This window comes from Roseovarius roseus (assembly GCF_043355935.2).
GTDB lineage: Bacteria > Pseudomonadota > Alphaproteobacteria > Rhodobacterales > Rhodobacteraceae > Roseovarius > Roseovarius roseus.
The window spans coordinates 1-56,232 of record NZ_JBHFPE020000007.1 but is presented as its reverse complement, the minus strand read 5'-3'; the positions used below and the strand labels follow the sequence as shown (position 1 = coordinate 56,232).

The 56,232-nt window shown below is 64.3% G+C and carries 52 protein-coding genes and 1 pseudogene (1 of these 53 only partly in view); 28 read left to right on the top strand and 25 right to left on the bottom strand.

Annotation, left to right across the window (positions count from 1 at the left end; translation table 11 throughout):
• On the top strand, positions 1-331 hold the 3' end of the coding sequence (gene metF / locus ACEWPL_RS12375; protein WP_393929698.1) for a methylenetetrahydrofolate reductase [NAD(P)H]. It extends 536 nt beyond the left edge of the window; 331 of the gene's 867 nt are visible here — the last part of the coding sequence; the start codon falls outside the window, past its left edge; it ends in the stop codon at positions 329-331.
• A gap of 12 nt (positions 332-343) precedes the next feature.
• On the opposite strand, the gene ACEWPL_RS12370 is transcribed toward metF, so the two are convergent.
• Positions 344-1,420, bottom strand: coding sequence for a DUF2235 domain-containing protein (locus ACEWPL_RS12370; RefSeq protein WP_393929700.1), 1,077 nt, complete (start codon positions 1,418-1,420; stop codon positions 344-346).
• Positions 1,421-1,539: 119 nt separating this feature from the next.
• Positions 1,540-2,511 carry a zinc transporter ZntB gene (locus ACEWPL_RS12365; RefSeq protein WP_393929702.1) on the bottom strand — a complete coding sequence of 324 codons (972 nt, stop codon included), beginning with the start codon at positions 2,509-2,511 and terminating at the stop codon, positions 1,540-1,542.
• Between the two features lie 154 nt (positions 2,512-2,665).
• Here ACEWPL_RS12365 and ACEWPL_RS12360 point away from each other — a divergent pair, with 154 nt between their 5' ends.
• Positions 2,666-5,848 (top strand): valine--tRNA ligase, encoded by a 3,183-nt coding sequence (locus tag ACEWPL_RS12360; RefSeq protein ID WP_393929704.1) that lies wholly within the window; start codon positions 2,666-2,668, stop codon positions 5,846-5,848.
• 84 nt (positions 5,849-5,932) lie between these two features.
• On the opposite strand, the gene ACEWPL_RS12355 is transcribed toward ACEWPL_RS12360, so the two are convergent.
• The 3 genes from ACEWPL_RS12355 to ACEWPL_RS12345 form a co-directional block, all read right to left on the bottom strand.
• Positions 5,933-8,989 (bottom strand): efflux RND transporter permease subunit, encoded by a 3,057-nt coding sequence (locus tag ACEWPL_RS12355; RefSeq protein WP_393929706.1) that lies wholly within the window; start codon positions 8,987-8,989, stop codon positions 5,933-5,935.
• Positions 8,986-10,050, bottom strand: a complete 1,065-nt coding sequence (locus tag ACEWPL_RS12350) for an efflux RND transporter periplasmic adaptor subunit (protein ID WP_393929708.1) — start codon at positions 10,048-10,050, stop codon at positions 8,986-8,988. Before ACEWPL_RS12350 ends, ACEWPL_RS12355 begins: the two co-directional genes overlap by 4 nt.
• A gap of 95 nt (positions 10,051-10,145) precedes the next feature.
• On the bottom strand, positions 10,146-10,766 hold the full coding sequence (locus ACEWPL_RS12345; RefSeq protein ID WP_393929710.1) for a TetR/AcrR family transcriptional regulator: 621 nt from the start codon (positions 10,764-10,766) through the stop codon (positions 10,146-10,148).
• 97 nt (positions 10,767-10,863) lie between these two features.
• Here ACEWPL_RS12345 and ACEWPL_RS12340 point away from each other — a divergent pair, with 97 nt between their 5' ends.
• The 7 genes from ACEWPL_RS12340 to ACEWPL_RS12310 all read left to right on the top strand — a co-directional run bounded on the left by ACEWPL_RS12340 (position 10,864) and on the right by ACEWPL_RS12310 (position 17,171).
• Positions 10,864-11,796: an AEC family transporter gene (locus ACEWPL_RS12340; protein ID WP_393929712.1), complete on the top strand. Its 933-nt coding sequence runs from the start codon at positions 10,864-10,866 to the stop codon at positions 11,794-11,796.
• Positions 11,797-11,877: 81 nt separating this feature from the next.
• Complete coding sequence (fghA, locus tag ACEWPL_RS12335; RefSeq protein WP_393929714.1) at positions 11,878-12,711, top strand: S-formylglutathione hydrolase; 834 nt, start codon at positions 11,878-11,880, stop codon at positions 12,709-12,711.
• Positions 12,712-12,715: 4 nt separating this feature from the next.
• Positions 12,716-14,152: a Si-specific NAD(P)(+) transhydrogenase gene (gene sthA, locus ACEWPL_RS12330; RefSeq protein ID WP_393929717.1), complete on the top strand. Its 1,437-nt coding sequence runs from the start codon at positions 12,716-12,718 to the stop codon at positions 14,150-14,152.
• 67 nt (positions 14,153-14,219) lie between these two features.
• Entirely contained in the window at positions 14,220-14,672 is a 453-nt protein-coding gene (locus ACEWPL_RS12325) for a YaiI/YqxD family protein (protein WP_393929720.1), read from the top strand.
• A gap of 13 nt (positions 14,673-14,685) precedes the next feature.
• Complete coding sequence (locus ACEWPL_RS12320; RefSeq protein ID WP_393929722.1) at positions 14,686-15,648, top strand: DMT family transporter; 963 nt, start codon at positions 14,686-14,688, stop codon at positions 15,646-15,648.
• Positions 15,645-16,265, top strand: a complete 621-nt coding sequence (locus tag ACEWPL_RS12315) for an HAD-IA family hydrolase (RefSeq protein WP_393929724.1) — start codon at positions 15,645-15,647, stop codon at positions 16,263-16,265. The genes ACEWPL_RS12320 and ACEWPL_RS12315 overlap by 4 nt, the downstream gene beginning before the upstream one ends.
• Positions 16,266-16,298: 33 nt before the next feature.
• Positions 16,299-17,171, top strand: a complete 873-nt coding sequence (locus ACEWPL_RS12310; RefSeq protein WP_393929726.1) for an alpha/beta fold hydrolase — start codon at positions 16,299-16,301, stop codon at positions 17,169-17,171.
• On the opposite strand, the gene ACEWPL_RS12305 is transcribed toward ACEWPL_RS12310, so the two are convergent.
• The 3 genes from ACEWPL_RS12305 to ACEWPL_RS12295 all read right to left on the bottom strand — a co-directional run bounded on the left by ACEWPL_RS12305 (position 17,168) and on the right by ACEWPL_RS12295 (position 20,407).
• Complete coding sequence (locus ACEWPL_RS12305) at positions 17,168-18,400, bottom strand: MFS transporter (RefSeq protein WP_393929728.1); 1,233 nt, start codon at positions 18,398-18,400, stop codon at positions 17,168-17,170. The two genes, ACEWPL_RS12310 and ACEWPL_RS12305, sit on opposite strands and share 4 nt — an antisense overlap.
• 78 nt (positions 18,401-18,478) lie before the next feature.
• Entirely contained in the window at positions 18,479-19,267 is a 789-nt protein-coding gene (locus ACEWPL_RS12300) for an ion transporter (protein WP_393929730.1), read from the bottom strand.
• 180 nt (positions 19,268-19,447) lie between these two features.
• Complete coding sequence (locus tag ACEWPL_RS12295) at positions 19,448-20,407, bottom strand: L-malyl-CoA/beta-methylmalyl-CoA lyase (RefSeq protein ID WP_393929732.1); 960 nt, start codon at positions 20,405-20,407, stop codon at positions 19,448-19,450.
• 307 nt (positions 20,408-20,714) lie between these two features.
• Between ACEWPL_RS12295 and dgcN the strand changes: the two genes are divergently transcribed.
• The 3 genes from dgcN (at position 20,715) to ACEWPL_RS12280 (ending at position 23,610) form a co-directional block, all read left to right on the top strand.
• Positions 20,715-21,716, top strand: a complete 1,002-nt coding sequence (dgcN, locus tag ACEWPL_RS12290; RefSeq protein WP_393929735.1) for an N-acetyltransferase DgcN — start codon at positions 20,715-20,717, stop codon at positions 21,714-21,716.
• Between the two features lie 71 nt (positions 21,717-21,787).
• Complete coding sequence (gene dgcA / locus ACEWPL_RS12285) at positions 21,788-22,747, top strand: N-acetyl-D-Glu racemase DgcA (RefSeq protein WP_393929737.1); 960 nt, start codon at positions 21,788-21,790, stop codon at positions 22,745-22,747.
• 5 nt (positions 22,748-22,752) lie between these two features.
• Positions 22,753-23,610 carry a D-amino-acid transaminase gene (locus ACEWPL_RS12280; protein ID WP_393929739.1) on the top strand — a complete coding sequence of 286 codons (858 nt, stop codon included), beginning with the start codon at positions 22,753-22,755 and terminating at the stop codon, positions 23,608-23,610.
• 72 nt (positions 23,611-23,682) lie between these two features.
• Here the strand turns inward: ACEWPL_RS12280 and ACEWPL_RS12275 are convergent, their stop codons facing one another.
• Genes ACEWPL_RS12275 through ACEWPL_RS12265 form a run of 3 tightly spaced genes read right to left on the bottom strand, consistent with a single transcriptional unit; the run spans position 23,683 to position 25,114 of the window.
• Entirely contained in the window at positions 23,683-23,997 is a 315-nt protein-coding gene (locus ACEWPL_RS12275; protein WP_393929741.1) for a DUF1244 domain-containing protein, read from the bottom strand.
• A gap of 16 nt (positions 23,998-24,013) precedes the next feature.
• A complete protein-coding gene (locus ACEWPL_RS12270; protein WP_393929743.1) occupies positions 24,014-24,361 on the bottom strand; it encodes a 5-carboxymethyl-2-hydroxymuconate Delta-isomerase in 348 nt (115 codons plus the stop codon).
• Between the two features lie 12 nt (positions 24,362-24,373).
• Positions 24,374-25,114, bottom strand: coding sequence for an N-formylglutamate amidohydrolase (locus tag ACEWPL_RS12265; protein ID WP_393929745.1), 741 nt, complete (start codon positions 25,112-25,114; stop codon positions 24,374-24,376).
• A 136-nt stretch (positions 25,115-25,250) separates the two neighbouring features.
• On the opposite strand from ACEWPL_RS12265, the gene pyk reads away from it, so the two are divergent.
• From pyk to ACEWPL_RS12235, 6 genes are all read left to right on the top strand, one after another.
• Positions 25,251-26,696, top strand: a complete 1,446-nt coding sequence (gene pyk, locus ACEWPL_RS12260; protein WP_393929747.1) for a pyruvate kinase — start codon at positions 25,251-25,253, stop codon at positions 26,694-26,696.
• Positions 26,697-26,731: 35 nt separating this feature from the next.
• Positions 26,732-26,956, top strand: a complete 225-nt coding sequence (locus tag ACEWPL_RS12255) for a hypothetical protein (protein WP_393929749.1) — start codon at positions 26,732-26,734, stop codon at positions 26,954-26,956.
• 120 nt (positions 26,957-27,076) lie between these two features.
• On the top strand, positions 27,077-27,277 hold the full coding sequence (rpmI, locus tag ACEWPL_RS12250; protein ID WP_393929751.1) for a 50S ribosomal protein L35: 201 nt from the start codon (positions 27,077-27,079) through the stop codon (positions 27,275-27,277).
• Positions 27,278-27,289: 12 nt separating this feature from the next.
• Positions 27,290-27,655 (top strand): 50S ribosomal protein L20, encoded by a 366-nt coding sequence (gene rplT / locus ACEWPL_RS12245; RefSeq protein ID WP_393929753.1) that lies wholly within the window; start codon positions 27,290-27,292, stop codon positions 27,653-27,655.
• A gap of 162 nt (positions 27,656-27,817) precedes the next feature.
• A complete protein-coding gene (locus ACEWPL_RS12240) occupies positions 27,818-28,921 on the top strand; it encodes an efflux RND transporter periplasmic adaptor subunit (RefSeq protein WP_393929755.1) in 1,104 nt (367 codons plus the stop codon).
• Positions 28,921-31,986 (top strand): efflux RND transporter permease subunit, encoded by a 3,066-nt coding sequence (locus ACEWPL_RS12235; RefSeq protein ID WP_393929757.1) that lies wholly within the window; start codon positions 28,921-28,923, stop codon positions 31,984-31,986. The genes ACEWPL_RS12240 and ACEWPL_RS12235 overlap by 1 nt, the downstream gene beginning before the upstream one ends.
• A 92-nt stretch (positions 31,987-32,078) precedes the next feature.
• On the opposite strand, the gene ACEWPL_RS12230 is transcribed toward ACEWPL_RS12235, so the two are convergent.
• The 4 genes from ACEWPL_RS12230 to ACEWPL_RS12215 are packed head-to-tail and all read right to left on the bottom strand — an operon-like array spanning position 32,079 to position 35,422.
• Positions 32,079-32,630, bottom strand: coding sequence for a hypothetical protein (locus tag ACEWPL_RS12230; RefSeq protein ID WP_393929759.1), 552 nt, complete (start codon positions 32,628-32,630; stop codon positions 32,079-32,081).
• Positions 32,627-33,745 carry an exo-alpha-sialidase gene (locus ACEWPL_RS12225; RefSeq protein WP_393929761.1) on the bottom strand — a complete coding sequence of 373 codons (1,119 nt, stop codon included), beginning with the start codon at positions 33,743-33,745 and terminating at the stop codon, positions 32,627-32,629. The genes ACEWPL_RS12230 and ACEWPL_RS12225 overlap by 4 nt, the downstream gene beginning before the upstream one ends.
• A 1-nt stretch (position 33,746) precedes the next feature.
• A complete protein-coding gene (locus tag ACEWPL_RS12220; RefSeq protein WP_393929763.1) occupies positions 33,747-34,730 on the bottom strand; it encodes an NAD(P)H-quinone oxidoreductase in 984 nt (327 codons plus the stop codon).
• A 14-nt stretch (positions 34,731-34,744) separates the two neighbouring features.
• A complete protein-coding gene (locus tag ACEWPL_RS12215; RefSeq protein WP_393929765.1) occupies positions 34,745-35,422 on the bottom strand; it encodes a COQ9 family protein in 678 nt (225 codons plus the stop codon).
• A gap of 105 nt (positions 35,423-35,527) precedes the next feature.
• On the opposite strand from ACEWPL_RS12215, the gene rpsU reads away from it, so the two are divergent.
• Positions 35,528-35,734 carry a 30S ribosomal protein S21 gene (gene rpsU, locus ACEWPL_RS12210; RefSeq protein ID WP_007118112.1) on the top strand — a complete coding sequence of 69 codons (207 nt, stop codon included), beginning with the start codon at positions 35,528-35,530 and terminating at the stop codon, positions 35,732-35,734.
• A 219-nt stretch (positions 35,735-35,953) separates the two neighbouring features.
• On the opposite strand, the pseudogene ACEWPL_RS12205 reads toward rpsU, so the two are convergent.
• From ACEWPL_RS12205 to ACEWPL_RS12175, 7 genes and pseudogenes are all read right to left on the bottom strand, one after another.
• A pseudogene (locus tag ACEWPL_RS12205) lies at positions 35,954-36,088 on the bottom strand (IS5/IS1182 family transposase); the annotation flags it as partial.
• Positions 36,089-36,182: 94 nt separating this feature from the next.
• Complete coding sequence (locus ACEWPL_RS12200; protein ID WP_393929771.1) at positions 36,183-36,902, bottom strand: phosphatase PAP2 family protein; 720 nt, start codon at positions 36,900-36,902, stop codon at positions 36,183-36,185.
• A gap of 381 nt (positions 36,903-37,283) precedes the next feature.
• Positions 37,284-38,171, bottom strand: a complete 888-nt coding sequence (locus tag ACEWPL_RS12195) for a hydroxymethylglutaryl-CoA lyase (RefSeq protein ID WP_393929773.1) — start codon at positions 38,169-38,171, stop codon at positions 37,284-37,286.
• Positions 38,135-39,457, bottom strand: coding sequence for a TRAP transporter large permease (locus ACEWPL_RS12190; RefSeq protein ID WP_393929775.1), 1,323 nt, complete (start codon positions 39,455-39,457; stop codon positions 38,135-38,137). Before ACEWPL_RS12190 ends, ACEWPL_RS12195 begins: the two co-directional genes overlap by 37 nt.
• Complete coding sequence (locus tag ACEWPL_RS12185; protein ID WP_393929777.1) at positions 39,457-39,945, bottom strand: TRAP transporter small permease subunit; 489 nt, start codon at positions 39,943-39,945, stop codon at positions 39,457-39,459. The genes ACEWPL_RS12190 and ACEWPL_RS12185 overlap by 1 nt, the downstream gene beginning before the upstream one ends.
• 75 nt (positions 39,946-40,020) lie before the next feature.
• Complete coding sequence (gene dctP / locus ACEWPL_RS12180; protein ID WP_393929779.1) at positions 40,021-41,058, bottom strand: TRAP transporter substrate-binding protein DctP; 1,038 nt, start codon at positions 41,056-41,058, stop codon at positions 40,021-40,023.
• 33 nt (positions 41,059-41,091) lie between these two features.
• Positions 41,092-42,486, bottom strand: a complete 1,395-nt coding sequence (locus tag ACEWPL_RS12175; protein ID WP_393929781.1) for a hydroxymethylglutaryl-CoA reductase, degradative — start codon at positions 42,484-42,486, stop codon at positions 41,092-41,094.
• A gap of 26 nt (positions 42,487-42,512) precedes the next feature.
• Here ACEWPL_RS12175 and ACEWPL_RS12170 point away from each other — a divergent pair, with 26 nt between their 5' ends.
• Positions 42,513-43,910, top strand: coding sequence for an aminotransferase-like domain-containing protein (locus tag ACEWPL_RS12170; RefSeq protein WP_393929783.1), 1,398 nt, complete (start codon positions 42,513-42,515; stop codon positions 43,908-43,910).
• A gap of 874 nt (positions 43,911-44,784) precedes the next feature.
• Here ACEWPL_RS12170 and ACEWPL_RS12165 read toward each other — a convergent pair.
• On the bottom strand, positions 44,785-45,009 hold the full coding sequence (locus tag ACEWPL_RS12165; protein ID WP_393929785.1) for a hexameric tyrosine-coordinated heme protein: 225 nt from the start codon (positions 45,007-45,009) through the stop codon (positions 44,785-44,787).
• 216 nt (positions 45,010-45,225) lie between these two features.
• Between ACEWPL_RS12165 and ACEWPL_RS12160 the strand changes: the two genes are divergently transcribed.
• The 8 genes from ACEWPL_RS12160 (at position 45,226) to ACEWPL_RS12125 (ending at position 54,320) form a co-directional block, all read left to right on the top strand.
• Positions 45,226-45,582 carry a hypothetical protein gene (locus tag ACEWPL_RS12160; RefSeq protein WP_393929787.1) on the top strand — a complete coding sequence of 119 codons (357 nt, stop codon included), beginning with the start codon at positions 45,226-45,228 and terminating at the stop codon, positions 45,580-45,582.
• A 139-nt stretch (positions 45,583-45,721) separates the two neighbouring features.
• Positions 45,722-47,884: a 4Fe-4S binding protein gene (locus ACEWPL_RS12155; RefSeq protein WP_393929805.1), complete on the top strand. Its 2,163-nt coding sequence runs from the start codon at positions 45,722-45,724 to the stop codon at positions 47,882-47,884.
• On the top strand, positions 47,877-49,820 hold the full coding sequence (gene nosZ / locus ACEWPL_RS12150; RefSeq protein WP_393929789.1) for a TAT-dependent nitrous-oxide reductase: 1,944 nt from the start codon (positions 47,877-47,879) through the stop codon (positions 49,818-49,820). The genes ACEWPL_RS12155 and nosZ overlap by 8 nt, the downstream gene beginning before the upstream one ends.
• Positions 49,821-49,829: 9 nt before the next feature.
• Positions 49,830-51,155: a nitrous oxide reductase family maturation protein NosD gene (locus ACEWPL_RS12145; protein WP_393929807.1), complete on the top strand. Its 1,326-nt coding sequence runs from the start codon at positions 49,830-49,832 to the stop codon at positions 51,153-51,155.
• Positions 51,121-52,017 (top strand): ABC transporter ATP-binding protein, encoded by an 897-nt coding sequence (locus tag ACEWPL_RS12140; protein ID WP_393929791.1) that lies wholly within the window; start codon positions 51,121-51,123, stop codon positions 52,015-52,017. The genes ACEWPL_RS12145 and ACEWPL_RS12140 overlap by 35 nt, the downstream gene beginning before the upstream one ends.
• Complete coding sequence (locus ACEWPL_RS12135) at positions 52,014-52,835, top strand: ABC transporter permease (RefSeq protein ID WP_393929793.1); 822 nt, start codon at positions 52,014-52,016, stop codon at positions 52,833-52,835. The genes ACEWPL_RS12140 and ACEWPL_RS12135 overlap by 4 nt, the downstream gene beginning before the upstream one ends.
• Entirely contained in the window at positions 52,832-53,401 is a 570-nt protein-coding gene (locus ACEWPL_RS12130) for a nitrous oxide reductase accessory protein NosL (protein WP_393929795.1), read from the top strand. Before ACEWPL_RS12135 ends, ACEWPL_RS12130 begins: the two co-directional genes overlap by 4 nt.
• Before the next feature lies 1 nt (position 53,402).
• Entirely contained in the window at positions 53,403-54,320 is a 918-nt protein-coding gene (locus ACEWPL_RS12125) for an FAD:protein FMN transferase (RefSeq protein WP_393929797.1), read from the top strand.
• A gap of 796 nt (positions 54,321-55,116) precedes the next feature.
• Here ACEWPL_RS12125 and ACEWPL_RS12120 read toward each other — a convergent pair.
• Positions 55,117-55,926 (bottom strand): class I SAM-dependent methyltransferase, encoded by an 810-nt coding sequence (locus ACEWPL_RS12120; RefSeq protein WP_393929799.1) that lies wholly within the window; start codon positions 55,924-55,926, stop codon positions 55,117-55,119.
• A complete protein-coding gene (locus ACEWPL_RS12115; protein ID WP_393929801.1) occupies positions 55,904-56,047 on the bottom strand; it encodes a hypothetical protein in 144 nt (47 codons plus the stop codon). Before ACEWPL_RS12115 ends, ACEWPL_RS12120 begins: the two co-directional genes overlap by 23 nt.
• Positions 56,048-56,232: the final 185 nt, after the last annotated feature.

The window sequence follows — 56,232 nt, the reverse complement described above, 5'->3', positions numbered from 1 at the left end:
GCGCTTTCGCGATCGCTGCGCAGCGGCAGGTATCGACAAGCCGATCATCCCCGGCATCTTTCCGATCGAGAACTGGCAGGGCGCGCGCCGCTTTGCGCAGTCCTGCGGCACCACCGTTCCCGACTGGCTGGACGCCGCCTTCACCACCGCCGAGCGGGACGACCGCAGCGATCTTCTGGCCATCGCCCATGCCACCGAGATGTGCTCGAAACTGATGGATCATGGGGTGGAGGATCTGCATTTCTACACGCTGAACAAGCCCGAACTGACGCGCGACATCTGCCACGCCCTAGGTGTCACGCCCAAGGTCGAATTGCGCGACGTCGCCTGACGTCTGCCGCAGTCACAGCGCAGCGCCGCCCTGTCCTATGGGCGGCGCTGTGTCGTTTCGCACCGTTTCATGCACCGCCTCCGATGGATCCCCGCCGATCTCCCGCCGCGCACGTAGCAGGAAAAGCCAGCCCCAGCCGCGCCATGTGCCCACCGACGGCGCGCGCACATCGCAATCCACGCCGTCCCGCCAATCCTCGGGTAGCGGCAGCCCCGCCTCCGCGCCCCGCTCCAGCATCCAGACCAGTGGGATATTGGCCAAGGGCCGCGCCGGCTCAAACCCCATCAGATGCCCACCGATATCGCCATGCGCGCCGCGAAACCACACCTGCTGCACATCCTTGCAGGTGTCGGGGACCGTCCACCACAACACGGGGCGGTAGGCGACGCGCGTTTCGTCAAGCGCCAGCGCATGATACCCGTGGCGGACGGATTCCCCGAGTTCATGCGAATGAAACTCGTAAGAGGCCGCCCCCCAGCGCCAGAGGATCGGCAGGCGGAGGCCCAGCGCCTTGACCGTATCAAAGACGCCGACCATCTCGATCGGCACCGCGTCATGGCACCGCGCGCGGCGATGCGCGCGCAGCACGTCTGGCGAGGGCGGCGTGCGATAATAACGCCAGGCCAGCAACACGTTCCGCTCCATCGCCTCTTCCTGGCGCAAGAGGCCCACGGTTTCGATGGCCCCGGCCAATGAGCGCACGGCATAAGCCCCGCGCGAAAATCCGATCAGATAGATCGTGTCGCCGGGCCGGTAGCGACTGGCCAGATGGCCGTAGGCGCGCCGGATCTGCCGATGAATTCCGCGCCCCATCATCACGCCCAGCGTGCTGCGCCAGTCCTGCCATTGCAGCCCGGCCTCGTAATAAAGGTTCAGATGCGTGCCCCGCCGCCGCGAAAGGATGCGATAGATGCGCCCTGCATTGCTCTCGTCCCCGGGCACCAGCGAGGACATCGTGCCGTCCAGAATAACCACATGCGCAATCGGGCCCCGCCGCGCATGACCGCCCTCGCGCCCGGCGCGCAGATGCTCTTGGCCGCCCGGCAGCAGTTTTTCGTATAACCGCCGGATCCACCTGCGCAACGACATGACAGCCTCCTTCGTCCCCGCCCCCGCAAACGATGTCGCATCAGCCCTGCCGGCTCAAGTCACCGAGCACGGCCCCGGCTTTTTCTTGGTAAAAATACCCATGACGAAGCGGCTGCAGCCTAGCGCCGCGTCAGCCATCCGAGGCGCGCAAAGAGGCCCAGCAGGACACCGCCCAGACCGACCAGCAGAATGCAAACGATCCAGAAGGCATAGGACGCCCCCGCGCCCGGTATCCCGCCCACATTGATACCCAAGAGGCCTGTGATCAGGCCCAGCGGCAGAAAGACGGCGGTGACCACGGACAAAAGCAGCATCTGCCGATTCATCGCCTCGGCGCGCGCGTCGCTGATATGGTCATGCACCACCTGCGCGCGGTCGCGGATCGCGTCCAGCTCTTCGGCAAGGCGCGTGACCCGCTCGGTCGCCTCGCGCAGGGCGCTGCGCTGCAACGCATCGATCCACGGGAGCGGCTCGATTTCCAGCGTGCTCAGCGCGTCGCGCTGGGGAAACATGTAGCGCCGCAGCTGAATCGCGACGCGGCGGATCTCGGCCAGTTCGCGCCGGGGCGGCGCGATGGAGCCACTATCGACCTGGTCCTCCAGATCGTCGATGCGCTCATTGAGGTCCGCCACCACCGGCTCGGCCCGGTCGGCCAGCCTGAGGGCCAGCTGCGCGATCACCTCTGACGGGGCGGCCGGGCCGGTGCCGCGCTCGCAATGCCGGAGCAGGTCCAGCACCGCCTGGCTGGGGCGGCGCGTCAGCGTGACGATGCGGTGCGGCCCCGCCCAGATGCGGAGGCTGACCATATCCTCGGGATCCTCGCCAGGGTTCAGGTTGACGCCGCGCAGGTTCATCAGCACCCCGCCCTGATAGAGCGTGCAGCGCGGGCGCGTCTCTTCGGCCAACAGCGCACTGGCGATGATGTCATCCCCGGCCAGCGCCTTCAGCCAGGCGCCATCCTCGCCCGGTGACTGATGCACATGTACCCAGATCGACGCGCCGTCGGGCAGATCCTGCGTCGCGGCTCCCTCTGCCGCGATATGCCGCGCGCCGCCCTTCCCGTCCAGCAGGACCGCTGTCATTTCATGCATCAATGCCTCCGTCGCTACCTGTCGCCGCACCGCGCCATTGAACGCCAGCGCGCCGCGCGGGGCCAGCCTTGATTTCAGCGCAGGCCCGCAGCCCGGGCTTCCCCTTGGGCGGCGAATTGGCTAAGCCAAGCGCAAGGCGAAAAGGAGCACTCCCATGGCGATGGAAAAGACATTCGATGCGGCCGAGGCCGAGCAGCGGCTCTATGAGGCGTGGGAGACATCCGGCGCCTTCAAAGCGGGCGCGAACGCGTCCCCCGGAGCCGAGCCGTTCAGCATCATGATCCCGCCGCCCAACGTCACGGGCAGTCTGCATATGGGCCATGCGTTCAACAACACGCTGCAGGATATTCTGGTCCGCTGGCACCGCATGCGCGGGTTCGACACGCTGTGGCAGCCGGGCACGGACCATGCCGGCATCGCCACTCAGATGGTGACCGAGCGTGACATGGCCGCCAATGGCGAGCCGACCCGCGCCCAGATGGGCCGCGACGCCTTTATCGAGCGCGTCTGGCAGCAGAAGGTCAAGTCGCGCGGCACGATCATCGGCCAGCTGAAACGCCTCGGTGCCTCTGCCGACTGGTCGCGCGAAGCCTTCACCATGGGCGGCGCGGCGGGCGATCCGGACAAGGGCAACGGCCCCAATTTCCACGACGCCGTCATCAAGGTCTTTGTCGACATGTATGACAAGGGGCTGATTTATCGCGGCAAGCGGCTGGTCAACTGGGACCCGCATTTCGAAACGGCGATTTCCGATCTGGAGGTCGAGAATGTGGATGTTGCTGGCCATATGTGGCACTTCAAGTATCCGCTCGCGAATGGCGCGACCTATGAATATCTGGAAAAAGACGAAGACGGGAACGTGATCTTCCGCGAGACGCGCGATTACATTTCCATCGCGACGACGCGCCCCGAGACGATGCTGGGCGATGGCGCTGTCGCGGTGCACCCGTCGGACGCGCGCTATGCATCTATCGTCGGCCAGATGTGCGAGATCCCGGTGGGGCCAAAAGAGCATCGCCGTTTCATTCCCATCATCACAGACGAATATCCCGACCCCGATTTCGGCTCGGGCGCGGTCAAGATCACCGGCGCGCATGATTTCAACGACTACGCCGTGGCCAAGCGCGGCGGCATCCCCTGCTATCGCCTGATGGACACGCGCGCGCAGATGCGTGATGACGGCGCGCCATATGCCGAGGCCGCTGCCACCGCGATGGAGGTGGCGCGCGGCGAGCGGACGCTGGACGAGGCCGAGGTCGATACGATCAACCTCGTGCCCGATCACCTGCGCGGGCTGGACCGGTTCGAGGCGCGCAAGCGTGTGATCGAAGAGATCACCGACGAAGGCCTTGCCGTGATGACGCAGGCGCATGATCCGCGTCTGGGGTCCGCCGCCACCAAGCCTCTGGCCCCCGAGGAGGGCGGCGAGGCGCGCGAGGATGTGCTGGTGCCGCTGGTCGAGGCCAAGCAGATCATGCAGCCCTTCGGCGACCGCTCGAAGGTGGTGATCGAGCCGATGCTGACCGACCAGTGGTTCGTCGACACGGCGCAGATCGTGCAGCCGGCGATTGATGCTGTCCGCTCGGGCGCGGTCACGATCATGCCCGAGAGCGACCGGAAGGTCTATTTCCACTGGCTAGAGAATATCGAGCCGTGGTGCATCTCGCGCCAGCTCTGGTGGGGGCACCAGATTCCGGTCTGGTACGGGCTCGACCTGGAACGCGGGGCGTTCCGCGATGACGAAGGCGACGGCGCGCTCGATCTGGTCGAGATGCAGCGCCTTCTGTGGGATCAGTCCATGGCGCCCGGCACCGACCGCTATCATGCCGCGCCCGATTTCGATGCGCTGGGGGACAAGTTTGCCGATGTGCTGGCGGGCCTGCCGACACCGCTGAACCACGCACGCCTTGTCGAAGTGGCGAGCCGCGAGGAGGCGATGCATCGGCTGGCCGAGAGCCTGGCGGAATATGTTGCCAGCCAGGACCCGACGCAGCTGGTCTACCCCGTCTGGCGCGATGCGGATGTGCTGGATACCTGGTTCTCCTCCGGCCTCTGGCCCATCGGCACGCTGGGCTGGCCCGAAAAGACGCCCGAGTTGGAGCGATACTTCCCGACATCGACGCTCATCACCGGGTTCGACATCATCTTCTTCTGGGTCGCCCGGATGATGATGATGCAATATGCCGTGGTCGGGCAGAAGCCGTTTTCCCATGTCTATGTCCACGCTCTCGTCCGCGACGAGAAGGGCAAGAAAATGTCCAAGTCCTTGGGCAATGTACTGGACCCGCTGGAGCTGATCGAAGAATACGGCACGGATGCCGTGCGCTTTACCCTGACCGCGATGGCGGCGATGGGGCGTGACCTGAAGCTGAGCACCAGCCGCATCGCGGGCTATCGCAACTTCGGCACCAAGCTTTGGAACGCCGCGCGGTTTGCCGAGATGAATGGTGCCACCCCGGCTGATCTGGGCGATGCGTATTCTGTTGATGCTCTTCCGACCCCGAACGAGACGGTCAACAAGTGGATCATCGGCGAGACCGCCAAGGTGCGCGCCGAGGTGGATGCCGCGCTGGAGGCCTATCGGTTCAACGACGCGGCCAATGCGCTCTATGTCTTTGTCTGGGGCAAGGTCTGCGACTGGTATGTCGAATTTTCCAAGCCGCTGTTGATGGACGGCACCGATGCGGTCAAGCGCGAGACGCAGGAGACGATGGCCTGGGTGATCGACCAGTGCCTGATCCTCCTGCACCCCATCATGCCCTTCGTCACCGAAGAGCTGTGGGGCAGTCTGGGCAAGCGTGACAAGATGCTGATCCACGCCGACTGGCCGAGCTATCGCGCCGAGGCCGTGGATGCGGCGGCGGACCGCGAGATGAACTGGGTGATTTCCCTGATCGACGCGGTGCGCAGCGCGCGCGCGCAGATGCATGTGCCTGCGGGTTTGAAAATCCCCCTGCTGGCCACCTCGCTTGATGATGCCGGCCGCGCCGCCTGGGAGCGTAACGAGGCGATGATCCTGCGCCTCGCGCGCGTTGAAGGGCTGGACCATGTGGATGCCTTCCCCAAGGGCTGCGCTACGGTTGCAGTCGAGGGCGGCATCTTTGGCCTGCCGCTGGCCGATATCATCGACGTCGACGCCGAAAAGGCGCGGCTGGAGAAGACGCTGGACAAGCTCGACAAGGAGATCGGCGGGCTGAAGGGGCGTGTGAACAACCCCAAATTCGTGGCCTCCGCGCCCGAAGAGGTGGTCGTAGAGGCGCGCGAGAACCTGGCCCTGCGCGAGGAAGAGGCCGAGACATTGCGCGCGGCGCTGGCACGGCTGCAAGAGCTGGGCTAGACGCGGTTTGCTGGCGGGGAGCCTCCGGCGAGGATATTTTCAGCAAGAAGAACGGGCGCCGCTGACAGCAGGCGCCCGTTTTCTTTAGCTGGCCTCGGCCTCTTCGCGGCGGGCAGCGGGGAACATCATGTAGTAAAGAACCGGCGCCGCGATCAGCGTGAGGATGCTGGCAAAGCCGAGGCCACCCATGATGGTGACCGCCATCGACGCAAAGAATGCGTCCCAGAGAAGCGGGACCATCCCGAGGATCGTGGTGATCGCTGCCAGCATGACGGGCCGCAGGCGCGAGGTGGACGCCTCAACCACGGCGCGGCTGAACGGCACGCCATCGGCGCGGGTGAGGTCGATCTCCTCGACCAAGACGATACCATTTTTCAGCAGCATGCCCGAAAGGCTGAGAAGGCCCAGAAGCGCGGTGAATGAAAACGGCAGGCCCGTTGCCAGCAAACCGATCGTCACGCCGTTGACCGACATCGGGACCAGCAGCCAGACGATCAGCGGCTGGCGCAGCTTGCCGAAGAGGAAGATCGAGATCAGGACCATGATCAGCAGCGAGACGGGCAGGCGTGAGCCGAGCGAGGTTTGCGCCTCGGTCGAGTTTTCATACTCGCCGCCCCATTCGAGGCTGTAGCCTTCCGGCAGGTCCAGCGCCTCGACCGGGCCGCGGATGTTTCCGAAGATCTCGGCCGAATTGACGCCTGCGGGCACGCCCGCCATGACGGTGATCGTCGGTAGGCGGCCACGGCGCTGAAACAGCGTATCCTCGGCGGCATAGTCGAACCCGTCGATCATCTGTTCCAGCGGGATGAAGCTGCCCGCGGCGGTGGAGTAGACCGGCTGACCCACGAGGCGCGAGCCATCTGCGCCATCCGCCCCCGGAGTGCGCAGCACTATGGGGATGAGGCGCGAGTTTTCGCGGTAAGTCCCAGCGGACGCGCCGTCGGTCGCGTATTGCAGCGCGCTGGCCAGATCGCTGCGGGTGACGCCCGCCGTCTTGGCGCGGCCATCGTCATAGAGCGGGCGGATCACCATCTCGCGCTCGCGCCAGTCCGTGCGCAGGTCCTGCAGGCGGTCGCTGGCGCCGCGCATGCGGTCCTCTACCTGAGATGCGAGACGCCGCAACACATCGGCATCCGCGCCCGAGATGCGCGCCGCGATGGGCGCGCCGCCGCCGGGGCCAAAGGCAAGGCGCTCGGTGCGGAACTCGCCCTCGGGCAGGTTGGCGCGTCCGAACGCCTCCAGATCGGTGCGCAGGGGCGGGATCTGCTCCAGGGCTTCGGTGCGGATGATGAGGTGGCCATAGGTCGGCAGGTTTTCCTCGGGGGAGTAGGTCAGCATGAAGCGCGACGCACCGCCGCCGACGAAGGTCGAGACCGAGACGACATCGTGGCGCTCGGCCAGCCACTCCTCAATGATCTGCATGTCGCGAGAAGTTGCCTGGATCGAGCCGCCCTGCGGCAGCTTGTAATGCACGTAGAAAAGCGGCGTGTTGCTGTCGGGAAAGAACTGCTGCTTGACCTGTCCAAAGCCCCAATAGCAGGCGGCGGTCAGAACGATCAGTCCCGTGATCACCAGCCAGCGCAGCCGGATCGCGCCCCGCAAGAGGGCCCCATAGGCGCGGAAGACCGGCCCCTTGTAGGCGCCGCCCGCCTCGCCTTCGCCGACCTTGAAGAGGTAATGCCCGAGGAGGGGCGTTGCCGTGATCGCCAGCACCCAGGACAGGAGCAGCGATATGCCGATGACGGCAAAGAGCGAGAAGAGGAATTCGCCCGTGGCATCCGGGCTGAGGCCGATCCCGGCGAAGGCCATGATGCCGATCACCGTTGCCCCGAGGAGCGGGATCTGCGTCTTGTCCGCGGTCCGCTCGGCGGCGTCGGGGGCGGATTTACCCTCGGCCATGTCGCCCTGCATGCCTTCGGCCACAACGATGGCATTGTCCACCAGCATCCCCATGGCGATGATTAGCGCGCCCAGCGAGATACGTTGCATTTCGATCCCGAAAATGGCCATGAAGAACACGGTCCCGACCACGGTCAGCAGCAGCGTCACGCCCACCACCACCGCGGCGCGCCAGCCCATGAAGAGCGCGAGCACCACAATCACGATCAGGACCGACATGGCGAGGTTCAGCAGGAAGGCCGAGGACGCCTCATCAACCACCACATGCTGCTGGTAGATGGGATGCAGATCGACACCGACGGGGATGTCCGATTGTAGCCGGGCAAGGCGCGCATCGACGCGCGCGCCGACATCGACGATGTTCAATCCCTCCTTGCCCGAGATGCCGATGGTGAACGCCTCTTGCCCGTCATGGCGGATGATCATCGACGGGTTCTCGACCCGCCCGCGCGTGACGGTGGCAAAGTCAGTCAGGCCGATCAACTCGCCGCTGACGCCGATGGTCAGATCGCGGATGGCATCGACGCTGGTCGAGCCCGAGGGCGCATCGATGCGGATGTTCTGGCCCGCCTGCTCGGCAGCACCTGCAGCGACCACGGCGGTCACCTCGCGGATGGCGCCCTGGATGGCGTCGGGCGGCACGCCCAGATTGGCGGCGATGGCGCTGTCCGGCTCGACGAAGATCGCCTCTTCGGGCAGGCCCGCCAGAACCACATCGGCCACGCCGTCCACGGACAGAAGCTCGCGCCGCAGGAAATCCGCGATGTCGTGGATTTCGGCATCCGAAAAACCGGGGGCCGTGACCGCGTGGAAGATGCCGTAGACATCCCCGAACGTGTCATTGACCAGCGGCGTGCCCGCGCCGGGCGGCAGCGCACCGCGCGCATCGGTGACGCGGGCGCGCAGGCGGTCCCAGACTTGCGGCAGCTCGCTTCCGTCATAGGTGCTGGCGATTTCAACGTCGATCCGGCTGATGCCGGGCTTGTTGGACGAGGTGATCGTGTCCACCTCGGCCATCTTCTGAATGGCCGATTCCAGCGGCTCGGACACCTCGCGGGCGACCTCGGCCGCGCTGGCGCCGGGGTATTGCGTGATGACGATGGCGTTCTTGATGGTAAAGGCCGGATCCTCGAGCCGCCCGATCGTGGCGAAACCCCAGACACCGCCCAAGAGGCAGCCCAGCATCAGGATCCATGTCAGCAAAGGCCGCGCGATGGCGCCGCGGGCAATTCCGAGGCTCATTGCGTCAGCCCCTTGAACCGCCGGACCTTCTGCCCGTCACGCAGCTGCGCCGCGCCAGCAGCGACGATTTCAATGCCCGGCTCCGGGCCTTCGGTCACATGCACGCGCGTGTCGTCTCGCATCTGGATGGTGACGGGCGTCCAGACGACAGTGCCCTGATCGGCGCCCTCCTCGGCGGGATCAAACACCATCAGCCCAGGCTGGCGATCCGCGTCGAAGGTCAGCGCCGTGTCGGGGACCAGCATCTGATCGCCCTCCATCCGGTCCGCGCGGGCCGTCACGGTGACCGACGCGCCGGGCAGAACCCACTCGGGCACGTCGCCCGGAAAGCCCAGCGTGATTTCATAGGTCTGGGCAACATCGGCCGTCTCGGCCTCGAACTCGCGCAGGACCAGCGGAAAGCTCTCGTCCGTGCCGGGAAACGTCGCCGAAAAGGCCACTTCCTGCGAGCGCCCGCGCCGGAACAGCACCTCGGGGACGGACACATCGACGCGCAGCTCGGACATGTCATGCAAAAGGACCACCGGCTCGCCCGCGGCGACGGTGGTGAAATTGGCGACCTCGCGCCGCGCGACCAGCGCGTCGAATTGCGATGTCAGCGTCGCGTCCTCAAGCGCCTCCTGCGCCTCTTCGGCGCGGATGCGGGCCAGATCGGCGGTGGTGCGCGCGTTGCGCACCTCGACCTCGGAGACGGCACTCCCAGCCAGTTTCGACAGCCGCTCGACATCGCGCTGCGCCTTTTCCAGATCGACCTGCGCGCGCGCCACCTCGCGCTCGAACGCCGTCAGGTCAAGCTGCGCGATCAGATCCCCCTTCTCCAGCGACGCGCCTTCGGCAACCGGAAACTGCGTCACCTGCCCGCTGACCTGAAAGGCCAGATCCACCGTTTCGCGCGCCCGGACGCGGCCGTAGAACTCGCGCTCCATCATGCCCGCGCCCTTCTCCAGCGTCATCAGCTTGACGGGGCGTGGCGGCCGCTCTGCCGCTTCACTGCCCTCCTGCGCGATGGCGGGAGAGGCGAGAACCGCCATGAGGGACAGGAGGACGAAGGCATTTTTCATGACAAGGGGTCCTTTGCGCAGGCTCGAAGGTCGGGACTGACTTGATATGGGGCGACGGGGTCCCTTGTCGAGTGCGGATAGCGGCAATCGGCGCCTCACCTGGCCGCGTAGCGCGCCATGAACATGGTAACCGCGGCGCCCGAGACGCGGCGAATATCCTCTTCCGACGGGCTCTCACCGATGCCGCAAAGGCGGCGCGAGAAGAGCTCGGTCTTGCACAGCTCGGCCAGTTGATTGGCCGCCAGGTCGATATCCTCGATCACCAGCGCGCCGCGCTGGACATACCCATCGAGGACCGCGCCCAGCCGCTGGACCAGCATCCGGGGGCCGGAGGCATAGAACCTCTGGCCCAGCTCGGGAAAGCGATGGCTCTCGGCCACGCAGATGCGGTAGATCTGCTGCCCGAAATCCGACAGGAAGAAAAGCGTGATCCGGTCCGCCAGCTCGCGCAGCGACGTCTCGACCGGGGCGGCGGGATCGATTTCGGCCATGGCGGAGGCGGCCTGCCGGTCACACTCTATCCGCGCCACCTCGGAGAAAAGCACCCTCTTGTCCGAGAAATAGCTGTAGAGCGTCGCCTTGGAGACGCCGGCCACGCGCGCGATGTCGTCGACATTGGCTCCGTCAAAACCGTCGCGCATGAATACTTCGCGCGCGCCGTCCAGCACCTGATCGAACTTGCGCCCTCTTCGGATCTCGCCGCTCCGTGCTGTCATGTTGCTGTCCCGAATTTTGCGCCAACCTAATGCGCGCAGCATCCCCGATGCAAGCGCGCCGCAATTGACGCCGCCTGCCCGCCTGCTACCAAGGGGCATGGCCGCGATTTTCATCCAGACCCTGCCGTTCTTCATGATCATCGCGCTGGGATACGGCGCGGGGCGCAGCGGGTTTTTTACGCCACAAGCGACGGCTTACCTCACGAAATTCGTGTTCTACTTCGCGCTCTCGGCCATGCTCCTGCGCTTTTCGGCCAATCTCAGCCTGCGCGAGGTGTTCGATCTGCCTTTCGTGCTGGCCTATCTCAGCGGCTCGGCAGTGATATATGTGCTGGCCACGGGCGCCGCGATCCTGCGCGGCTGCCGCGCCGAGGAGGCCGCCATCGAGGCGCAATGTGCTGTGATCGGCAATGTGGGGTTTCTGGGCATTCCCATGCTGGCCATGCTGATGGGCGAGGCGGCGATCGTCTCGGTGATGATGGTGCTGGCGGTCGATCTGATCGTCTTTGGCGCGCTGATCGTGATCGTGATCACCGGCTCGCGCGACGGGCGGATGCGGCCTGCGGTGCTGGGGGTCGTGGGCATCGGCCTGCTGAAGAACCCGATGATCGTGTCGATCGTGCTGGGCCTGACATGGTCGGCCCTGCGCCTGCCCATTCCCGGCCCGGTCAACGAGTTTCTGATCATCCTTGGCGGCGCGGCAACGCCCGGCGCGCTTTTTGCCATCGGCGCGTCGCTGGCGGGCAAATCTGCCGAGCGGCCGTATGCGGCGGGCTGGCTGAGTTTTTGCAAACTGGTGTTGCACCCCGCCGCCGTCGCCATCGCCGCGCTTTTGGTCTTTGACGTGGCGCCCTATGCGGCGGCAGTGATGATCGCGGCGGCGTCCCTGCCGGTGGCGGGCAATGTCTACATGCTGGCGCAGCATTACGGGGTCGCGCCGCAGCGCGTCTCGACCTCGATCCTGATCTCGACGGTGCTGGCGGCCGTGACCGTATCGCTGGTGATCGGCTGGGTGCAACCGCTCTACTAGGGCAGGCTTTTAGCCGTTTCGCAGCGCGCAACCGGCTGTTAAGCATCTATGTGAGACAAGGACATCAAGAGGAGCGCCGCGATGGAGACGAAATCGGAACACGCCTGTTTCGGGGGCATTCAGGGTGTCTATACCCACGCGTCCGAGGCGACAGGCACTGACATGACATTTGGCCTCTTTCTGCCCGCCGAGGCAAAGGATGGCCCGGTGCCGGTGCTGTGGTACCTTTCGGGCCTGACCTGCACCCATGAGAACGCCATGACCAAGGCCGGCGCGCAGGGCTGGGCCGCCGAGCAGGGCATAGCGCTGGTCTTCCCAGACACCTCACCGCGCGGCGATGGGGTGGCCGACGACGAGGCGTTCGACATGGGGCAAGGCGCGGGGTTCTACCTGAATGCCCGGCAAGAGCCGTGGGCCAAGCATTTCCAGATGTGGGATTACATCGCAGAGGAGCTGCCCACGCTGATCGGCGCCGAGTTCGCCGTGGATCTGGAGCGGCAGTCGATCACCGGCCACTCAATGGGCGGGCACGGCGCGCTGACGCTGGCGATGGGCCTGCCGGGGCTCTACCGTTCGGTCTCGGCCTTCTCGCCCATCTGCAATCCCACAAACAGCGATTGGGGCCGCAAGCAATTCACCGGCTATCTGGGCAAGGACGAGGGCAAATGGGCCGCGCATGATGCCAGCCTTTTGATGGCGGAACAGGGCTTTGACGGGCCGATGCTGGTGGATACCGGGACCTCCGATCAGTTCCTTGACCTACTGCGCCCCGAAACGCTGGCCGAGGCCGCCGCCAAGCGCCGCCAGCAAAGCATCATCCGGATGCAGCCCGGCTATGATCACAGCTATTTCTTCGTCTCATCCTTCATGGAGGATCACGTGACATTTCACGCCGAGGCCCTTTATGCGGGATGACCATGTGGATCGCTACGATCTGATCATCATCGGATCCGGCCCCGCGGGCCGCGCGGCCGCGATCCAGGCTGGCAAGCTGAACCGCCGGGTGCTGGTGATCGACCGCAAGGAGAGGCTGGGGGGTGTTTCGGCCCATACCGGCACGATCCCGTCCAAGACGCTGCGCGAAACGGTGCTGAACCTCTCGGGCTGGCGTGAGCGCAGGTTTTACGGGCGCTCCTACCGGGTCAAGGACGATATCGGCGCCGAGGATCTGCAGGCGCGCCTGCACAAGACCGTCGATTACGAGGTCGATGTGCTGGAGCATCAGTTCAACCGTAACCATGTCGAAACGCTTTATGGGATGGCCACGTTTGTCGGGCCGAAAGAGATCGAGGTGCAGGTGGATGCGGGGCAGACCACGCGCCTGTCCGCCGACAAGTTCCTGATCGCCACGGGCACCAAGACCTATCGGCCGGACAGCTGCCCCTTCAACGGCACCACGGTGCTGGACAGTGACGAATTCCTGAAACTGGAGACGATCCCGCGCAGCCTGACGGTGATCGGCGCGGGCGTGATCGGGGTGGAATACGCCACGATGTTCTCGGCGCTCGATGTGCGGGTGACCCTGATCGAGCCGCGCGAGACCTTCCTCGATTTCATCGACCACGCCATCGTTGAGGATTTCACCCACCAGATCCGCGAGAACGGCGTCGATCTGCGCCTCGGCTCGCCCATCGAGAGTATTACGGATGCGGGCCGCCATATCGAGGTCGCGCTGGAAAACGGCCGCCATGTGCGCAGCGACATGCTGCTCTTTGCCGCCGGGCGCATGGGCGCGACGGCGCGGCTGGGCCTCGACAAGGCGGGCCTCATCACGGACCATCGCGGCCGGCTGGAGGTCGAGCGCAAGACCTACCAGACGAAGGTGCCCCATATCTACGCGGCGGGCGACGTGATCGGCCATCCAAGCCTCGCCTCCACCTCGCTGCAGCAAGGGCGCATCGCGGCCTGCCACGCACTGGACACCCCCACCCTGCCCGAAAGCCCGTGGTTTCCCTATGGCATCTACTCGGTCCCCGAGATCAGCACCTGCGGCATGTCCGAAGAGGAAATGAACGAGCGCGGCATTCCCTATGAGGTCGGCGTCGCGCGCTTTCGCGAGACGAGCCGAGGCCATATCATGGGGCTGGAGCACGGGATGCTGAAGATGCTGTTTTCGCTGAAGACCCGCCGTGTTCTGGGCGTTCAGATCGTCGGCGAAGGCGCGACCGAGCTCATTCACATCGCGCAGGCGGTGCTGAACCTGAAGGGCACGGTCGATTACTTCGTGCAGAACACGTTCAACTACCCGACGCTGGCCGAGGCCTACAAGATCGCCGGGCTTGACGCGTTCAACCGCATGCCGATTCCAGAGGAATACAAGGTAGGCCGCAAGGCAGACAAAGCAGGCGCCAAATGATGGGCGCCTGCTTTCATCGCGGAAAGCGGCGTGGAAAACACACGTTTTCCACGGGGGCCGGCCCGCGATGATCTATGTCGATGCCGATGCCTGCCCCGTCAAGGATGAGGCGATCCGCGTCGGCACGCGGCATGGCCTCACCGTTTATATCGTCTCGAACGGCGGATTACGCCCTTCGCCCCATCCGCTGGTCCAGACGATCATCGTGCCGGATGGCCCGGACATCGCCGATATGTGGATCGCCGAGCGCGCCGGCAAAGGCGATGTCGTTGTCACCGGAGACATCCCCTTGGCGGCAAAATGCGTCGAAGCCGGCGCGCTAGTGCTCAAGCATAATGGCGAGCCGCTGACCGCAGCCAATATCGGCAACGTCCTGGCCACGCGCGATTTGATGACGGATCTCCGCGCTGCCGATCCGTTCCGCCAGGGCGGCGGCAAGGGGTTTACAAAGGCGGATCGCTCGCGCTTTCTGAACGCGCTCGAGCGGGCCGTCCGGCAGGCCCGCAGCCTCGCCCCCTGAAAGGCCGCTTCGCATGACCGTCCTCGCCGCTCCGGCCAACAATACCATTGGCGCCTTTTGCGCGATGGCGGCGATCCTGTGTTTTTCCTTTGTGGATCTGGGCATCAAACTATTGAGCGAGGACTATGCGCTGCACCAGATCGTGTTGCTGCGCTCGCTGGTCAGCCTGACGGTCTTCCTTGCCTTCATCATGCCCTTCAGCGGGGGCTTGCGGGTCTTCCACACCCGCAGGCCGGGGGCGCATCTGCTGCGCGGCTGCTTTATCGTCTGCGCCAATGTGTGCCTTTTTCTGGGCCTCGCGGCGCTGCCGATCGCGGATGCCGTCGCGATCTTCTTCATCTCGCCGCTGGCCATAGCGGTCATGTCGGTGATCTTTCTCAAGGAAACGGTCGGCCCGCGCCGCTGGGCCGCGATATTAGTGGGGCTGGTCGGTGTGCTGCTCATCGTGCAGCCGGGGACCGAAGCGTTCCAGATCGCCTCGCTCCTCCCGGCCATCGCGGCCGTCCTCTATGGGGCGATGCACATGGTCACGCGCAAGATCCGCGACACCGAAAGCGCGGCGACCATGACGATCTATGTCATCTTCACCTTCCTGATCTCCAGCGCCGTGATCGGCCTGCTTATCGGGGACGGCCGGTTCGAGACGGGCGCGCATCCTGCGCTGTCCTTCCTTCTGCGCGCCTGGGCGCCCATCGACACCCCGGACCTCTGGGTGATCGTCATGCTGGGCATCGCCGGCGTTGGCGGCAGCTGGCTCATCACCCAGGCCTACCGGCTGAGCGAGGCCGCCTTTGCCGCACCTTTCGAGTACGTCGCGATGCCGGTCGCCATCTTCTGGGGCGCCGTGTTCTTTGACACATGGCCCAGCGCAAATGCATGGGTCGGCATCGCACTGATCATCGGCTCGGGCCTTTACATGCTGTGGCGCGAACAGCGGCGCGGCGGAGCACGCCCGACAGCACGCTATCGCCGGTGACGCCCCGCGCCGTCATATTCGACATCGGCAACGTGCTGATCGAATGGCAGCCCGAGCGCTATTTCGACGGCCTTTGCGGAGCGGCCCGCCGCCGCGCGATGTTCGCCGCGGTCGACATTGCGGCAATGATGAACCGCATCGACGCCGGCGCCCATTTCGGCGAAGAGGCCGAGCGCATGGCAGAGGCCCATCCGGATTTCGCCAACGAACTTCTGCATTTCCGCGATCATTGGTGCCAGATGGCCCAGCCCGCCATCGATCATTCGGTGCGGATGCTTCGGACGATGAAGGCCCATGATATGCCCGTCTTTGCCCTCTCGAATTTCGGCGCCCACAACTTCCCGCTCAGCGCCGCGCAATTTCCGTTTCTGCACGAGTTCGACCGTGCCTATATTTCGGGCCGAATGGGCCTGATCAAACCCGATCCGGCCATCTATGCCGCCGTCGAGACGGATTGCGGCCTGCCGCCCGAAGCACTCTTCTTCATCGACGACCGCGTCGACAACATCGCCGCCGCCGCTGCGCGCGGGTGGCAGGTGCATCACTTCCTGGGGCCGGTCGGGCTGGCGCAAAACCTCATCACGCTGGGCCTTCTAACACCGGATCAGGCCCAGTGACGACGTTTCTCGCGCTCCTGGCCCTCATTGCGGTTGCGCCCTTTCTGCGCGAGGCTGCGCGCCCCCCGCATACCGCGCCGTGACGCGCCGGGCGAGTTTGCCGATCTTTCCCAGGGCCGCGTGCATTACCGCTGGCTGGGCGCCGAGGCCGGCCCCGTCGCGGTCTGCGTGCACGGCCTGACGACGCCCTCGCCGGTGTGGGAGGCTATCGCGGAAACCTTGGGCGATATGGGCTATCGCGTCCTGATCTACGACCTCTACGGGCGCGGCTATTCGGACCACCCCCGCGGCGCGCAGGATGTGGCCTTTTTCACGCGGCAATTGTCGGATCTTTTGGCCGACCAGAACGTGACCGGCGACATCACCCTTTTCGGCTATTCGATGGGCGGCATCATCGCGCCCAGCTTTGCTGCCGAAAACCCGTCGATGATCCGCAGGCTCGTCCTTCTGGCGCCTGCCGGAATCGGCCATGATCTCGGCCCGGCCTCGCGCCTGATGGCCAACACGGGGCTGCTTGGCACCTGGGCGATGCTGGCATTCTACGGCCGCTCGATGCGCCGCGCGCTCACGGCCGAGCGGGGCCAGCCATCCGGCGTGCCGGGCATCGTCGACATGCAAATCGCGCAACTGCGCTATCGCGGCTACCTGCCCGCCGTCCTGTCTTCGCTGCGGGGCGCGCTGGACACGAATACCGAGGCTGTGCATCGCAAACTGGCCGAGGCGGGCCTTCCCCTTCTGGTGATCTGGGCCGAAAAGGACGAGGTGATTCCAATTGACGGGCGCGGCGCCTTGGCCGAATGGAACGCCGCCGCCCTGCAGGAGGTGGTCGCCGAGGCCGGCCATGCCCTGCCCTACAGCCACGATGCAGAAGTCGCGCGTATTCTGCGCCATCATCTGACGCGCTAGGCCGGGACCAGCCGCGTCTCCTTGATCGGCAGATGCACGATCGCGCTGAACGCGCCGACGCCAACGCCGATCCACCAGACAGCGGTATAATCGCCATAAATGTCATACATCCGCCCGCCCAGCCACACACCCAGAAAACTGCCCAACTGGTGGCTGAAGAACACGATCCCATAGAGCGTGCCCATGTAGCGCAGCCCATAGAGATGCGCGACCAGCCCAGAGGTCAGCGGCACGGTCGCAAGCCATAGCGCGCCCATTGAGGCGGAAAACAGCAGCACTGTCGCCGGCGTGATTGGTGTCAGTATAAAGGCCGCCGCGATGATCGTGCGCCCCGCATAGATGCCTGCCAGCAGGTATTTGCGCGAATAGCGTTTGCCCAGATACCCCGCCGTCAGCGTGCCTGCTATGTTCGCCAGCCCGATCAGCGAAATTGCCACTGCTCCTAGCGCAGAGGTGCTGGTAACGCCCATGCCGTAGAGCATCCCGCCCGGCACGATCGGGCCGCACATTTCCGTCACGAAGGCCGGAAAATGCGCTGTGATGAAGGCCAGCTGATAACCGCAGCTGAAAAAACCCAGGAAGATCAGCGCATAGCTGGGATCGCGCATCGCGCGGCGCAGGATCTGGCCCATGCTCTCCTCCAGCTCGGACCGGGTCGCGACAACCGGCATGCGCATCATCGGCAGCACCATGAGGCTCGCCAGGATCACCCCGGCGAAAACGATGAACACCATCTGCCAACTCATCAGCCCAAGCAGCGCCTCGGCCACCGGCGCGCCAAAGACCTGCCCCGCAGATCCGGCAGCGGTCGCAATCGCCAGGCTCATCGAGCGATGCTCATCACTGCTGGCGCGTCCTACCACGGCCAAGATCACGCCAAACCCGGTGCCGGCGATGCCGAAGCCGACGAAAATCTCAAAAAACTGATGGGCCTCCGGCGTCACCGCTTGGGACGATGCCACCAGCCCCGCAGCATAGACCAGCGCCCCCAGCACGATCGCCCGCCTGTCGCCAATCTTTTCCGCCAGCGCCCCGAACAGCGGCTGCCCGATCCCCCAGGCAAGGTTCTGGATCGCGATGGCGAGGCTGAACTCGCTGCGCAGCCAGCCGAACTCATCCGCGATGGGGATCTGGAACACGCCGAAAGAGGCGCGCACCGCGAAAGAGATCACCATGATAACACAGCCCGCGATGAGGACGGGCGTAAAAATGGAGGCAGGTTTATCCATGGCGGCTCCGGAAGGCTGAGTGCCGCACCATTGGCCGGAATGGTCGCGCCGTCAAATCACCATTCTTGCGCTGCGCCTTCAGCGATCCCGATCCTTGGCCAGCGCATCCAGCTTGGCCTCCATCGCGGCAAGACGGCCAACCACCTCGTCGCGGTAGGTGTTGGTATTGGCCGCATCCTCCGAATGATGCGCGTCCTGCATCGAGTTGACGATCAGACCGACCAGCAGGTTTACCACCGCAAATGTCGTGATCAGGATGAAAGGCAGGAAAAAAGCCCAGGCCCAGGGATGCACGTCCATCACCGGCCGCACGATGCCCATCGACCACGATTCGAGCGTCATGATCTGAAACAGTGTATAGCCCGACCGGCCCAGCGTGCCGAACCACTGGGGAAAATCAGCGGCGAAAAGCTTGGTCGCGATGACGGCACCGATGTAGAAGATGATCGCCATCAGCAAGAATACCGATCCCATGCCCGGCAGCGCGGTCACGAACCCCTCGACCACCCGCCGCAACCGCGGCGCGACCGAGATGACGCGCAGCACCCGCAAGATCCGCAAGGCACGCAGCGCCGACAGCGCCTGCCCCGCCGGAATCAGCGCGAGCGCGACCACGATCAGGTCGAATACGCTCCACCCGTCGCGAAAAAACCGCCCGCCCCGCGCATAAAGCTTGAGCGCGATTTCGGTCACGAAAAAGGTAAGGCAGGCCGTGTCCAGCGCCACGATCAGCCCGCCGAACCGCGCCATCAGGCTGGCCGACGTCTCCATCCCCAATATGACCGCGTTGAAGATGATCACGCCGATGATCACCTGTCGCACGACCGCCCGGGACAAAAATGCGTCCAGCCTTGCGCGCGTGTCCATTGCGTAATGCCTCCTTAAGCCTGCCAAACAGCACGAAAGGCGGCCCATGCGCGCCGCCCTCCCGCTTCTTCTTGCCTCAAATATCCATTCGTTGGAAATCTGCAAGATTTCCGACGCGGCTGCGCGCAGCGCAAGCAGGGAAAGAGCGCGCCGAAGGCGCTCCAGTCTGACGCGCGCCGCCTAGCCTGCCGCGATCATTTCGGACTGGCGGACGATCACTTCCGCCTGCTTGATGCTGGCGATATCGACAAGGCGGCCCTTGTAGACGGTCGCGCCCTCGCCATTCGCCTTGGCTTTCTCCATCGCGGCCAGAATCTCGCGCGCCTCGGCGACGGCGTCTTCGGTGGGCGTGAAGACCTCGTTGGCCAGCGCGATCTGCTTGGGATGGATGGCCCATTTGCCGACCATGCCCAGCGTGGCCGAGCGCAGGGCCTGCGCGCGGAAGCCGTCATCGTCCGAGAAATCCCCGAACGGCCCGTCGACCGGCAGCAATCCATGCGTGCGGCAGGCGGCGACGATGGCGGCCTGCGCCCAGTGCCAAGGGTCGGACCAGTGTTTCTGCCCCTCGTGAATCATGTAGTAATTTTCCTGCGTGCCGCCGATCCCGGTCGTCGCCATGCCCATCGAGGCGGCGAAATCAGCCGCCCCAAGGCTCATCGCCTGCAGGCGCGGGCTGGCGGCGGCAATCTCCTCGACATGGGCGATGCCCGCGGCGCTCTCGATGATCACCTCAAAGCTGATCGGCTTGGTGCGGCCCTTGGCACGCTCGATCGCCGTGACCAGCGCATCGACCGCATAGACATCCGCCGCGCAGCCCACTTTCGGAATCATGATCTGATCCAGCCGGTCTCCGGCCTGCTCCAGCAGATCGACCACATCGCGATACCACCAAGCGCTGTCCAGCCCGTTGATCCGCACGCTGAGATACTTGTTGCCCCAATCGACAGAATTGATCGCCTCGATTGTCTGCTTGCGCGCAACATCCTTGTCATTCGGGCCAACCGAATCCTCGAGATCGATGTTGATCACATCCGCCGCGCTGGTCGCCATCTTCTCGAAGAGCTTCGCATTCGAGCCCGGACCAAAGAGCTGGCAGCGATTGGGGCGGGCGGGTGCGGGCGGCTGCAGGCGAAAGCTCATAGGAATCTCTTTTCGATAATGAAGTTGCGTGTGGATACCCGCAATCGGTATTAAATTGCCCGCACTCATGCAAGGTGGTTTTGCAGGCGCAGCATTCGGCAATATCTTCCGAAGACAAGCCACTTGGCCGTCGATTCTTCGCCGATCTTATATGCATGCACCAAAAATCTTGCGCCAATTCACGAGACGCCGTGCAACCAGTCATAAATTTGCGTGATACCGCGCCGTAACTTAGGTAAGACGGCAAAAGATGCCGAATCCGAACGCCGGGCCGCGCTGGCCCGCCCCTGCAAGGACCGAAAAGCCCATGATCGAGACGCCATATCTTCTGTTTCTGGGCGACGCGCCCGACATGCTGGCCGCCAAGGTCGCCATCGGCATCCGCGACTGGCGACCTGAAAATGCCGTTGGTCAGTTCCGCCTGCCGGGGTGCGGCGCTGATCTGGGCCTGACCGAGATGACACTGCTCGAGGCGAAAAAGGCCGGCGCCAAGACGCTGGTCATCGGCGTCGCCAATCGCGGCGGCATCATCAGCCAGGCGTGGAAGAAAGTGCTGGTCATGGCGCTTGAGGAGGGTTTTGATATTGCCTCCGGGCTTCATAACCTCCTGCGCGACGAGCCTGACCTCGTGGCCGTGGCCGAGGCGACGGGCCGCAAGCTGCACGATGTTCGCGTCCCTTCGGTCAAATACCCCATCGCCAACGGCGAGCCACGAACAGGCAAGCGCTGCCTCCCCGTCGGCACCGATTGTTCGGTCGGCAAGATGTATACGGCCATGGCGATGGAGCGCGACATGGCAGAGCGAGGCATGCAGGCCACGTTCCGCGCCACCGGCCAGACCGGAATCCTGATCACCGGCGACGGGGTCCCGCTGGACGCGGTGATCGCGGATTTCATGGCCGGCTCGATCGAATATCTGACGCCGGACAATGACGCCGATCACTGGGACATGATCGAGGGGCAAGGCAGTCTCTTCCACGTCTCCTATTCGGGCGTCACCATGGCGCTGATCCATGGCGGTCAGCCTGATGCGCTGATCCTTTGCCACGAGCCGACACGCAGTCACATGCGCGGCCTGCCCGGCTACACTCTGCCCACGCTGGAGCAGTTGCGCGACACCGCCCTGCCGCTGGCGCAGGTCGCCAATCCGGCCTGCCGCGTCGTTGGCATCTCGATCAACACCCAGCACATGAGCGAGGAAGAGGCCCGCGACTACCTGGCCGACGTGGCCCAGCGCATGGACCTGCCCGCGACCGACCCCTACCGTTTTGGCGCGGGTCTGCTGGTAGACGCGCTGGAAGCGCTTTGATGTGATGGCTTCGGCGCGGGAAAACTCGCGCCCAAGTTCGAGTATTTTTGGAACGATGAAAGGCGGGACGCATGCATGTTTCGGTGACGCGCGATGTTTTCAAGCTGGCTCAGGTCTTTACCATCAGCCGTGGCTCGCGCACCGAGGCGCAGGTGCTGACGGTGACCGTCAGCGACGGGGTGCATCAGGGCCGGGGCGAGTGCGTACCTTATGCCCGCTACGGCGAGACGCTGGAGAGCGTGACGGCGCAGATCGAGTCGGCCGAAGTGACGGACCGCGCGGCCCTTGCGGCCATGCCCGCAGGTGCGGCCCGCAACGCGCTGGACTGCGCGCTGTGGGATCTGGAGGCCAAGCGCGCCGGGCGACGGGTTTGGGAGCTGGCCGGCTTGCCCGCACCGGGGCCGGAGATCACGGCCTATACCCTGTCGCTCGACACGCCCAAGGCGATGCAGGCCCAGGCGGCCAAGAATGCGCACCGGCCACTGCTAAAAATCAAGCTGGGCACGCCCGACGACATGGCCCGCCTCGAGGCGGTCCGCGCGGGCGCGCCCGACGCACGTATCATAGTCGATGCGAACGAGGGTTGGAGCGCCGATATCTACGCCGATCTGGCGCCGCATCTGGTGCGCCTTGGCGTCGCGCTGGTCGAGCAGCCCTTGCCCGCAGGCGAGGATGATGCCCTGCTGGGCGTTGCGCGCCCCCTGCCCGTCTGCGCCGATGAGTCCTGCCATGACCGCGCCAGCCTTGCTGCGCTCAAGGGCAAGTATGACGTGGTGAATATCAAGCTGGACAAGACGGGCGGCCTGACCGAAGCGCTGGAGCTGCGCCGCGAGGCGCTGGCACAAAGTTATCGCGTGATGGTCGGCTGCATGATCGGCAGCAGCCTCGCGATGGCACCTGCCACGCTGGTCGCCCAGGGCGCGATGGTGACGGACCTTGACGGCCCGCTTCTGTTGGCCGAGGACCGGGACACACCGCTGAAATTTGACAGCGCCGGGGTGCACCCCCCCGCGCCGGAGCTATGGGGATAATGACAATGCGCACCGTTTACGTGAATGGCGACTACCTGCCCGAAACCGAGGCCAAGGTCTCGATCTTCGACCGCGGCTTTCTGATGGCCGACGGTGTCTACGAGGTGGTCAGCGTGCTGAATGGCAAACTGGTCGATTTCGAGGGGCACATGACCCGGCTCGACCGCTCGCTGAACGAGCTGGGGATACCCGCCCCCGAGGCGCGCTCCGATCTGCTGGAGATCCACCGCGAGCTGGTCAAGCGCAACGATATCGACGAGGGGCTGATCTACATGCAGGTCACCCGCGGCAATCCCGGCGACCGCGATTTTCACTATCCCGCAGACGAGATCAAGCCGACGCTCGTCCTCTTCACCCAGGCCAAGCCGGGCATGATGGACAGCGCCATGGCCAAGCGCGGCGCGCGCATCATCACGGTGCCGGACATGCGCTGGGGCCGCCGCGACATCAAGACGGTGCAACTGCTCTACCCGTCGATGGCCAAGATGATGTCGCAGGCCGAAGGCGTCGACGACGCCTGGATGATCGAGGATGGCCACATCACCGAAGGCACGTCCAACAACGCCTATATCATCAAGGGCGGACGCATCATCACCCGCGCGCTCAGTAATGACATCCTGCACGGGATCACCCGCGCCGCCGTCCTGCGTTTTGCGCGCGAGGCGCAGATGGAGGTGGAAGAGCGCAGTTTCACGCTGGATGAGGCCAAGGCCGCCGACGAGGCTTTCATTACATCGGCCAGCGCCTTCGTCACGTCGGTCGTGGAAATCGACGGCGACAGCATCGGCACCGGCACGCCCGGCCCCGTCGCCGCGCGCCTGCGCGAAATCTACATCGACGAAAGCCTCAAGGCAGCAATCTAGCGCGGCCCCGCAGCTTCATCTTGGCAAAAATACTCATGTCGGACCACTCCAACGCGCGGTCCGATCGCGTTTTCAGCGCTTCTTCTCGACGTTCTCGGCGAAGGCCGTCTTAAAGGCCTCCTGCTGACTGGCGCTGGCATCCGTCTGATACTGCGCCTTCCACTCGTCCATGGTCATGCCGTAGAAAATCTCACGCGCCTCATACTTGGACATCTCGATGCCGCGCGCGTTGGCGGCCTCCTGATACCAGCGGCTCAGACAGTTGCGGCAGAACCCAGCGAGGTTCATCATGTCGATGTTCTGCACATCCGTCCGCTCTTCCATCAGGTGATGGCGCAGGGCGCGAAAGGCGGCGGCCTCCAGCTCGGTACGGGTCTGGTCGTCCATGGTCTCTCCTTTTTGGTCAGTCAGGCAGAACGCGCTTGGTATAGGCGGGGCTCAGATCGGCGACGTCCACCGACAGGCTGTGCACATGGGGCATCTCGGCCTCCATCACGCGCAGGATCACCTGCGCCAAGTCCGATTTGGTCGCGTCATCGCGTCCCGGCAAGAGGCGCAGCGTCGCATGTGCAAAACTCTGCCCGCGCGTGCCCAGCAGATGCGCCCCGGCGGCCAGCGTGCGCAGCTTCAGTGTCTCGGGTTTCGGGATCGCGGCGTGCCCGGCCAGCGCATGGTAAAGTGCCTGGCAGAGCGCGTCGAGGCCCGTACCCCCAACGGCATCAGCGGAATGTTCGATGATCACGTGCGGCATCTTGCGACTCCTTTACAAACCGGCCTCTGCCAGCGTTTCGGACAGGATCGGCGCCAGGCGAGCGGCCCAGGCGCGCTGCTGCGCCTCAGTTTCGATCAGGTCATTGCGCAGCTCGATCAGCACGTTGGGGCGCCCCCGCTCGATCCCATGCCGGGCGATGGTATCGCCGGGCAGGTGGCCGGTATAGGGCTGATTATCGCCCACGCTCAGGTCCGGCTCGGCGCGCAGCCGTGCCAGCAGGCGGTGCGCAAGGCGCGCATCGGTAGAATAAAGCACGCCGATCTGCCACGGGCGCGGCGGGCGGCCGCGCAACTGAGGCGTAAAACTGTGGATGGACACCATGACCGGCGCGCGGCGCGGCGCAGCAGAGCGCATGATCGCCTCGTGATAGGGTCGGTGGCAGCGGCGCAGACGCTCGTCCGCGTCGATATCGGAAATGCCGCGATTGCCGGGAATGATCGTACCGTCATATAGCTGCATGATCAGCGTCGGATCCTCCTCGCCGCGGTTCGGGTCGATCACGAGGCGAGAGAAGCGCGACAAAACCGCAGGGCCGTCCAGCGCCGCGGCCAATGCGCGGCTGACGCCCTCCGCGCCCGGATCGTAGGCGATATGGCGCGCCATGTCGTCCGCGCTGACACCAAGGCAGCCGCCATTCACGAAATCCGGCACTTCATTCGACGCGTGATCGCACAGCACCATCCAGCGCCCGCTGCGGTCCGCTCCGTCTATGACAACTGGATGATATGTCACCCCAAACCCTCGTCTGCCCTTTGCCCCGGCGCAAAAGAATGGCAAAGCTTCGGACAAGCGCCGTGCCGATTGCCCGGCTTTGCCCTGCCACGCCAGTTTGCTTGTCTTCGGCCCCAGAATACAGGAAGTTTCACATATGAGACGCCATCGCAACGTCAAGATCGTCGCCACGCTCGGCCCCGCGTCGGAAACCTACGACATGATCCGCGCCCTGCACGAGGCGGGGGCCGATGTCTTTCGCCTGAACATGAGCCATGGCCAGCATGATGAGATCCGCGAGAAGCACCGCATCATCCGGCAGGTCGAGAAGGATCTGGACAGCCCCATTTGTATCCTCGCCGATCTTCAGGGCCCGAAACTGCGCGTCGGCGTCTTTGCCAAGGGCGAGGAAGAGCTGGAAGTCGGCGCGTCCTTCCGCTTGGATCTGGACGAGACCGATGGCGATAGCACTCGCGTCTGCCTGCCGCACCCCGAGATTTTCCAGGCGCTTGAGCCGGGGGCGTCCCTTTTGGTCAATGATGGCAAGATCCGCCTCAAGGTGACGGAATGCAGCGCCAGCCATGCCACCTGCGAGGTCGTTGTCGGCGGCACGATCAGCAACCGAAAGGGCGTGAACGTCCCGGATGTCGAGCTGCCCCTTGCCGCGCTGTCGGAAAAGGACCGCAACGACCTGGAATTCGTCTGCCAGCTGGGGGTGGACTGGCTGGCGCTCAGCTTTGTCCAGCGCGCCGAGGACGTGGCCGAGGCGCGCGAACTGGCGCAGGGCCGCGCCGCGATCCTTTCTAAGATCGAGAAACCGTCTGCGGTGAAACGCTTTGACGCCATCCTTGCCGCCTCGGACGGCATCATGGTGGCGCGCGGCGATCTGGGCGTGGAACTCCCTGTTCAAAACGTGCCGCCCATCCAGAAACGCCTTGTCCGCGCCTGCCGCGAGGCCGCCAAGCCGGTGATCGTGGCCACCCAGATGCTGGAGTCGATGATCGAATCCCCGGTCCCGACCCGCGCCGAGGTCAGCGACGTGGCCACCGCAATATATGAGGGCGCCGATGCGATCATGCTGTCGGCGGAATCGGCGGCCGGCAGCTATCCTGTCGAGGCGGTGACGACGATGGACAATGTCGCCCGCGAGGTCGAGAGCGATCCGACCTACCGCCAGATCATAGAGGCGTCGCGTGTCGCCGCGCGCACCACGGTCGCCGACGGGATCGTTGCCGCCGCGCGCGAGATTGCCGAGACGGCGGATATCAAGGTGATCTGCTGCTTCACCCAATCGGGCACCACCGCGCTGCTGACGGCGCGCGAGCGCCCGCGCGTGCCGATCATCGCCATGACGTCTCTGCGCGGCACCGCGCGGCGCCTTGCGCTGACATGGGGCGTGAACTGCGTGATGACCTCCGAGCTGGACCGTTTCAAGATGGCGGTCATCAACGCAGCCCGCGCCGCGCGTGCGCAGGGCTATGCCACGACCGAGGACCAGATCGTGGTGACCGCGGGCGTGCCCTTCAACGTTCCGGGCACCACCAACATCTTGCGTGTCGCGCCCTGCCAAGAAAGTTTGATATATGCCGCCGATCCAAGCTAAGGTGACGCATAGGTCACCCAGATAGGCGGACAGGCATGAATAGCGATCAGATACTCATCATCGGAGTGGTGCTGGGGGTGTTTTCGATCCCCGCCATTGTCTCGGCCATCTCCGAGCGGCGACCGCCCCGCGTCGCATCACTGGTGCTGATTGCGGCGGGATGCCTGGTGGTCTGGGCCGTCTCCAAGAAACCGACGGGCTACAGCATCACCGATGTGCCCAAGGCCTTCGTCCGCGTTGTGGGCGATTTCGTCAACTGAGGCGGCTTTGCCCTTGCACGCAGGGGCCATCCCTCCTAAAAGGCGGCCTTCACCCGCGCGTCCGGCCCAGAGTGGCATGCCGAGTCGCGCGTTCGACCGACCACTGAATAGGAGCCGGAAATGCCCAAGATGAAGACAAAATCGAGCTGCAAGAAGCGGTTCAAGATCTCGGCCTCTGGCCGCGTGATCGCAGGCCAGGCTGGCAAAAGCCACGGCATGATTAAGCGCAGCAACAAGTTCCTGCGCAATGCCCGCGGCACCACCACCTTGTCCAAGGCTGATGAGCAGATCATCAAGCCGATGATGCCCTACGCGCGCTAAGGAGATCCAAGCATGTCGAGAGTCAAAAGCGGCGTCGTCACCCACGCCCGTCACAAGAAAGTCATCAAGGCCGCCAAAGGTTACTATGGCCGCCGCAAGAACACGTTCCGCGTTGCAACGCAGGCCGTCGACAAGGCCAACCAGTACGCCACGCGCGACCGCAAGAACCGCAAGCGGAACTTCCGCGCGCTGTGGATCCAGCGTATCAACGCCGCCGTGCGCAGCCATGACGAGGCGCTGACATACAGCCGCTTCATCAACGGTCTGGCGCTGGCCGGTGTCGAGGTTGACCGCAAGGTTCTGGCCGATCTGGCCGTGCACGAGCCCGCAGCCTTCGCCGCGATCGTCGAGCAGGCCAAGGGCGCATTGGCAGCTTAAAGCCGCAGCACCTCACGAAATTTTGACGCCGCCGGAGACGCTCCGGCGGCGTTTTTCGTGTCGATTGCGGGCCTCGCGGCAAATGAAGGCATGACGTGAGCCCTCTAAAGGCTATCATGTCCCGAATGTCGGCACCGCGCCGTCCCCCGCCCCGGAAGGCCCATGACAAAAACACCCATCTGGAAGCAGCTTGCCCTGAGCGCCGCCCTGATCGCTGCGGCCGCCGCCGCATGGCAGTACCGCGCCGAGATCGCCACGCTGTGGCAGCCGGCGACCCAGACGGCTCAAGGCGGGCGCGGCAGCGAGGCGGGCGTGCCGGTCCTTGTGGCCGAGGTGGCCCTGGCCGAAGACAGTCTGTCCTTCTCCGCCGTCGGTACAGGGCTAGCACAGCGGTCGGTGACCTTGCGCGCGCCTGCGGGCGGCGAGGTGATTGAGCTGAACATCTTGCCCGGCCGCCGTTTTGCCGAGGGCGACGTGCTGATGCAGCTCGAGGACGAGGATCAGCGCTTGGCCCTTTCGCTGGCCGAGGCCCGGCAAGAGCGTGCCCAGTCCGAGCAGGAGCGCTACACCGGCCTGCGGGATACTGGCGTGACCACCGCCCAGCGATTCGAGGACGCGATGACCGCCTACCGCATCGCCGAGATCGAGCTGGAGCAGGCCCGCGCCGATCTGGCGGACCGCGTGCTGCGCGCCCCCTTCGACGGAATCGCCGGGCTGGCCGAGGTCGAGGTCGGTGACCGGATCGAGCCGAATGAGGCGATCGCCAGCTATGATGATCGCAGCCGCATATTGGTGGAGTTCGACCTGCCCGAGGCCCTGCTGCCCCGCGCCGAAATCGGCATGGCCGTGCGGGCCACCTCGCCCAGCATCGATGCCGGCACGCTGGCAGGCGAGATCACCGCGATCGACAGCCGCGTCGTTGCCACCACGCGCACCGCCCGGTTGCGCGCCGCCTTCCCCAACGAGGGCGACACGCTGCGCCCCGGCGCGTCCTTTACCGTCACACTCGATCTGCCGGGCAAGAGCTATCCCATCCTGCCCGAGCTTGCGCTGCAATTCTCGGGCGGCGCGCTGCAGGTGTGGCGCATCGATGGCGAGGGCCGGGCCGAGCCGGTCGAGGTGCGCCTGATCCGCCGGCGCGGCGGCTCGGTCATCGTCGAGGGCCCCCTGGACGAAGGCGACAGCATCGTCGTCGAGGGCCTGCAAAGGATGCGCCCGGGCCGCGAGGTGGATGTGCTCAACAGCACCGCACAGGGAGCCACGTGATGAGCGATACCGGCGGCATCAGCGCGCTCAGCGTGCGGCGGCCCTGGCTGGCGGCCGTGATGAACCTCCTGATCGTCATCGCCGGGATCGGCGCGCTTTGGGGCGTCGAGATCCGCGAGTTGCCCGATATCGACCGACCGGTCGTCTCCGTGCGCGCCAACTACCCCGGCGCCTCGCCCACCACACTCGACGCCGAGGTGGCCTCGCTGGTCGAGGGGGCCGTCGCACGCGTGGCCGGCGTCACCTCGGTTGAAACCTCCTCGGAGGAGGGTAATTTTCGCCTCCGGGCCGAATTCAGCCCCAGCCGCGATCTGGACACGGCGGCCAGCGATGTGCGCGAGGCGGTCGCGCGGGTCGAAACCCGCCTGCCCGACGGGGTCGAGGATCTATATGTCGTCAAGTCCGAGCAGGACGCCGACCCCATTGTCGACATCGCGATCTGGAGCAACGCGCGCCCCATCGATCAGCTTACCCGGCTGGTCGAGGACGCCGTGATCCCCGAATTCACCGCCGTGCCCGGCGTGGCCGAAGTCGTCGTCTTCGGCGACCGTCAGCGCGTGCTGCGGGTCGAGGTCGCGCCCGAACGACTGGCCGCCTTTGGCCTTTCCATCGCCGAGGTGGCCGACACCCTGCGCGCCGCGCAGTTCGATGTGCCTGTGGGCAGCTTCGGCTCGGGCCAGCTCGAGGTTCTGGTGCGCGCCGATGCCACCGTCACCGACCCCGCCCGCATAGAAGAGCTGAAGATCCGCGAGAATATCCGCCTCGGCGATGTCTCGGACGTCTATTTCGGACTCGCCACCGCCGAGAGCGTTGCCCGTCTCGACGGGCGCATGGTGCTGAACCTCGGTATCGTGCGGCAGGCGCAATCCAACACCGTCCAGATCTCCGAGGATGTGCGCCGCGCCATCGAGCGGCTGCGCCTGCGCTATCCCGAGCTGGGCTTCGAGATCACGTCCGACAGCGCGGTTTTCATCAAGGGCTCCATCGCCGAGGTCGCCAAATCGCTCGCCGTCGCCCTTCTGATCGTGGTCGGGGTCATCTGGCTATTTTTCGGCAAGCTGCGCACCGTCCTCATCCCGGCCATTGCCATTCCCATCGCCCTCACCGGATCGCTGGCCGCCATCTGGTTGCTGGGGTTTTCCGTGAATCTCATCACGCTTCTGTCGTTGGTCCTCGCCACGGGCCTTGTTGTGGACGATGCGATCGTCGTGACCGAGAACATCCAGCGCAAGCGGCAAGAGGGGCTGGGCCGCCGCGCCGCCGCCGCCATCGGCGCGCGGGAGGTGTTCTTTGCCGTGATCGCCACCACGGCGACGCTGATCGCGGTCTTCGTGCCCATCTCGTTCCTGCCCAGCGATGCGGGCAGGCTCTTTACCGAGTTCGGCTTCGTCCTCGCCATCACCGTTGCGCTCTCATCTTTCGTCGCACTCACCATGTGCCCCATGCTGGCCTCACTGACCGCCGATATGGGCGGCGGTACCGGCCCGCTGGCGCGCTTTGGCGGATGGCTGTCGCGCGGCTACATGGCCCTCATCCGCCCGATGGTCGCGGCGCCGCTAGTCACTCTGGTCGCGGCCTCGCTGATCGCGGGGTCAGCCGCGCTGGTCTACGGACAGCTGGGCGAGGAATTGCTGCCCGAAGAGGATCGCGGCGAGATCGACGTGTGGATCCAGGGGCCGGATGGCACCGGCCTCGACTATACCGATGCGCAGGTCGAGAGGGTCGAGGCGATGATGCAGCCTTTCGTGGCAAACGGCGTCGCCAACAGCCTCTATTCGATCACCGGGCGCTATGACCTCAACCGCGGCTCCATCGGCCTGCGCCTCGTCCCCTGGGATCAGCGCGCGGTCAGCCAGGCCCAGATTGAGGCGCAGATTCAGCCGCAACTCTCCGAGCTTGCGGGCGCGCAGGGGCGGATCTATGGCGGCAACAGCCTCGGTCTGCGCGGCTCGGCGGGCGGGCTCAGCATCGCGCTGACCGGGCCCAGCTATCCGCAGATCGCCGCGGCGGCAGACAGCTTTGCCGAGGCGATGCGCGATGTGACCGGCCTGTCGGATATCCGGATCCAGTATCAGGCGACGCAGCCTCAGCTGAACGTGCTGGTCGATCGGTCTCGCGCCTCGGACCTTGGCGTCGACATGGAGGCGCTCTCGACCACGCTACGCGCCCTCATAGACGAGGACGAGATCGCCGAGCTGACCATTCAGGACGAAGCTGTCCCGATCATCCTTCAATCCAGCGCCGGCGCCGTGCGCGACCCGGCCGACCTCATGAACCTCTACGTGCGCGCGGATGGCGGCGCCCTCGTGCCGCTCAGCCAACTGGTGTCTTTCCAGGAAAACGGCGTCGCCGCCGAGCTCGACCGCCACGCCCAGCGCCGCGCGATCGAGCTGAACGCCTCGCTCTCGCCCGACACCCCCCTGCGCAGCGTCATCGACGACGTGCGCGCCCTGGCCGAAGACGAATTGCCGGGTGACATCGGCCTCATCTTTCTCGGCGAGGCCGCATCGCTCGATGAGACATCAAGCGCGCTGACCGCCACCTATGTCATCGCGCTGATCGTCGTGTTCCTCGTCCTCTTGGCCCAGTTCGAGAGCCTGACCAGCGCGCTGGTGGTCATGACCACCGTGCCCTTCGGCATCTGCGCCGCCATCTACGCCCTTTTGCTGACCGGCACGACGATCAACATCTACAGTCAGATCGGCGTGCTCATGCTGGTCGGTGTCATGGCCAAGAACGGCATCCTCCTGGTCGAATTCGCCGACCAGATGCGCGACAAGGGCGCGAGCGCTGCCGACGCCGCGCTCGAGGCTGCGCGCGTGCGCCTGCGCCCGATCTCCATGACCCTCATCTGCACGGTGATGGCGGGCCTGCCGCTCATCCTCGGCTCCGGCCCCGGGGCCGAGGCGCGCGCCGCCATCGGCTGGGTCGTCTTCGGCGGCCTCGGCCTCGCCGCCGCCTTCACGCTCTTCCTGACTCCCGCCGCCTACGCGCTGATCGCCAGCGCTTCCAGCGCCCGCGCCGCATCCGGCGAGGCGCTTGAAGCCGAACTTCGCGAAGTCTAGCGCCCCGAATTCTTCTTGCGAGAAATATCCTGGGGGTGCCTCAAATTTCCCATAGGGAATTTGAGGCTTGGGGGCAAAGCCCCCTGCGTCGCTCAGGCGAGGCGCATCATCAGAACAATGAGCACAGCAGGCACAAGCGCCGGATGCAGGACATGATCCAGATAGTTGCTGCTGCCCCAGCCCATGACCCACATGGCCTGCGCCGTGACCGCCAGAAGCGGCACGAAAACCATCCCCTGCCCCAGCCCATAGGCGCATAGCGCCAAAACCATGATTGCCACCGGGATCGGGGCATAGCCCAGCCGGTAGAGATCAATGGGTAGCGCGCCCATCGCCGTGGCCAGAAAAGCGACGTAAACGCACAGAAACAACAGCAACTCGATACTGCCGAACGGCTGCACCGCCACCCCCATATCCCCCGCCATCTGGCGCAGGATCAGAAACGGCAGCACCGCTCCCACCGGCCCCAAGAGCGCAACTATCCCACGCAGCGGCAAGGTATCGCGCAAGAGCAGAGCGGCGGCGAGCCCGATGACAAGCCCCAGCGGCACGGCGATCTGCGCCTGCATCCCGATCCCGAGGATCAGCCACGCCAGCCAGCCGACCAGCGAGGCCAGCCAGAGGATCGTCAGCGCCCCCGTCATGCGCCCAGCGCCCAGGCGAGGTTAAAGACATGTGCACGGATGCCCCGTTTGCCCCGAACGCTGTAAACCAGCGCGACGCGCCCGTCCGGCAGGGCGCGCATCATGGGATAGCGCGCATCGCCGCCGCCCTCCTCCAGCGTGTGCAGGTGGCGCCACGTCTCGCCGCCATCCTCGCTCAGCACCAAGTTCAGGATACCGCCATCGCGCGGATCATCGTTTACCGCCATCAGGATCGCGCCTTCGCCGATTCCAAGGGCCGCAACCGGCGCGCTCGGGTTCGCCATATCCGTCTCGCGGACCCTGCCCCATGTGCGCCCGCCATCTTCGGTGCGGCTGATCAGAAGGTGACGCGCTCCGCCGTCGAAATTGCGCAGGAAGGCCACGGCGCGCGCGCCGTCGAGCGGCACGATCATCGGCTGGATCGCCTTCATCGGCCCGGCCATGCGCCGCAGGTCGCGCACGTGGCCCGCGCCGTCCAGCCGCACCAGCGCGCCATAGGTGCTGCCCATCTCGAAATAGGCAGGCAAGGCATGACTGCCATCCGCGTAGCCCACCATCGGCGATTTCACCAAGAACGAGCGATTGAGCAGCGGTGAAAGGTTCAGCTTGCGCGCGCGCAGCGGGCCATCTGGCCCCATCCGCACGTCAGCGACCGAGGCCATGGCCCAGCCGCCAACCGACACGGCGGTGGTATAAAGCGTATCCTCTACCCCGTCCCGCTGAACCGTGTTGCCCAGGGTCACGACCAGTTGGCGCGGCTCGAACGCATCGCCAAGCGCCGCGCTGGTCAGGCGGGGTGTGAGCGCAGACACCGTGCCATCCGATTCGATATCGACGCCGACGACATCCACATCCGCCTGCGCCTCTTGCGAGCCTGCGAACCACAGCACGCTCATCCCCCCATCATTCAGAATGATAGCCGGCGAATGCGCGATGCCGGTCTGGGGCGCGTGGTCCAGCACCGTCTCGAACACCGGCGCCCCGCCCCGCTCCAACACTGCGGGCACGGCCCATTCCCAAGCCAGGGGCACGTCACGCCAGATCGCCCAAGCGCTGAGGCCGAGGCTGAGCGCGCCCAGTGCCAGGACGGCGATTTGAACCGCGCCGAGGGCCATTCTAGCCGACCTTGAGAACGATCTTGCCGATATGGGCGCTGGTTTCCATGCGGGCATGCGCCTTGGCGGCATCGGCCAGCGCAAACTCGCTGTCCATGACCACGCCCACGCGCCCCGCCTCGAGCAGCGGCCAGACCTTGGCGCGCAGCGCCTCGGCGATACGGGCCTTGGCCGTATCACTTTGCGGGCGCAAGGTGCTGCCCGTGATCGTCAGGCGGCGCACCATGACTTGGGCAAAGTTCAGCTCGGCCTTGGGGCCGCCCAGAAAGGCGATCTGCACCAGCCGCCCGTCGTCCGCCAGCGCGCGCACATTGCGCGGAATGTAATCGCCGCCCACCATGTCGAGGATCAGGTTCGCGCCGCCCTCGGCCTTCAGCACCTCGACGAAATCTTCCTCGCGGTAATTGATGGCCCGCTCGGCCCCCAACTCTTCGCATTTGGAGCATTTTTCCGCGGATCCGGCCGTGGCAAAAACGCGCGCGCCCATGACATGCGCCAGCTGGATCGCCGTCGTGCCAATACCGGACGAGCCGCCATGGACCAGAAACCGCTCGCCCGCCTCCAGCGCGCCGCGCATGAAGACATTGGTCCAGACGGTAAAGTAATTCTCGGGAAGGCAGGCGGCCTCGGCCATGCTCATTCCCCTTGGGATGGGCAGGCAGTGGGCGGCGGGGGTGCGCACATATTCGGCATAGCCGCCACCGGGCAGAAGGGCGCAGACGCGGTCACCGACAACCCAGTCGGTCACGCCCTCCCCGAGGGCAACGAGCTCGCCCGAGGCCTCCAGCCCCGGCAGATCACTGGCGCCGGGGGGCGGCGCGTAATTGCCCATGCGCTGCGAGATGTCCGGCCGGTTGACGCCCGCATAGGCGACGCGGATCAGCACCTCGCCGGGTCGCGCCTCGGGCATCTGCCGCTCGGCAAGGGTCAGCACTTCGGGGCCGCCATGCTGCGAGATTTCGACGGCCTTCATTGTGTTGCTCATAGGTAGTGTCCTTCTTAGTCCTTGGTCCAGCGGCCGGGCATGTCCGCCTGCCCCTTGGGTGCGCGCACATGGCTCAGCACCTTGAGCGGGCCGGCCATGAGGGCGCTGGCCAGCTTGTTGTCCTTGGCCTTCGCCTTCAGCTTTTCGATCTGCATGACATCGTCGATGCGCCGGTCCAGAAACTCCCATGTCGCGGCATTGTCCAGACTGTCATCGCCCAGCCAATACAGCACGGTCGAGCCGTAGACGCCCGAGAGCGTCGCGCGCTTGGTGTACCAGTTCACATCGTCAGACGTATCGCCCAGCGCGGTCCAGATCTTGTCCGCCGTGCCCCAGATGGCACGCGCCCCGTCGCCGGCATGCTGCGGCAGCGCGAAAAGAGTGCTGCCACGGCGCACCATCTCACGGTCGCCCGCCTCGATGCGATAGCGCACGGCCGCCTTGATGCGGTCGGTAAAGCGCATCTCGCTCAAGTCTTCGGCCTCCAGCCGCTCCAGCATCGCGACATCCCCGGCTTCGTGATAGGCCAGCGCCAGGTCCACGGCGCCGCGCGGCAGGGCGGCACGGGCGAGACCAGGCTCGATTCCGGCGTCGCGGGCGCTGGCGTCGAAGGCGGACCGGCTCCACCCGTCGAAGGGCACATGCGCGGCGGCGGCTTCCAGCATTCTGGCTTTGATATCTGCGTTCTGCATGGCGTTCTCCTGCTCAGGTCCACCCTAGACATATAGGGCGGAAGTTGCTATAGACGCGCTTCCTGCAAAATCTTGCAACTTTAACTAGGAAGGTGGTGACACCACATGCAGGTTAGTGTTCGCGACAACAATGTCGATCAGGCGCTTCGTGCCCTGAAGAAGAAACTGCAGCGCGAAGGCGTGTTTCGTGAAATGAAGCTCAAGCAACATTTCGAGAAGCCGTCCGAGAAAAAAGCGCGCGAAAAGGCCGAGGCTATCCGCCGTGCCCGTAAACTGGCCCGGAAGAAAGCCCAGCGCGAAGGGATGATGTAATAGCCCCCTCGTTTGGTTTCGACCGACACGTTTGAGAATTGAAGGACCCCCGAGCATTGGCTTCGGGGGTTTTTTGTGTGCCGTGAGTATCTGTGAGGCCGCGCCGACAGGCAGTCGTGACCTCCGAGCTATGCCAGAGCGATGCCGCTTTCCAGACATGCCTATATTGAAGGGTCTGATTGACATGGCCCCAAGGCCGACGACCGGATTTGCCAAGAACATCCCCCTGATCGCGGCTCCAAAGGCTTCCCCCCCCCCTTTTTTGGCGCCCATGCTGGTCGCGGTGCGGTGTGCCTTCAGGTAGCTCGCGTCGATCCCGGCTGTCTTCTTTTCGCGGTGTTCCGCTGCGAGGCCAGCCGGAAAAGGTGTTTGACGGGTTGCCAGAACCGCAATGCAGGCTATGCGAATTCCGGCGGCATGAATAAACCCGCCCTCGCGTCCGGCCAACTCAGATGTCCTGGTCGCAATCCGGCTCGATCTGCCCCCTTTGCGCCAAGGTGCGGGCAATCAGCCAGACGATGAGGGCCCAGGCGGCGCCCAGCGCCCAGCCCGCAAGCACGTCCGACGGCCAGTGAACGCCCAGATAGACGCGGCTGACCCCGACGAGAACCGTCATGATGGAAGCGAGCACGATGTAGAATACCCGCATCCTGATCTGCGGAGCTGTCCGTGCGAGCATTACGGCGAGTGTGAGATACGTCACCGCGGCCATCATCGAATGGCCGGACGGAAAGGACGCGGTCACGGCGTCTACCCCGTGTGGCACCAGGTCCGGCCGGGGGCGCGAGAACCCGTATTTGGCCAGGTTGGACAACAGCAGCCCGCCCGAGATCGCCACGCCGAGGAAAATTGCCGATGAGCGTTGGCGCAAGAGCAGCATATAGGCCAGAACCGACAGGGAGATGAATGTGAGGACCGTGACACCGCCGAGCGCTGTCAGGTCGCGCATTGCAACCTCGATCTGGGGGCCGCCTATCGCATTCGACGGATCGCCAGGTGTTCGAAGCGCCAAGAGCACCGCCTCGTCGAACCCGTGCAGATCGCCCTCGAGCATCTCGTCCGAAAGCGCGATGAAGGCCCATAGTGCGCCTGCGATAATGCCGATCGCAACAACCGTTACCACCTCTATCCGGTGGGACATTTTCATGAGGAGGGAAGGAATAGGCATGGTATCTCCAGCAGATCACTTACTGCAAGGATAGGGTGGCCGGCATCGGAGGAAAAGGGTGCCATGGCGACCAGGGCCCAGGCGCTCTGTCCGCTCAAACCCCGCAGCCGCAACATTTCCGTCACGCCATCCATCTCAAGGAGGGCACCACAGGCGCGCATTGTCAGACGCTGACGGCGCAGGTCACAGGCAAGATACTTTGACTCACTGTAAAATGCGCGCCGTGAGGGATTTCGGGCCAGTAGGCCGCCTGCGCTAAGAGAGGTGAGTGCCCCCGCGCGATCCCTCACCATAATGCCGCGTCTGCTAGCCTCAGGTTCACAAAATTCGTATTCCAACTTGCAGCCAAGATCAGTTGGATGCCCCCCGCACAACGCAGATCTATCCTGTTATGCGCCGAGCCAGTGCAGCGCATCTATCCAGCGCGATCAAGTCGATGCCGGTCTCGTAGCCTTCGGCGGCACATAACCGGGCCAAAGTCTCAGTAGCGACGTTTCCCGGTGCGCCGGGCGCATATGGACAGCCGCCGAGGCCGGCGACCGAGCTGTCGAAAACGCGGAGACCACGCGCCAGCGCTGCGCGCACCATTTCCAGCGCGGTGCCGTGCGTGTCGTGGAAGTGGCCGGCCAGCCGCGAGGCGGGAACGGCTTCCAGCACGGCGTCGAAGAGCCCGTGGGCCGTGCCGGCCGCCCCGGCCCCGATCGTATCGCCCAGCGACACCTCGTAGCATCCCATGTCCACCAATCGCGCAGCCAAATCTGCCACGGTGCCGGGCGGCGTGGGGCCGTCATAGGGGCAGGCGATGACGGCTGAAAGGTAGCCGCGTACTGGCAGATCAATCTCGCGCGCTGCCTCCAGCAAGGGCGCGAAACGCGCGAGGCTCTGCTCGATGGTGCAATTGAGGTTGGCCTGGCTGAACCCCTCACTGGCCGAGGCGAAAACGGCCACTTCGTCAACCCGGGCCGCCACCGCCGCCTCAAACGCGCGCATGTTGGGCGTGAGCGCGGCATAGCGCACACCGGGTGCACGCGTGATGCCGGCCATGACCGCAGCGCCGTCGGCCATCTGCGGCACCCATTTGGGGCTGACGAAGCTCGCTGCCTCGATCCGCGTCAGTCCGGTTTGCCCCAGCGCGTCGATCAGCGCGATCTTGTCCGCGGTGGGCACCTGCATCTGCAGGCTCTGCAGCCCGTCGCGGGGGCCCACCTCGAAGAGTGTGACGTGATCGCCGCTCATCGTGTCCCCGCGCTCATCGCGTTTGGCAGCCATGTGACGAGGTCGGGGAAGAAAGCGAAAAGAATGAGAACTGCCACCTGTATCGCGAAGAACGGAACGACTCCGCGGTAGACCTGGCCGATGCCGATCCCTTCGGGCAGCACGCCCTTGAGATAGAAGAGCGTGTAGCCGAAAGGCGGCGTGATATAGGCCATCTGCGCCGTGATCATGAACAGAACGCCAAACCACAGCGGATCGAAGTCAAGCGCGGTGACGATCGGCAGAAACACCGGCACGCAAAGCAAGATGATGCCGATCTCGTCCAGAAAGAGGCCAAGAAAGATCAACACCAGTACCATCACCATGAGGATGACCCAGCGCGATGCCTCGAGGGTCTCGACGAAATTCAGCAGGCTGTCCGCGCCGCCGGTCGCCACGAAGACCGAGATGAAGGCGCGGGCCCCGATGGTGATCCAGAGGATCATCGCGGTCACGCGCAGCGTATCGGTCGCCGCCTCCGAAAGCATGCCGAAGTTCAGCCGCCTGGTCACGATGGCCGACAGCGCGGCCCCCAGAACGCCGACCGCCGCCGCCTCGGTGGGGGTGGCGATGCCGGTGTAGATACTGCCCAGCACGCCCAGCACCACGATGGCCGGCAGGATCAGTGCGCGCAGCTTGGACAGCTTCATCCGCAACGGGATCGCCTCGACCGTCTCGGGTTTGGGCGCGAGTGCCGGATTGATCCAGGTGCGGATCAGCACATAGGCCATGTAGCTGAGCGCGAGGATGAGGCCGGGCACGATGCCTGCCGCGAACATCTTGCCGATCGAGATCTGGGCCGTGATCGCATAGACGATTGTGACGACCGAGGGCGGAATGAGAATGCCCAGCGTGCCGCCCGCGCAGATTGCGCCCAGGGCCAGCGGTGGGTGATATCCACGCGATAGCATCGACGGCAGGGCGAGGATGCCCATCGCGGCCACGGCCGCGCCCACGACGCCGGTCATCGCGGCGAGGATGGTGCAGATGGCGATGGTGCCGATGGCAAGTCCGCCATTGATATTGGCCGACCACGTCTCCATTGCATCGTAGAGCGCATCGATGATGGCGGATTTCTGCAGTATCGAGGCCATGAGGACGTAGAGCGGAATCGCCATCAACGCCTCGGATGTCATCGTGTCGAACGTGTTGAGGACCGCGACGATCAGCGCCGATGGTCCCCAGAGGACGACGGTCGAGATGAACGCGATCGCCCCCAACACGAAGGCCAGCCCCGCACCGCTGAGCATGAATACGACCAGCGACACGAACATGAAAAGAAGGATGAGCGAGCTTTCCATCAGGCGGGCTTACCCGCGAGCGTCATCACGGCGTCGGCCAACGCCTGAAGCACCAGCAGCAATGCGGCCAGCGGCAGGAAGGCCTTCGCTGGCCATATGACGGGGTTCCACGCGGAATAGCTTGTCTCGCCGTATTGGAATGACTGCATCACCAGCGGGGCCGCGAACCACAGCAGGATAGCGCCGAAAATGGCAGCGAGCGTCAGCGCAACCAGCTTTAGCACGCGCGCGGTGGCGCCCGTAGCGCGCTCGGACAGGATGTCGACGGCGACATGGCCACCGAGGTGCAGAAGGTATGGCCCGCCGAGCAGGAAGAACGGGCCGAAGATCAGAGTCGCCAGTTCGGGCGCCCAGGATGTTGGGGCATGCATCACGTAACGCGACGCGACCTCCCAGAGCATCAGCGCGACAATGACGTAGACCAGCCATTTCGCGCCGCTGAAAAGAGCACGGTTAAGCGCGGTAATGCTGCGCGAGAGTGTGAGCACGGATCGGGCCTCCGAAAGTGGGGAGGCCCTGACCCGCCAGACAGCGGGACAGGGCCGAGTATTGCGGGCGCTGCGTTACAGCAGCCGCAGTTCCTTCATCAGGTCGATCTGGCTGTTCATCATCTTTTGCGACAGATCGTCCGTGGCCGCCTTGTTCCACGACTCCACGGCCTTGGCACGGTTGTCTGCCACATCCTGCGGATCGAGATTGATCAACTCGACGCCGGCCTCCTCGAACTTCTGCAAGAACTCGCCGTTCGAGACGATGATGTTCTGGCGCAGCGCGCCCGAGACTTCGCGCGCCGCCACGGCCAGAGCCGCCTTCTGCTGATCATCCAGCGCATCATAGGCCGCCGTGTTGGCAACATAGGATGTCGCGGTGGTGGGCTGATGGATGCCCGGCAGGATGATATAGCTGGATACTTCGTACAGGCCTTCCTCGTAGTTGGCCTGGATGTCACCCCTGTCGGCAAAGTCGATCAGCCCCTTGTCGAGAGCCGAGTAGACCTCGGACGTTGCCAGCGGCGACACGGCGACGCCGAAATCGCCCATGACGGCGGCGGCAAGGCCGACGAAACGTCCCTTGAGGCCGTTCATGTCGGCGATCTTGCGGATCTCGACCTTGGAGTGAATCGGCTCCTCGCCATAGACGGTGGGGGCGACGTATGTCAGCCCGGCGGGGGCATAGCTTTCGCGCGCCATCTCGAGGCCGCCGCGCTCGTAGAACCATGCCTCATATTGATCCGCCTCGGGAAAACCGAAGGGCACGGTGGATGTAAAACCGTGCGCCGGGATCTTGCCCGCCGTGTAGCCGTCGAACGTCTTCATCATCTGGAAGGCGCCGCCACGCACAGCATCGAATGCCTGGGCCGCCGGAACGATCTGCCCGCCCGCGAAGGGCGTGATCTCAAGGCTGCCGCCGGTCAGCTCAGCTACGCGGGCGCAGAATTTCTCCTCGTAGATCATGGGTGTGGTGCCGCCGCCCCAAAGCGCCTGCATCCGCCATTCGGTTTTGTCCTGCGCACGGGCGCGGCCCGCCGTCAGGATCGCGGGTGCGGCGACGGCTGCCGCTGTCAGGCGCAGAATATGGCGCCGTGTTGTCGAATTTGTCATTGGTTTTCCTCCCTCCAAGACGTTTCGGTATCGTCAGCTAGTCTTCTTAAGTTCCGCCTTGGCGCGGGCGACGCTCACATCGCCTGCGGCCACGATGGCCTTGGCCACGCGGCTGACATCGGCGCCGCTGGCGCCCGCGCTGATCGCGATGTTGCGCGCATGCAGCGCCATGTGCCCGCGCTGGATACCCTCTGTCGAGAGCGCGCGCAGCGCCGCCATGTTCTGCGCCAGACCAACGGCAGCGGTCACCTCCGCCAGCTCGGAGGCCGAGCCTACCTGAAGCATTGCCAGCGCCGCCTGCGCCGCAGGGTGGGTCCTGGTCGCACCGCCGACCAGACCGAGCGCCATGGGCAGCGCGATGGTGCCAGTCAGATGGCCATCCTTGCCCAGCTCCCAGTTGCTGAGCGAGGTATAGCGCCCCTCCCGCGCGGCATAGGCATGGGCGCCGGCCTCGATCGCGCGCCAGTCATTGCCCGTGGCCACCACAACCGGGTCGATCCCGTTCATGATGCCCTTGTTATGGGTCGCGGCGCGATAGGGATCGATCAGCGCAAGCGTGCAGGCCTCGACCATGCCCTGCGCAACATCGGTGCCCTTAAGTGTTTTGGTGTCCAGCGTAGCGGGGTCCAGTGTGACGCGCGCCCGCACGACGCGCAGATCGGCAAGGTTCGACAGGATCCGCAGCCGGACGTTACCGCCGGTGATCTTCTCCACTTCGGGAGCCAAAAGCTCGGCCATCGTGTTTACGGTATTCGCGCCCATCGCGTCGCGCACATCAACGATCAGATGCATCACCGCCATCGGCCCCACGGGCGTGGCCGGAAAGACATGCACCTCGATATCCTTGCAGCCGCCGCCCAGCTCGATCAGCACGGTATCGCGCGAATTGGCCAGCGCGATAAGCGCGTCCTTCTCTTCCAGGATGCGATGACGCGCGCCCTCGGGGTCGGTGATGCCCAGCACCTGCACCTGCGCGCGCATCAGCGGGCGGTCGGCACGTGCGTGAAAGCCGCCATTCGCGCGTGCGATCTTGGCCATATAGGAGGCGGCAGCGACCACCGAAGGCTCTTCGACCGCCATAGGGATCAGGTAATCGCGGCCATTGACCGTGAAATTCGTGGCCACCCCGAGAGGCAATTGAAACGTGCCGATCACATTCTCGATCATGCCATCCGCGCGCTCGGGCGACAGCGTGCCATTCCCGGATAGCGCGGCAATGTCATCCGCCTCTAGCCCGGCTGCACCGGCAGCGGCGCCCAGCCGCTCTTCCGGAGACATGTCACGCATGTTCTCAATGCGCGAATTGATCGCGCGGGTCTTGTCGTCACTCATGTCCACTCTCCTCCCGAGCGTTACAAGGCTTACGCCATATCGGGCCCCACCAAAAGATACACTTGCCGCAAACAGAAGCGCACTGTACCCACCCACAAAAGGGCACAGCCGAAGGGCGTAGCATGAGTAAGGCCGGGCAGATTACCGAGGCAATCAGGGGCGATATCGCAACCGAACGGCTTCGCCCAGGCGACCGCTTGCCGTCGCTGCGCGCAGCTCAGACTCTACATGGTGTATCGCGTAACACAGTGATCGAGGCCTATGGCCGCCTGACCGCACAGGGACTTGTCGATGCGCGGCACGGGGCCGGATTCTTTGTTGCGACACCGCAAGCGTCTGAGCGGCGCAATCAGCAGCCCGCGCACCTGATCGAAGCGGTGGACCGCATTTCGCTGCTACAGGAACAGTTGGACCAGCGGTTTCAGATGCGTCCCGGCGACGGGCGCCCGCCCGAAGCCTGGATGAAGTCCGCGCTGCCCGGCACCCTGCGCGGAGACCTTCTGCGCCATTTCGAGGGGGATCAGACGGCCTATGGCCGCGCACATGGGCACCTGCCCCTGCGCGAGATCATAGCCGCTCGTGCCCGGCGCATTGGACTGGAGGCGGCGCCCGAGCAGATCGTCACCACCTTCGGCGCCAATCATGCGCTTGATCTGGTGATCAGGCGCTTTTTGGAGCCCGGCGATGCGGTGCTGGTGGACGATCCCGGCTACTATCCCCTGATTGCCAAGCTGAAACTTGCACGTATCGACGTGATCGGCGTGCCGCGATGCGCAGACGGCCCGGATCTGGCGTTGCTGGAGCGGCTGGCGCGGCCAAGGACCGGCGCGGCGCCCAAGATGTTCTTCACCCAGTCAACAGGGCAGAATCCTACCGGAAGCTCGATGAGCCTCGCCAATGCACATGGCGTGCTGCGCATCGCCGCCCTCGCCGGCTTGCGGGTGATCGACAACGATCCCTTCACTGACCTGCCTGGCGAGACGGGCACGCGGTTGGCCGCACTCGATCAGTTCCGCAGCGTCATCGCGATATCGACCTACTCCAAGCTCCTCTCTGCCAGCTTTCGGGTGGGGTATATGATCGCCGCCCCGGATATCGCCCACGACATGGCCGAGCTGAAGCTGGTCACGACGATCAACAGCAGCCGCTTCTCCGAGTTGGTCATCACCGAACTGATCAAGAGCCAACGATATGAGCGCCATTTGGGCCAGTTGGTCACGCGACTGGATGCAGTGCGAAGCACCTATCATGCCCGAGTCGCTGCGCTAGGGCTGGCCCGTTTTGCGGAGAAGGAGCATGGGTATTACAGCTTCCTCCAATTGCCGCCCCGTATCGATGAGCGCAGCCTGGCGCGCGAAGCGGCGGCACGCGGCATCTTCCTTGCGCCGGGGCGGCTCTTCTATGCCGAGGGTGAGCGCGCGGATCCGACCACAGCCCCCGCGATGCGAGTCAACGTCGCCCATGCGGAGGACCCGCGATTCTACCAGTTCCTGCGGCACATCCTTCTTGGGAATAGTTGAGCCTTGTCATCCTCGTGATGTTGCACCCTACCAAGACGTTCCGCGCTGCGACACACCCGAAGCGGTTCACATCGCGACGCCGGATGCCCTGACCGAAAAGCTGCTGAGGCAAAACGCATATTGCGGGCACCTGTCTGTCGTTCCTGGCCGTCGCGGCGACTTGATCAAGGGTATCTGGCTCAATGGCCATCCGCATGAGCACTCACCACAAGGACTATACCGAATGGTATTCCCGCAGATAGCCGTGCCGGATGTGAAGTGCTGTGCCACGCCGGCCGTACTCACCAGGGCGGGTGCCCGTCGAAATTCAGGCGTAAGTTCTTGGGCGAGCAGCACTGCCACCGCTATGCCATTGCCTGATCGCGTCGCCGATCTCTACGCAGACGACAAGACGGCCGTGGATCACCGCCGGGTGAACAAGTGCGGTTGAGGCAGGCCAAGGCTGAGCCAGCCGTCAGTGATTTAGAACACTGGCTTGCCATGCGGCTCAACCCTATCTGCGGCAAGGCTCCGCTGACGCAGGCCATCCGATATGCAATTATCCGCATCAAACGGCTCAGGCACATTCTCGATCGCGCCATCCTCTAGCGAACAACACAGCTGGAAGAGGTAAGCGTTCGATAGCCGCCGACCGTCAGACCTGGCTTCGTGCCGTGTCCGGGTGGGGCAGTCGATCCGCCATCACCGCCTGCACGTTTATTGAGACGTCGAAGACGTTGGATCGGACATTGTGGCGCAATGCCCTGCCCGGCAGCGGATGGACGGCAAGGGCCGCTATCTGGACAACCTCCTCTTCAAGTGCCGGTGGCGCACCTTGAAATACGGGCGCGTATCGCTTGGGAAACCGCGTCTCAGGCCCGTGTGGGTTTCCGCGCTACTTCCAATATCCGTTCGCTGCGGCAACAGTGGCGAAATGCGTCGCCACGACCTGGCTGACGGCGATCAGTGCATCCGAATCCTCTGCGTAATGGGGACGCATCCGCTCGCGTTCCGCGGCGTCGGGCTGGGTCATCTTGACCGCGACGCGCGACAGTTTAACCGCCAGTTCATAACCCTCTTCGGGCGTTTCGGTGATCAAGGTGGGAAGCCAGGCTGTCATGGCGTATCCTTCCGGTTGGGAGTGAAAACTTCACGCTGCCACACGCGGTGCGATATTATCAATCGTGAAATGATCAGGCGAGGTGATAGGAGCGACGCGCTGGCATCTGGTTGACCTCACGATAAGCGGACTTATTCTGGGGTCGAGCTTGATCTAGAACAAACTTCCGGCAGAAAACATGTGAGATCCAGTGCCATGCTCATAGGATTCGCCCGCTTGCTATTGTTGATTACCGCGCTTCTGGCCATGGCCAGCGGCCCGATGGCGCGCTCGGCCATGCCGACCACGGCGGCGGGCGTCGATATAGTCGTGATCTGCATCAATGGGGCAGCGGTCGACGTCGTGGTCGATGCGGAGGGCCAGCCCGTCCCGCATGACCCTGCCGCCGCTTGCGACACTTGTCCCGCCTGCGCGCTGACAGGCACTACCGCACCGACACAGTCAGGCTTTCCTGTTCTCGCCGCGTCTTTCACCGCTTTCTTGGCTGCGGACCGCGCAGCCTTCCCGCCGCGCGGCTTGTCCGCCCACCGTGCCCATGCACGCGGTCCACCCCTAAAACAAAAGAATATCTGATATGCCTGCCCGCATCTGCACCCATCGCGCCCCTCGCCCGGCAACGCCTGCCAACACGGCCCCGATTGCCCGGCACCCCCGCCTCTCCTACATGGTCTCTTGCCTTATTGGCCTTGCCGCGCTGTTGCTTGCCTCGGTGATGCCCGGCGATGGCGCGCGCGCCCAGGCGGCGCAATCGGTGCTGGCGGAATATATTGGCGACGTGGCGCCCGGCGATCTGGCAGCGGGTGCCGATGCCTTTGGCCCTATTCGCGACGACATGCCGGTGGCCCCGCTGCTGCAGGGGGGTGAGCGGATCGGCTGGGCCTTTATCGCGTCCGATTACGTTGGCACGACGGGCTATTCGGGCAAGCCCATCCACACGATGGTCGCCGTAGACGATGATGCCATCGTTCTGGGCGTCAAACTGGTCAAGCATTCCGAGCCGATCGTTCTGATCGGCATTCCCGATTCCAAGATTCAGGCGCTGGCGGCGAATTACGCCGGGCTTGATCTGGTGAAAGAGGCGGAATCGGGCGGCACGGCGCATGAGCTGGACATCATTGCCGGCGCAACCGTGACGATCATGGTGATCGACGATTCGATCGTGCGCGCCGGCCTCAAGGTGGCACGCGATCTGGGGCTTGGCGGGCTGACCGCCCCGGATGCGCCCACCGGCCCCGAATTCGAGATCAACCCCGAGGCGACCGCGCCGCAGGACTGGGAAACGCTGGCCGGCGACGGCACGCTGCGGCGGCTGTCGCTGGACGTGGGCGAGGTGAACGCGGCCTTCGAGGCGATGGACGACCCGCGCGCCGCGCGCCGCGCGCTCAAGAACCCGCCCGAAACCAGTTTCATCGACATGTATATGGGCCTCGTCTCGGTCCCCGCCGTGGGTGAGGCACTTCTGGGCAGCGCCGAGAATGCCAACCTGCAGGACTGGCTGGAAGAGGACGAGCACGCGATCATGGTGGCCGGGGGCGGCCTCTATTCCTTCAAGGGGTCGGGCTATGTCCGGGGCGGCATCTTTGACCGGATCGTCCTGATTCAGGGCGATACCTCGGTGCGGTTCCGCGACAAGATGCACCGGAGGCTGGGCGCCGTCGCCGCCGTCGGCGCGCCCGAGCTGAGCGAGACGGACCTTTTCAAGATCCCCGCCGATGCCGGTTTCGATCCCACCGAGCCCTTCCGCCTACAACTGCTGGTGCAGCGCGACGTGGCGGCGATCGAGCGGGTCTTTACCACTTTCGAGATGAGCTACGATCTGCCCGCTCAATACATGCAGGAAGTGCCCGGCAGCGCCCCGGCCCCTGCCGCACCGACGGGCGCCCAGCTTGCGGCCGATCAGGATGAGCTGGCCGCGCAGTCAGCCCTGTGGAAACGCATCTGGGCCGACAAGACGCAGGAAATCATCGTGCTGTCGGTGATGTTGACGATCCTGACGGGCGCGTTCTTCTTTCAGGGCTTCCTTACCCGGTCCGAGCGCGTCACCTACTGGTTTCGCATGACGTTCCTGACGGTCACGCTGGTCTATCTGGGCTGGTATGCCAACGCGCAGCTTTCGGTGGTCAACCTCATGGCGCTCTTCGGCGCGCTGACCAGCGATTTCAGCTGGCAAGCCTTCCTGCTGGATCCGCTCACCTTCATCCTGTGGTTCGCGGTCGCAGCCGCGCTGATCTTCTGGGGGCGTGGGGCCTATTGCGGCTGGCTCTGCCCGTTCGGCGCGCTGCAGGAGCTGCTCAACCAGATCGGCCGCAAGCTGGGCATTCCGCAATGGACGCTGCCCTGGGGACTCCATGAGCGACTCTGGCCCATCAAATACATGATCTTCCTTGGCCTTTTCGGCGTCTCGCTGGCCTCGATCGAGCGGGCCGAGGTTTATGCCGAGGTCGAGCCCTTCAAGACCGCGATCATCCTCAATTTCATGCGCGCCTGGCCCTTCGTGGCCTATGTCGTCGCGCTGCTGGTGGCGGGCCTTTTCGTCGAGCGGTTCTTCTGCCGCTACCTCTGCCCGCTCGGCGCGGGGCTGGCCATCCCGGCCCGGCTGCGCATGTTCGACTGGCTGAAACGCTACAAGGAATGCGGCAACCCCTGCCAGACCTGCGCCCATGAATGCTTTGTGCAGGCCATCCATCCCACTGGAGAGATCAACCCCAATGAGTGCCTGAACTGCATGCATTGCCAGGTGCTGTATCAATCCAAGGAGAAGTGCCCGGTCGTGATCCGCAAGCTCAAACGGCGCGAGTCCGCGTCGCGCGGCTCGGCGGATCTGGACCGGGCGATCAAGAACCACCCCAACCTGAAGGAGACTTCCAATGTCTGACGACACAAAAAAACACGGCATCAGCCGCCGGGGCCTTTTGGGCGCCACGGGCGGCGCAGCCCTCTTGGGCGGTTCGGGCGCGGCGCGCATGGCGCTGCTGGGCGGCGCGGCGGGCGCGGCCACGGTTGCCTCCACAGGCAAGGCCTCGGCCGCGGTTCCCGGCATCAACCTCGAGCCGGGCGAGCTGGACGAGTATTACGGCTTCTGGTCCTCGGGCCAGACCGGCGAGCTGCGCATCCTCGGCTTTCCGTCCATGCGTGAGCTGATGCGCGTTCCGGTCTTCAACCGCTGCTCGGCCACCGGCTGGGGGCAGACGAATGAGAGCTTGGCGATCTTTGAAGAGGGCATGCTGCCCGAAACCAAGGCGTTCCTGGCGGCCAACGGCAAGCGCGTGCATGACAATGGCGATTTGCACCACCCGCACATGTCATTCACCGACGGCACCTATGACGGGCGCTACCTGTTCATGAACGACAAGGCCAACACGCGCGTCGCGCGGGTGCGCTGCGACGTGATGAAGACCGACAAGATCACCGAGATCCCCAACGCCAAGGCGATCCACGGCCTGCGTCCGCAGAAGTTCCCGCGCACCGGCTATGTCTTTGCCAATGGCGAGGACGAGACGCCGATGGTCAATGACGGCACCGTTCTGGACGAGCCGGAAAAGTACGTGAACTTCTTCACCGCGCTTGACGGCGACACGATGGAAATCGCGTGGCAGGTGATCGTCTCGGGCAATCTCGACAACACCGATTGCGACTATCAGGGCAAATACGCCTTCTCGACCTCCTACAACTCGGAGATGGGCATGACCTTGGCCGAGATGACCGAAGCTGAGCGCGACCATGTCGTGATCTTCAACCTCAAGGAAATTGAGGCAGGCATCGAGGCCGGAGATTATCAGGAGCTGAACGGCGTCAAGGTGATCGACGGGCGCAAGGGTCAGAACAAGAAATACACCCGCTACGTGCCGATCCCCAGCAGCCCGCACGGCATCAATACCGCGCCCGACATGAATTATGTCGTGGTGAACGGCAAGCTGTCCCCGACATGTTCGGTTCTGGACGTGCGCAAGATGGATGCGCTTTTCGACGAGGACGCCGATCCCCGCTCGATCGTCGTGGCCGAGCCGGAGCTGGGCCTTGGGCCGCTTCACACCGCGTTCGATGGCAAGGGCTACGCCTACACCACCCTCTTCCTCGACAGCCAGATGGTAAAGTGGCACGTCGAGGACGCGATCAAGCTTTACAATGGCGAGGATATCGATCCGATCGTGTCGAAGGTGGACGTGCATTATCAGCCGGGCCACAACCACACCACCATGGGCGAAACCAAAGAGGCCGATGGCCGCTGGCTTCTGTCGCTCAACAAGTTCTCCAAGGACCGCTTCCTGAATGTCGGCCCGCTCAAACCCGAGAACGAGCAGATCATCGATATCTCGACCGATGACATGAAAGTGGTGCATGACGGCCCGACCTTTGCCGAGCCGCATGACGTGATCCTCGTGCGGCGCGATATCGTCAATCCCGTCGATATCTGGGACCGCAACGACAAGATGTGGGCAAAGACGCGCGAGCAGGCCGAGGCAGATGGCGTCGATATCGACGATTACATGGACACGATCATTCGCGACGGCAACAAGGTGCGCGTCTACATGTCCAGCCAGGCGCCGATGTTCTCGCTCGACAAGTTCGAGGTCGAAGAGGGCAACGAAGTCACGGTCATCATCACCAACCTCGATGACATCGACGATTTGTCCCACGGCTTCACGCTGAACAACCACGGTGTTGCTATGGAGATCTCGCCACAGCAGACGTCCTCGGTCACGTTCACGGCGGCCAAGCCGGGCGTCTACTGGTATTACTGCCAGTGGTTCTGCCACGCGCTCCATATGGAGATGCGCGGCCGGATGCTGGTCAAACCGAAGGCGACCTGACCCATGGCAATGCTCCGCCTCCTGCTGGCCGCCTGCGTTCTGGCGATGCCTGCATGGGCCGAAACCGTTATGGTTCCGGCAGGTGGCGGAGCGTTGCAGAATGCGATCGCGGGGGCTGCTCCCGGCGATGTGCTGATCCTTGCGCCGGGCCGGCATGACGGCCCGGTCACACTGACCGAAACGCTGACGCTGGACGGGCAGAACAAGGCCGAGATCGTCGGGACCGAAGAAGGCTCGGTCGTGACGGTGACCGGCGATGACATCACGGTCCGTGGGCTGACGATCACCGGATCCGGCAGCAGCCACACGACCATCGACAGCGGCGTGCAACTGACCAAGACGGCGCGGCGCGCACTGGTCGAGAACAACACGATCCTTGGCAATCTCTTTGGCGTCGACATCCACGGCGCGAACAACAGCATCGTTCGGGGCAACACCATCGTCGGGCGCCGGGACCGGCGCATGAATGATCGCGGCAATGGCGTCTATGTCTGGAATGCCACCGGCGCCGAGGTGATTGGCAACGACATCCGCTACGGCCGCGATGGCATCTTCGTGAACACCTCGCGGCGCAACGTCTTTCGCGGCAATCTCTTCCGCGACCTGCGCTTTGCGGTGCATTACATGTATGCCAATGACAGCGAAGTGTCGGGCAATGTGTCCATCGGCAACCATCTGGGCTATGCCTTGATGTTTTCCGACCGGGTTCAGGTGCTGGACAATCTGTCGCTGAATGATCGCGATCACGGCATCATGCTGAACTATGCCAACCAATCCGACGTTCAGGGCAATCTGGTGCAGGGCGGGGCCGAGAAATGCACGTTCATCTACAACGCCCACCGCAACCTGATCGCCGACAACCGCTTTGAGGGCTGCGATATCGGCATCCATTTCACCGCCGGGTCCGAGCGGAACGCGCTGACCGGAAACGCCTTTGTCGGCAACCGCACGCAGGTAAAATATGTCGGCACGACCGATGTCGAATGGAGTTTTGAAGGCCGCGGCAATTACTGGTCCGATCATCCGGCCTTCGATCTGGATGGCGACGGGCGCGCCGACAGCGCGTTTCGCCCCAATGACCTGATGGATCATATCCTCTGGTCACAGCCTTCGGCGGCCCTTCTGATGGGTGCTCCGGCGGTGCAGCTGGTGCGCTGGTCGCAAAGCAGCTTCCCCGCCACCCTGCCTGGCGGTGTGCTGGACAGTCACCCGATGATGGCACCGGTGGAGATTGCCGTGCCCGATGACATGGCCGATCTGGCCGAGGAAAGCGCCGGACGCTGGCGCGATGGAAAGACGAATGACGCAGAGTTTGATCCTCTCGCAACTCACTAAGACCTACGCGGGCATCCCTGCGCTGCGCGATGTCGCGCTCGAGGTCGCCCCGGGCGAGCGTGTTGCGCTGCTGGGCCACAATGGCGCCGGCAAATCCACGATGATGAAGATTATCCTGGGGCTGATCCCCTATGACAGCGGCCAGATCGAGGTTCTGGGCGCTGCACCCGGATCAACTTGCGCGCGCGCGCAAGTTGCCTATCTGCCGGAAAACGTGGCTTTCCACCCCGCGCTGAGCGGGCTGGAGCAGATCCGCCATTTCCTGCGCCTGCGTGGCCTGCCCGCAAGCGGCGCGATGGAGCTCTTGGCTCGTGTCGGGCTGGCGGATGCGGCGAAGCGGCGGATCGGCACCTATTCCAAGGGGATGCGTCAGCGGATCGGCCTCGCGCAGGCGCTGATCGGCCAACCCCGCCTTCTGGTACTGGACGAGCCGACAAGCGGCCTCGATCCGGTCTCGCGCCGTGATTTCTACACGCTGCTGGACGGGCTGGCAGCCGAAGGCGCCGCGATCCTTCTGTCGAGCCATGCGTTGACCGAGGTCGAGGCGCGCACCGACCGTCTGATCATCCTCTCGCAGGGCCGCGTCGTCACCCAAGGTACCCTGCCCGACCTGCGCCGCGCCGCGAACCTGCCCGTGACACTGCATGTCATCCCGCAACCCGGCGCCGAAGACAAGCTGACGGCGGCCCTTCCGAGAGGGCGTATGAACGGCACGGGCCTGCATCTGGACGTGGCGCAGAATGACAAGCTGCCGGTCCTGTCGCAGATCACGGCGCTCAAGGATCTGGTGGCCGATATCGAGATCACCCCGCCCAGCCTGGAAGACATCTATAGCCACTACAGCCGGAGGGACGGGCAATGACGCGTATCCTTTCCACCGCGATGACCGAATTCCGCATTGCGCTGCGCAATCGCTGGGTGGCGATCGCGGTGCTGATGATGGTGGTCTTTTCACTGGTCCTCTCTGCCGCCGGGTCGGCACCCACGGGCGCGCTCGGGACCGATCGGCTATCGGTGACGGTGGCGAGCCTCACATCGCTCAGCGTCTACCTCGTGCCGCTGGTCGCGCTGCTCATGTCCTTCGACGCCATCGCCGGCGAGGTCGAGCGCGGCACGCTCCCCTTGCTTTTGACCTATCCCGGCAACCGGGCGGAGCTGCTCCTTGGCAAACTGGCGGCGCATCTGGCGGTGCTCACGCTGGCCATCGTCGCGGGCTATGGCAGCGCCGCGATCGCGGCGTGGCTGGTCGATCCCGAGGCGCTGCGGGGCTTGCCCGCGCTCCTGCGGCTGGTCTGGAGCTCGGCCCTGCTCGGAGCCACGTTCCTCTGCCTTGGCTATGCGCTGTCGGCCCTCTCGCGGCGCCCCTCGGGTGCAGCGGGTCTGGCGATCGGGCTCTGGCTGGGCATGATCGTGCTTTATGACCTGGGTCTTCTGGCTGCCATCGTCGCCGATAGCGGCGGATGGTTCACCACGGATCTCTTCCCCTGGTTGCTGGTCGCCAATCCGGCGGATGCGTTCCGACTCTTCAATCTGGCGGCGTCGGACGCCACCGCAGCAGCCGCAGGCATCGGCGGCGCGGCCAATGCGATCCCGCCGCTTTATGCGCTGCTGTCGATCCTGATCTGGCCACTCCTGGCACTTGCCGCCTCGGTGCTGGCCTTTCGAAAGGTGACGCCATGAAGCTCCCTCTTGCCCTTCTTTGCATCCTTGCGCTGGCGGCCTGCCGCGACGAGGCCGAGGCGCCGGACCCCGTGCGCATGACGCAAGATGCCGTTGGCCATTTCTGCCAGATGAACCTGCTCGAACATGCCGGACCGAAGGCGCAGGTGCATCTCGAGGGACTGCCCGGCATGCCGCTCTTTTTCAGCCAGGTCCGCGATGCCATCGCGTATCAGCGCATGCCCGAACAGAGCCACGCCATCACCGCGATATATGTGCAGGACGTGGGCAGCGTGCCCAGCTGGGACGCGCCGGGACAGGATCACTGGATCGCGGCCGAGGATGCCTATTACGTGCTCGGCTCGGATCGCATGGGCGGCATGGGGGCGCCAGAAACGGTCTCCTTCGCCGCTGAAGGCGCTGCCGAAGATTTCGCCGCCGCCCATGGCGGCCGGATCCTGCGCCTGACGCAGATCCCCGATGCCGCCGTTCTGGCGCCCGTGGCCGACGGCCCACAGAGCAACGCCGACGACGAAGCCGATTTTTCCGACCGGCTTCGCAAGCTATCCAATGAGAGGAAGAACTGAGATGTCCAGATTGTCCCGCCGCCGCTTCTTGACCATCAGCGCAGGGGCCGTCGCAACTGCCGCCGGCGCCTTTGCCGGCAGCGTCTCGGCTGCGCCCGAGGTAACGCAGTGGCGCGGCATGGCACTGGGCGCGCGCACCACGCTAACGCTGGCGCATGCCGATGCAGGCCGCATTGCCGCAGACGTGGCGCGTGAATTGGAGCGGCTGGAGGATATCTTCAGCCTCTACAAACCCGCCTCGGCCCTGTCGCGCCTCAACGCACAGGGCCAGCTTACCGCGCCGCCGTTTGAGCTGCTGGAATGCCTGTCGCTGTGCGACCGCGTCCATACCCTGACCGGCGGCCTCTTTGATCCGACGATCCAGCCGCTCTGGTCCGCATGGGCGCGGCACTACAGCAATGATGTCAGCGGCCCCGATTTGGCGCAGGCACAGACCTTGATCGGCTGGCAAAATGTCGGCTTTGACAGCGATGCCGTGCGGCTGAAACGCGCCGGCATGGCCCTGACGCTGAACGGGATCGCGCAAGGTTATATCGCGGATCGCATCGCCGCGATCCTGCGCGCCGAGGGGCTGGAAAACGTCATGGTCGATACCGGCGAACTGGCGGCCATCGGTGGCCATCCCGGCGGCGGCGATTGGTCCGTGACGCTGAAATCGGGCGGGCAGACCCATCTGCGCGACATGGCGATGGCTACCTCCGCGCCGCGCGGCACCTCTTTTGACGCTGCAGGGACAGCGGGTCACATCCTCAGCCCAGTCAGCGGACAGCCGGCGGATACGCCGTGGCGCCAGATCTCGATCTCGGGGCGCAGTGCGGCAATGGCTGATGGTCTGACCACCGCGGCCTGTCTGATGGATCGCGCCGCCATACAAAGCGCCGTAGAGACAACAAAAATGCGGCTGGTGCATTTGTCCTGAAGCGTCCGGCCCGTCAGGGCCGCGCGCCCCGCTCCAGCACGCCAACGCGCAAATTGAACAGCCATTCGAAACGGTCATAAGTCTTTTCGATATGCGTGACGGCGACGATTCAGGGCTCCTATTCGACCGCCAGCTTGCGCATGAGCTCCACAACGATGCCTGCCCGTATACTGTGTTGGTCTTTACGATGAACCCCGGCCGCGTTCATCGCTTGGACACTTGACGCCGAGCGAATGATGGCCCACCGAACCAGACCCGAAAACCCATCTGGAACACCGGACCAGACACGGGATGAACGCCGCGGAATGCCACGATTCTCAATACGGAACCGCCTGAATAGAGGATATTCGTAAGCGTTGCATCTGACCCCGCCTGATGAGCCTGTTATCTCAAGATCCAAAGGCCAATCTTGGCACTGCGCACCCAGATGGAACGCTGAGCTGGTCCCGTTTTCCTGAACAGTTTTTCGTCCCTGCTCAGGTGTATCAGTTTGTGTAATCAGGCCGCTTTCTCCAGTTCCGCCTAAACCAGTCGTTGGTGACTCGTTCGGCGAATGACCACTCACAATCCGAAGCCGACGTGACATCCGGTGCGCGCCACCCCAAAATCTTTGGATGATAGGGCGGAAAGTGTGAATTCGCTGCGCCCGCAAACTAAATTGGGCAACCTGAAGAAAGTAGACGCTCGGTGCTGCACCAAGTCTTTTGCGGTGTGCAAGTGCGGAGAACGGCAGATTCGAGCCCAAAGTGCAAAAATTACGCCTTGCAGCGAATGACGACTTTGCAAATAGGCTGGCCTATTTTGCCACCCCCGAGAACACGATGCTCGGCATTGGAATTTTATAGCAACCATCCGACAAGTATTGCGATGCTGCTTCATCTATTTCTTCTCGAATTGATGCTTGCACGTTAACCTCTTGCCTATCTAAGATCAGCGGGACGCGGACGCCAAACGTCATGAAGAAGTCAAATAAGCTGGGGCCCGGCGCATGAAGAATATTCTCGACAACTTCCGCCTTGATGTCGGTGAAGCCGGCGCTTTTCATCATTTCTGAAACCTGCGCTTCATCGGACAAAGCGTAAGCATTCGGTGCCGGGTCTGCCCGGGACATGTCGGCATGTCGACCGATAACATCAAGCATTAGTTTATAACATTCAGACCGATCCGGCCCAAGCCATTGACTGAAAACAAATCTGCCGCTTGGCTTTAGAACACGCCGGGCCTCTGACATGGCACGTTCAGGGTCAGTGACGTGAAACAAGACGATGTTGCAGAGTACTGCATCGAAAGTTTCATCTCGCATCGGCAAGTCTTCAACGTCCGCGACGGAAAACGCAATTCCGGGAAACTGGGCTTTGGCCCGCTCAACCATGTTTGCAGAGAAATCGATGCCCTTAACCTCTGCGCCAAGCAACTTTGCAATTGCCGCCACGTACCCCGGACCGCAGCCCGCATCGAGAACCTTTGCACCAGGAAAAAGGCGCGCATGGTCCAGTAGTTTGGGAATCGTTTGACGTGTGACCCGTGCCGTCGCGTCGCCATAATTGTCGGCACGCGATGACCAACCGTCGCGCTCGCCGTCTCTAAATGCCGAATAATCCACCATTGGTCTCCATTGACACCGCATCAGACACAATAAACCAGATTTTGGCAATCGCGGCAAAGCAGACGTTAATTGAGGAATGTTGAATGGTCGCTTCGTCCGCATTGCTGCCGTTGGCCGTCATGTTCGGCACCGATCTTGCTTGCAGACGTGGCGTAGGTCCGACTTGAGCCCAGAACTACGTGCTCACAATCATTCGGGATTATTTTGGCGAAGCACTTTAGGGTCAGGACTCATAGCCAATAGATCACGATCGCAGCGAGGGCGATTGCGGATAGAAAGACTTTTGGGCATCTGTCGTATCGGGTT

Bases quoted from the DNA above. Each gene is read 5' to 3' on its own strand.
- ACEWPL_RS12370 (WP_393929700.1), bottom strand. From the start codon at position 1,420: ATGTCGTTGCGCAGGTGGATCCGGCGGTTATACGAAAAACTGCTGCCG.
- ACEWPL_RS12365 (WP_393929702.1), bottom strand. From the start codon at position 2,511: ATGCATGAAATGACAGCGGTCCTGCTGGACGGGAAGGGCGGCGCGCGG.
- ACEWPL_RS12360 (WP_393929704.1), top strand. From the start codon at position 2,666: ATGGCGATGGAAAAGACATTCGATGCGGCCGAGGCCGAGCAGCGGCTC.
- ACEWPL_RS12355 (WP_393929706.1), bottom strand. From the start codon at position 8,989: ATGAGCCTCGGAATTGCCCGCGGCGCCATCGCGCGGCCTTTGCTGACA.
- ACEWPL_RS12350 (WP_393929708.1), bottom strand. From the start codon at position 10,050: ATGAAAAATGCCTTCGTCCTCCTGTCCCTCATGGCGGTTCTCGCCTCT.
- ACEWPL_RS12345 (WP_393929710.1), bottom strand. From the start codon at position 10,766: ATGACAGCACGGAGCGGCGAGATCCGAAGAGGGCGCAAGTTCGATCAG.
- ACEWPL_RS12340 (WP_393929712.1), top strand. From the start codon at position 10,864: ATGGCCGCGATTTTCATCCAGACCCTGCCGTTCTTCATGATCATCGCG.
- fghA (WP_393929714.1), top strand. From the start codon at position 11,878: ATGGAGACGAAATCGGAACACGCCTGTTTCGGGGGCATTCAGGGTGTC.
- ACEWPL_RS12325 (WP_393929720.1), top strand. From the start codon at position 14,220: ATGATCTATGTCGATGCCGATGCCTGCCCCGTCAAGGATGAGGCGATC.
- ACEWPL_RS12320 (WP_393929722.1), top strand. From the start codon at position 14,686: ATGACCGTCCTCGCCGCTCCGGCCAACAATACCATTGGCGCCTTTTGC.
- ACEWPL_RS12305 (WP_393929728.1), bottom strand. From the start codon at position 18,400: ATGGATAAACCTGCCTCCATTTTTACGCCCGTCCTCATCGCGGGCTGT.
- ACEWPL_RS12300 (WP_393929730.1), bottom strand. From the start codon at position 19,267: ATGGACACGCGCGCAAGGCTGGACGCATTTTTGTCCCGGGCGGTCGTG.
- ACEWPL_RS12295 (WP_393929732.1), bottom strand. From the start codon at position 20,407: ATGAGCTTTCGCCTGCAGCCGCCCGCACCCGCCCGCCCCAATCGCTGC.
- dgcN (WP_393929735.1), top strand. From the start codon at position 20,715: ATGATCGAGACGCCATATCTTCTGTTTCTGGGCGACGCGCCCGACATG.
- dgcA (WP_393929737.1), top strand. From the start codon at position 21,788: ATGCATGTTTCGGTGACGCGCGATGTTTTCAAGCTGGCTCAGGTCTTT.
- ACEWPL_RS12280 (WP_393929739.1), top strand. From the start codon at position 22,753: ATGCGCACCGTTTACGTGAATGGCGACTACCTGCCCGAAACCGAGGCC.
- ACEWPL_RS12275 (WP_393929741.1), bottom strand. From the start codon at position 23,997: ATGGACGACCAGACCCGTACCGAGCTGGAGGCCGCCGCCTTTCGCGCC.
- ACEWPL_RS12270 (WP_393929743.1), bottom strand. From the start codon at position 24,361: ATGCCGCACGTGATCATCGAACATTCCGCTGATGCCGTTGGGGGTACG.
- pyk (WP_393929747.1), top strand. From the start codon at position 25,251: ATGAGACGCCATCGCAACGTCAAGATCGTCGCCACGCTCGGCCCCGCG.
- ACEWPL_RS12255 (WP_393929749.1), top strand. From the start codon at position 26,732: ATGAATAGCGATCAGATACTCATCATCGGAGTGGTGCTGGGGGTGTTT.
- rpmI (WP_393929751.1), top strand. From the start codon at position 27,077: ATGCCCAAGATGAAGACAAAATCGAGCTGCAAGAAGCGGTTCAAGATC.
- rplT (WP_393929753.1), top strand. From the start codon at position 27,290: ATGTCGAGAGTCAAAAGCGGCGTCGTCACCCACGCCCGTCACAAGAAA.
- ACEWPL_RS12240 (WP_393929755.1), top strand. From the start codon at position 27,818: ATGACAAAAACACCCATCTGGAAGCAGCTTGCCCTGAGCGCCGCCCTG.
- ACEWPL_RS12235 (WP_393929757.1), top strand. From the start codon at position 28,921: ATGAGCGATACCGGCGGCATCAGCGCGCTCAGCGTGCGGCGGCCCTGG.
- ACEWPL_RS12230 (WP_393929759.1), bottom strand. From the start codon at position 32,630: ATGACGGGGGCGCTGACGATCCTCTGGCTGGCCTCGCTGGTCGGCTGG.
- ACEWPL_RS12225 (WP_393929761.1), bottom strand. From the start codon at position 33,745: ATGGCCCTCGGCGCGGTTCAAATCGCCGTCCTGGCACTGGGCGCGCTC.
- ACEWPL_RS12220 (WP_393929763.1), bottom strand. From the start codon at position 34,730: ATGAGCAACACAATGAAGGCCGTCGAAATCTCGCAGCATGGCGGCCCC.
- ACEWPL_RS12215 (WP_393929765.1), bottom strand. From the start codon at position 35,422: ATGCAGAACGCAGATATCAAAGCCAGAATGCTGGAAGCCGCCGCCGCG.
- rpsU (WP_007118112.1), top strand. From the start codon at position 35,528: ATGCAGGTTAGTGTTCGCGACAACAATGTCGATCAGGCGCTTCGTGCC.
- ACEWPL_RS12200 (WP_393929771.1), bottom strand. From the start codon at position 36,902: ATGCCTATTCCTTCCCTCCTCATGAAAATGTCCCACCGGATAGAGGTG.
- ACEWPL_RS12195 (WP_393929773.1), bottom strand. From the start codon at position 38,171: ATGGCTGCCAAACGCGATGAGCGCGGGGACACGATGAGCGGCGATCAC.
- ACEWPL_RS12190 (WP_393929775.1), bottom strand. From the start codon at position 39,457: ATGGAAAGCTCGCTCATCCTTCTTTTCATGTTCGTGTCGCTGGTCGTA.
- dctP (WP_393929779.1), bottom strand. From the start codon at position 41,058: ATGACAAATTCGACAACACGGCGCCATATTCTGCGCCTGACAGCGGCA.
- ACEWPL_RS12170 (WP_393929783.1), top strand. From the start codon at position 42,513: ATGAGTAAGGCCGGGCAGATTACCGAGGCAATCAGGGGCGATATCGCA.
- ACEWPL_RS12165 (WP_393929785.1), bottom strand. From the start codon at position 45,009: ATGACAGCCTGGCTTCCCACCTTGATCACCGAAACGCCCGAAGAGGGT.
- ACEWPL_RS12155 (WP_393929805.1), top strand. From the start codon at position 45,722: ATGCCCGGCGATGGCGCGCGCGCCCAGGCGGCGCAATCGGTGCTGGCG.
- nosZ (WP_393929789.1), top strand. From the start codon at position 47,877: ATGTCTGACGACACAAAAAAACACGGCATCAGCCGCCGGGGCCTTTTG.
- ACEWPL_RS12145 (WP_393929807.1), top strand. From the start codon at position 49,830: ATGCTCCGCCTCCTGCTGGCCGCCTGCGTTCTGGCGATGCCTGCATGG.
- ACEWPL_RS12140 (WP_393929791.1), top strand. From the start codon at position 51,121: ATGACGCAGAGTTTGATCCTCTCGCAACTCACTAAGACCTACGCGGGC.
- ACEWPL_RS12135 (WP_393929793.1), top strand. From the start codon at position 52,014: ATGACGCGTATCCTTTCCACCGCGATGACCGAATTCCGCATTGCGCTG.
- ACEWPL_RS12130 (WP_393929795.1), top strand. From the start codon at position 52,832: ATGAAGCTCCCTCTTGCCCTTCTTTGCATCCTTGCGCTGGCGGCCTGC.
- ACEWPL_RS12125 (WP_393929797.1), top strand. From the start codon at position 53,403: ATGTCCAGATTGTCCCGCCGCCGCTTCTTGACCATCAGCGCAGGGGCC.
- ACEWPL_RS12120 (WP_393929799.1), bottom strand. From the start codon at position 55,926: ATGGTGGATTATTCGGCATTTAGAGACGGCGAGCGCGACGGTTGGTCA.
- ACEWPL_RS12115 (WP_393929801.1), bottom strand. From the start codon at position 56,047: ATGACGGCCAACGGCAGCAATGCGGACGAAGCGACCATTCAACATTCC.